Source organism: Variovorax sp. WDL1 (assembly GCF_001541225.1).
In the GTDB taxonomy this organism is placed as follows: Bacteria; Pseudomonadota; Gammaproteobacteria; order Burkholderiales; family Burkholderiaceae_C; genus Variovorax.
This window is the reverse complement of the sequence record NZ_LMTS01000163.1, coordinates 181,308-237,459: the sequence shown is the minus strand read 5'-3', so window position 1 is coordinate 237,459 and position 56,152 is coordinate 181,308. Positions and strand designations below refer to the sequence as shown.

The following is a 56,152-nucleotide window of genomic DNA, read 5'->3' as shown; positions in this document are numbered from 1 at the left end:
TCGAGGCCAGCGTGCGCGGTGCGGCCCCCAACTATTTCTGGCGCCGCGCGATGTCGATCTACGGCGGCAGCAACGAGATCCAGCGCAACATCATCGCCAAGCACGAACTTGGCCTGTAGGGCGCGAACCGCGCTTTCAGACCAGCCGCGTCTCGATCTCCGTCTTGACCTCGGTCATCAGCCGGTGCACCGGGCACTTGCCCGCCACCCGCAGCAGCGCCGCCTTCTGCTCATCGCTCAGCGCGCCGGTGACGTGCAGCGTGGAGTCGAGCTTGTAGAGCCCCTGCCGCTCCTGGCTGTCGTCGCGGTTCACCACCACCTCGATCTCCTCGACCGGGATGCCCTTGTGCTGCGCATAGACCAACACGGTCAGCGCCTTGCACGCGGCCAGCGCGGAGTCGTAGAGGTCGTGCGGCGTGGGGCCGGCGTCGTGCTCGCCCCCGGTGTCCACCGCGATCTCGTGGGCGCGGACCTTGATGATGTGACGGGTGCCGGTAATGCCGTCGCGTCGAACGGTGATGCTCATGGGGTTTCCTTGTTGCGGATGGACTTCGCTTCGCGCGATGGTAGCCGGAAGGAAAACGGGTCCGCCTTCCACATCCTCAACGATGCACCTCCGACTCCCCATGCCTTGCCAGCAGCTGCATCATGTGCTTGCGGATCAGCATTCCCGGCCGGTCCGATTCCATCGAGTATTCGACGCCGCGCCGGCGCGTGTCGACGAGCGCGTCGGGGTCGGTCGATTCGAGGATGTCCTTGTCCTCGCGCGTGATCTCCGCGTCGAAGTCGATCAGCATCTGCGCCGGGCAGTCGGCCTCGGTGTCGTTGCGGAACAGCCATTGGCACAGCTGCATGCGGCCATCGTCGATGGGCGTGAAGCAATTGATGATGACGTGGCGGATGCCTGATGGGTATTCGATGTCCAGCCGCCGAGAGAAGGGCAGGAAGTAGGCGTTGCGCATGTGGCGCGTGGTGACCGGCTCGGTCACGCCGCTGATCTGCTTGAAGCGGGGCGGGTTGGCGGCGTCGATGACCGTCTCCGCATGGAAGCCGCGCTCGTTCTCCACCAGCTCGTACTTGCTGGGCTTCGGGCTCGCGGCCACGCCGAAGGTGGCGCGGTGCACGAAGCTGAAGTGCGAGTTGTCGAAGGAGTTCTCCAGCGCACGCATCGGGCTGGTCTGCCATTCCTCGTAGAACTGGAAGATGGTGCGGTAGCCCGGATCGTCGAACTCGGGGATCGGCGGGATATCGGCGATCGGCGCTTCCAGCGCGACCCAGGCATAGCCATGGCGCGCGGTGCAGGCGTAGGCGGTGGTGCGGTAATCGGGGGAGATCGGGCGATCGGCCTCGTACTGCGGGATGCGGATCACCCGCCCGCCGCGGTCGTAGGTCCAGCCGTGGTAGCCGCACTGGATCGCGCCCTGGCCGCAGGCCTGCCCCTGCGCGTCCACGCACCAGCCCTTGGAGAGCTTCGCGGTGCGGTGGCAGCAGCGGTCGCGCAGCGCGGCGGGCTGCCCTTCGGCATCGAGGAAGAGGACGATGTTCTCGCCCAGGAGCGTGAAGGGCTTCGGCCCCTGCTGCAGATCGGCCAGCGGCATGACGGCATGCCAGAACTTGCGGAAGACGGGTTGCTGCGTGACGAGCATGAGAAAAGAACTCCTTCGGTTGCGTGGGGTGACGACCATGAAAGAGCAATTTCCCGCCGCGGGCACCAAGACCGGGATGCCGGGCTGAACGCTTCTACTCTGCGCAGGTTTGCAAGCAATTTGCGCGCCTGCATGTGCGCCCGCGGGTCGTGCCGGGGCGTGCGAGTTGGCGATGGACTCCGGCATGGCTCCTGCTTTCGTCAGGTATGCGAGCCCGCCTACGAACCGTATCGGCAAGCTTGGGTAGCATGAAAGTCATGGATTCGCTCCTTCTTCCCACCCTTCCCCCGGAGACCCCGCTCGACGAGCGCGACGGGCGTTACCTGCGCAAGGCCATCGTGTGGTCGCACGCGGCCCGGCGGCGCGGCAACCGGCCTTTCGGCGCGGTGATCGTTGCGGCCGACGGCGAGGTGCTGGCCGAGGCCTGGTGCAACACGGGCGAGACGGACGACGTCACCGGCCATGCCGAAACCAATGCGGTGCGCATGCTGGCAGGACGCGGCCTCTCGCGCGACGCGCTGGCAGCCGCCACGATCTATTCCTCTGGCGAGCCCTGCGTGATGTGTGCGGGCGCCATCTTCTGGTCCAGCATCGGGCGCGTGGTCTTCGGCATAGACGCCGAGCGGCTGCGCGTGTTCCGCGGCGAGCGCCCCGAGCAGCGCGACGCCGAGTTGTCCTGCCGCGACGTGTTCGCGGCTTCGGCGCATCCCATCGAATGCATCGGGCCGGCGCTGCTCGACGAGGCGATGGCGGCGCATGTGGGGGCGTGGAAGAGCTAGCAAGGGCTGCTTACCCCACCGCTGCCTTTTCCTTGGGCAACCCAGCGCAAGTCCTTGCGGGACAACGCTCTGGCAACTTGTGCCCGGAGTTCTCCACAAGCTTGTCCACGTCTTCCGGGGACGGATTCCGGCAAGCCGGGCCGCCCCCGTCCTGCTTCTACACTCGCCCGATGCCCTGGAACGCGCGACTCGAGCTCGACTACCGACTGGAAGGCCCGCGCAGCGTCGCGCGCTTCCGCCATGAAGGCCCGCTGCGGATCCTTCAAAGCCTGTACCCCGAGGGCGACGCGGTCTGCCACAACGTGCTGGTGCATCCGCCGGGCGGGCTGGTGGGCGGCGACACCCTCGACATCCGGGTGAGCGCGGCAGCCGGCAGCCATGGGCTGATCACCACGCCGGGCGCCAGCCGTTTCTATCGCTCGGAGGGCGAGCCGGCGCTGCAGCACACCGCGCTGCGGCTGGAACCGGGAGCGCGGCTCGAATGGCTGCCGCTCGAAGCGATCTGCTTCAGCGGCTGCCGCGCGGAAAACCGGCTCTCGCTGCAGCTTGCCGAAGGCGCAGAGCTGATCGGCTGGGACGTGACTGCGCTCGGCCTGCCCGCTGCCGGCAAGCCCTTCGAGCGCGGCACGCTGCAGCAGCACATCGAGATGCCGGGCGCCTGGCTGGAGCGCGGGCGCATCGATGCCGCAGACCTGCTGCTGCTCGACGGCCCGCTGGGCATGGCCGGGCACCGCTGCGTGGCATCTCTCTTCTTCGCTTCGGGCACACCGGTCGCGCGGGCACGGCGCGACGCCGCACTCGACGCGGCGCGCGCGCTGCTCGAAGCCCACGCGCTGCGCGACAGCGCCGGCGCCACCAGCCCGCAGCCGGGCGTCATCGTGCTGCGCGTGCTGGCCCCCCTGGTCGAGCCGGCGATGCAACTGCTGCGGCAGGTCTGGCAGGCGTGGCGCGCGGAGCTGTGGCAGATGCGTGGAGCGCCGCCGCGCATCTGGGCGATGTAGCCCGGCGCCCCACGCGCTGTGGGTGCTCGCCCTACCCGGCGGTCCGCCCTTCTCCGTCGCACCGTCGAAGAATCGCTGGCTATCTTGGGCGCTCCCAAGCAAAGGAGACCTCTGAATGAAAAGCATCATCCTCTGGCTGGCGGGCGTTCCGCTCGGCGTCATCATCCTGCTGAAGGTGTTCGGCGTCTTCTGATCCATTGAGAGCGCGCATGCCCCGCACATGGGGCATGCGACTACAGGCGTACCCGATCGACGGCATTAGGCTTGCGGCATGGCCTGCCCCGCGAAGCCGACCCGATGACGGATGTCCACAGCGACATCCCGGCCCGCCTCGACCGCCTGCCCTGGTCGCGCTGGCACTGGCGCGTGGTACTGGCCCTGGGCATCGCCTGGGTGCTCGACGGGCTCGAGGTCACGCTGGTCGGCTCCCTCGGCGGCGTGCTGGAGCGGCCCGACACGCTGGCGCTGACGGCATCGCAGATCGGATGGTCGGGCTCGCTCTACATCGGCGGCGCGGTGATGGGCGCCCTGCTCTTCGGCCGCCTCACCGACCGCCTGGGGCGCAAGAAACTGTTCCTGATCACGCTCGCCGTCTATGCGATGGCCACGCTGGCCACCGCCTTCTCCCCCGACTTCGCGTTCTTCGCGGTGTGCCGCTTCTTGACCGGGCTGGGCATCGGCGGTGAATACGCGGCCATCAACTCGGCCATCGACGAGCTGATCCCGGCCCGCGTACGCGGGCGCGTCAACCTTGCGATCAACGGCAGCTTCTGGATCGGCGCCGGGCTGGGCGCGGGGCTGAGCCTCGTGCTGCTGGACCCGCAGGTGCTCGGGCCGGTGTGGGGCTGGCGGGCAGGCTTCGCGCTGGGCGCGCTGCTGGCCGTGGCGATCCTGCTGGTGCGGCGCGACGTGCCGGAGAGCCCACGCTGGCTGATGGCGCACGGCCGTGCCGAAGAGGCGGAGCGCATCGTGGCAAGCATCGAGACAGAGGTCGCCGCGCAGCACGGGCCGCTGCCCACGGCGGTGGGCCGCGTGCACTACAGCCGGCGCACCAGCCCCGGCTGGCGCGAGGTCGCGCAGGTGCTGCTGCGCCGCTACCCGCAGCGCAGCGCCGTCGCGCTGGCGCTGATGATCTCCCAGGCCTTCTTCTACAACGCGATCTTCTTCACCTATGCGCTGGTGCTGACGCGCTTCCACGGCGTGCCGGAGGGCCGGGTGGCGCTCTACATCTTTCCCTTTGCGCTCGGCAACGTGCTGGGGCCGCTGATCCTCGGGCCGCTGTTCGACCATGTCGGCCGCCGGCGCATGATCGCGCTGACCTATGTGTGCTCGGGCATCGGCCTCGCGCTGACCGGCTGGGCCTTCATGCAGGGCTGGCTCGATGCGCGCAGCCAGGCGCTGGCCTGGTCGGCCGTGTTCTTCCTGGCCTCGGCGGCGGCGAGCTCGGCCTACCTGACGGTGAGCGAGGTGTTCCCGCTCGAGATGCGGGCGATCGCGATCGCGATCTTCTACGCGGTGGGCACGGGCGCGGGCGGCTTCGTCGCGCCGGTGCTCTTCGGCGCGCTGATCGAGACCGGCAGCCGCGGCGCGGTGGCCGTCGGCTATGCGATCGGGGCGGCGCTGGTGATCGGCGCCGGGCTGCTGGCGCTGCGCTTCGCGGTGGACGCGGAGCGCAAGCCGCTGGAGGAAGTGGCGCCGCCGCTGGGCTCAGCGCCCGGCGGCCGCGACACCTGATGGCGGCGGCTCGGGCGCTGGTGGGCCGTGACAGTCGATTCGAGAGGATTGGCTGTTACGGCCCACTAGTGCACGTGAGTCGGATGGCCTGCGCCGACCCAGGCCTCCAGCCCGCCGGCCAGCGGCCGTGCGCGCAGGAAGCCGCGCGCCATCAGGGCCTGCGCGGCCAGCGCGGCCGAGATCTCGTTGGGACAGTTGCAGTAGAGGATGATCTCGCGCCCCATGTCGTCGAAAGGCAGCGCAGCCCGCCGCTGCTGCAGCGCCTTGAGCGGAATCGACAGGGCACCCGGGATGCGGCGCGGATCGACCTGCACGCCGGCCTCTCCGCGCACGTCGACCACGATCGGCGGCGCCTCGCCCGCCAGCAGCGCGAGCAGCTCATCGATACTGGCGCGCGGCATGCTCGCGATGCGCAGGACGCTGCGGCGCCGCCACCAGCGCAGCGCCAGCATTGCCGCCAGCACCACCACCAGCGCCGCAGTAGCGACGCCGCCGGCGTTGGCCAGTGCGTCGAGCACGGCCCCGATCTGCTCCCGGAAGATCCAGCCCAGGCCGAGGAAGACAGCGACCCACAGCGAGGCAGCCACGATCTCGAAGGCCAGGAAGCGCCACGAGGACATGCCCAGCGCGCCGGCCATCGGCGGCGCCACGACCGAGACGCCGGGCACGAACTTGGCCGCCACCAGCGACAGTCCGCCCCAGCGGGTGATCAGGGATTCGCTGCTGCGCACGCAGGAGTCGGGCGAGATCGAGATCTTGCACAGCAGCCGCATGAAGCGGTAGCCGTAGGCGCGCCCGGCATAGAACCACACGGCATCGCCGAGCACGTTGGCCAGCAGCGCGACGGCGACCAGGGCGAAGAGCAGCACCGGCTCGGCGATGGCTGCAATACCGCCGGCCACGACCAGCACCGGCGCAGCCGGCACCGGCAGGCCGACGCGGGCGGCAAAGGTGGTGACGAAGACCACGCCGACCGCGTGGTCGACCATCAGGGCGATCAGCGTTTCCATGCACGGGGCCCGGCTGGACGAGGATGGTACTGGGCAAGCTGCATGGCGAACGCTGACGGGGCGCAAGGGGCGACAGGCGCTAGCGTAGCGCCATCGCCCAGCCCTGGCGATCCGCAATGTCCATCGCGCACCGGCGAGCCGCGCCCGCAGCGCTCAGATCGCGACCAGCTGGCGCACCCCGTGCGCCTCCATGTCCTTGCCCAGGCCGCGCGCGATGACCTCGCCGCGTTCCATCACCAGGTAGTCGTCGGCCAGTTCCTGCGCGAAGTCGTAGTACTGCTCGCACAGCACGATCGCCATGTCGCCGCGGTCGGCAAGCATGCGGATCACGCGGCCGATGTCCTTGATGATGCTGGGCTGGATGCCTTCGGTCGGCTCGTCGAGGATCAGGAGCTTGGGCCTGGGCGCCAGTGCGCGCGCGATCGCGAGCTGCTGCTGCTGGCCGCCCGACAGATCGCCCCCGCGGCGGTTCAGCATCTGCCTGAGCACCGGGAAGAGCTCGAACAGCTCGACCGGGATGGGCGTGCCCGCCGGGCGGTAGGCCAGGCCCATGCGCAGGTTCTCCTCCACCGTGAGGCGCGCGAAGATCTCGCGGCCCTGGGGCACGAAGCCCATGCCGGCACGGGCGCGCTCGTAGGGCGTGTTCCTGTGGATCGGCGCACCGTCGAACTCGATGCTGCCGCTCTTGATGGGGACCAGCCCCATCAAGGACTTGAGCAGCGTGGTCTTGCCCACGCCGTTGCGGCCCAGCAGGACGGTGACCCTGCCGGCGTGCGCCTCGAGGCTCACGTCGCGCAGGATGTGGGAGCCGCCGTAGTACTGGTGGATGTTCTTGACCTCGAGCATGGTGGTGTTCCTGCTTTCTCAGCGCCCCAGATAGACCTCGATCACGCGCTCATCCCCCTGCACCTCGTCGAGCGTGCCCTGCGCCAGCACGGACCCGTCGCACAGGACCGTGACGATCTCCGAGATGGTCCGCACGAAGCTCATGTCGTGCTCGACCACCATCAGCGAATGCTTGCCCTTGAGCTTCAGGAAGAGCTCGGCGGTGCGCGCCGTCTCCTCGTCGGTCATGCCGGCCACCGGCTCGTCGAGCAGCAGCAGCTTCGGGTCCTGCATCAGGAGCATGCCGATCTCCAGCCACTGCTTCTGGCCATGGCTCAGGTTGCCGGCCAGGCGCGAGACGCTGTCCTCCAGGTGGATGGTGTGCAGCACCTCGGCCAGCCGGTCGGACTGCGCCGAGTCGAGCCGGAACAGCATCGAGGCCTTCACGCCCTTGTCGGTCTTGAGCGCAAGCTCGAGGTTCTCGAACACCGTCAACTGCTCGAACACCGTCGGCTTCTGGAACTTGCGGCCGATGCCCAGCTGGGCAATGTCGGCCTCCTTGTGGCGCAGCAGGTCGATGGTGCTGCCGAAGAAGACCGTGCCCTCGTCCGGCCGGGTCTTGCCGGTGATGATGTCCATCATCGTGGTCTTGCCCGCGCCGTTCGGGCCGATCACGCAACGCAGCTCGCCGGGCGCAATGTCGAGCGAGAGCTTGTTGATGGCCTTGAAGCCGTCGAAGCTCACGCTCACGTCCTCGAGGTAGAGGATTCGGCCGTGCGTGACGTCGACCTCACCCGGCATCGCATGACGGCCGTAGCCCGCCTCGCGCCCGCCCGAGGCGGTGCGCTTGCCGAGGTCGCTGTGCTGGCTGTACCGGGCAATGCGCTCTGCGCCGGCGTCCATCAGGTCGGGCGTCATGCGCGGACTCCTTCGGAGCGCACCGGCAGCGGCGCGAGGCTGCCAGGCTCGGTGCCCTGCTCCAGCGCCACAGCGCGCTGCATGGGCGGCCGCGGTGCTTCGTCGAGCGTTGCGGTGCGCTCCCTGGATGTCCACTTCTTCACCAGGCCCACGATGCCGTTCGGCAGGAACAGCGTGACGGCAATGAACAGCGCACCGAGGAAGTACAGCCAGTATTCCGGGTATGCCACCGTCAGCCAGCTCTTGGCGCCGTTCACGATGAAGGCGCCGAGGATCGGCCCCACCAGCGTGGCACGCCCGCCGACCGCGGCCCAGATCGCGATCTCGATCGAGTTGGCCGCGCTCATCTCGCCGGGGTTGATGATGCCGACCTGCGGCACGTAGAGCGCCCCGGCCACGCCGCACATCACGGCCGAGATGACCCAGATCGTGAGCTTGTAGGGCAGCGGGTTGTAGCCCGAGAACATCACGCGCGACTCGGCATCGCGGATCGCCTGGAGCACGCGGCCGAACTTGCTGCCGACCAGCCACCGGGCGAACAGGAAGAAGCCCAGCAGCGTGAGCCCGGTGAGCGCGAAGAGCGTCATGCGCATCTCCTGCGTCGCGATCGGCGTGCCCAGGATGCGCTTGAAGTCGGTGAAGCCGTTGTTGCCGCCGAAGCCGGTCTCGTTGCGGAAGAAGAGCAGCATCGCGGCGAAGGTCATGGCCTGCGTGATGATCGAGAAGTACACGCCCTTGATGCGCGAGCGGAAGGCGAAGAAGCCGAACACGAAGGCGATCACGCCCGGCACGGCGACGACCAGCACCAGCGTGGCGATGAAGCTGTCGCTGAAGGTCCAGTGCCAGGGCAGCGTCTTCCAGTCGAGGAAGACCATGAAGTCCGGCAGGTCGCTCTTGTAGTTGCCGTCGCGGCCGATCTGTCGCATGAGGTACATGCCCATCATGTAGCCGCCCAGGGCAAAGAACAGGCCGTGGCCCAGCGAGAGGATGCCGGTGTAGCCCCAGATCAGGTCCATGGCCAGGGCACAGATGGCGTAGCACATGATCTTGCCGACCAGTGCCACGGCGTAGTCGCTCATGTGCAGCGCGCTGCCCGCGGGCACCAGCAGGTTGAGCACCGGCGCCAGTGCGCAGACGGCGATCAGCGCGATGAAGAAGGCGGTCCAGCCCCTGCTGCCGAGGAGCGGGCCTTTGGAAGGAAGTGCGGCCCGGGTCATTCGGTAACCTCCGCGCTTCGCGCTGCGGTATTCGCCTTCGGAACGGCCGTGCGGGTCATAAGAATACCTTCGCCTGCGGCTGCGGTGCTATTCGCCTTGGGAGCGGCCCGGCGGCTCATGCTTCGGCACTCCGACCTTTGACAGCGAAGATGCCTTGTGGCCGCTTCTGGATGAAGATGATGATGAAGACCAGCACCGCGATCTTCGCGAGCACCGCGCCGGCCCAGCCTTCGATGAACTTGTTGAGCACGCCCAGGCCGAGCGCCGCATAGACGGTGCCGGCGAGCTGGCCGACGCCGCCCATCACCACCACCATGAAGGAATCGACGATGTAGCTCTGGCCGAGGTCGGGGCCGACGTTGCCGATCTGCGAGAGCGCGCAGCCCGCCAGCCCGGCAATGCCCGAGCCCAGCGCGAAGGCGTAGGTGTCGATGCGTGCCGTGTTCACGCCCATGCAGGAGGCGATGGGACGGTTCTGCGTCACCCCGCGCACGAACAGCCCGAGGCGCGTGCGGCCGATGAGCCAGCCCATCGCCAGCAGCACCAGGACCGCGAAGACGATGATGCAGATGCGGTTCCAGGGCAGCGTGACGTTGCTCAGCATGGTGAAGCCGCCGCTCATCCAGCCGGGATTCTCGACGCCGACGTTCTGCGCGCCGAAGAGCGAGCGCACCAGCTGCTGCAGCATCAGGCTGATGCCCCAGGTGGCGAGCAGGGTCTCGAGCGGCCGGCCGTAGAGGAAGCGGATCACGCCCCGCTCCAGCACCGCACCCACCAGCGCCGAGGCGAGGAAGGCGACGGGAATGGCTGCGACCAGGTACCAGCCGAAGAGCGACTCGGGCACGTAGCGCTGGAAGACGCCCTGCATGACGTAGGTGGCATAGGCGCCGATCATCATCAGCTCGCCGTGCGCCATGTTGATCACGCCCATCAGCCCGTAGGTGATGGCCAGCCCCAGCGCAGCCAGCAACAGGACGGAGCCCAGGCTGATGCCGCTGAAGATCGCATTGATGCGGTCGCCCCAGACCAGCGAACCGTCGATGCTGTCGATGGATGCCGCGATCGTCTTCCTGACGTCGGTGTCGGTCTCGTCGGCCAGCCGCTGGTTGAGCAGCAGCTTGGTGTCCGGGCTGCGGCTCTCGCCCAGCGCCTTCGCGGCCGCGATGCGCTTCGCCTTGTCGGCGCTGCTCAGCATGCTGGCTGCGCGCACCAGTTCGAGCTGGGCCTTGATCCGGTCGTTGGTCTCGGCGGCCAGCGCCTTCTCGACCAGGGGCAGGCGGGATTCGTCGGGCTCCTTGAAGAGGGCCTGCGCCGCCTCGGCGCGCACCGCCTCGTCCTTGCTGGTGAGTTTGAGCGCGGCCTGCGCGGCATCGAGCGCGCCGCGCATCAGGTTGTTGTTGACCACGTCCTCGGCGTTGTCGGGCAGCTCGAGCTCGGCTCCGGTGACCGGGTCGTAGGCCTTGTCGTCCTTGACGAGGAAGACCTTGTCCTCGGTGTACTTGACCGCGTCGTCGGCCATGGCCTGGATGAAGGCGGCGGTCTTCTCGTCGGCGGTGGCGACGGCCTTGTTGAGCGCAGTGATGCGGGCCTCGGATTCGCCCGAGGCGATGGCGCGGGCCTCGTCGAGAGTGAGCGCGTGGGTCGCCAGCGCCATCAGCAGCGTCGAGGCGCAGAGTACGCGGTGGAGTGTTCGTCGGAGCATCGTGGATCGCGGTTCGGTCTTGGCGTCCGTCCCCCTCCCGGGGGTGGGCGGGGGTGGGAGCCGCAGCGCAAGAAAAGTACGGCGGGCACCACCGCCGCGGCCCATCCCTGCCCTCCCCGGAAGGGGGAGGGAGAAGACAGGGGCCGCTCGTTCGTTGCCTTACAGCGACTTGCCAGCCGGGTAATCCGGCTTCTTGTCGTTGCCTTCGATGTACGGGCTCCACGGCTTGGCCTTGACCGGGCCCGGCGTCTTCCACACCACGCTGAACTGCCCGTCGGCCTTGATCTCGCCGATGAACACGCTCTTGTGCAAGTGGTGGTTCTTCTCGTCCATCTTGGAGACGATGCCCGAGGGCGCGGTAAAGGTCTGGCCGGCCATCGCCGCGATCACCTTGTCGGTGTCGGTGCTCTTGGCTTTCTCGACGGCCTGCTTCCACATGTGGATGCCGATGTAGGTGGCTTCCATCGGGTCGTTGGTAAGCGGCTTGTCCTTGTGGCCGGCGATGTTCTTGGCCTTGGCGTAGTCGCTCCACTGCTTGATGAAGGCGGTGTTGGTCGGGTTCTTGATCGACATGAAGTAGTTCCACGCGGCCAGGTGACCCACCAGCGGCTTGGTGTCGACGCCGCGCAGCTCTTCCTCGCCCACCGAGAAGGCGACCACCGGCACGTCCTTGGCCTTCAGGCCGGCATTGCCCAGTTCCTTGTAGAAGGGCACGTTGGAGTCGCCGTTGATGGTCGAGACGACGGCCGTCTTGCCGCCGGAGGAGAACTTCTTGATGTCGGCAACGATGGTCTGGTAGTCGCTGTGGCCGAAGGGGGTGTACTTCTCGTCGATGTCCGTGTCCTTCACGCCCTTGCTCTTCAAGTAGGCGCGCAGGATCTTGTTGGTGGTGCGCGGATACACGTAGTCGGTGCCCAGCAGCACCCAGCGCTTGGCACCGCCGCCTTCCTTGCTCATCAGGTAGTCGACCGCGGGAATGGCCTGCTGGTTGGGCGCGGCGCCGGTGTAGAAGACGTTCTTGCTGAGCTCCTCGCCTTCGTACTGCACGGGGTAGAAGAGCAGGCCGTTCATTTCCTCGACCACCGGCAGCACCGACTTGCGCGACACCGAGGTCCAGCACCCGAAGATCACCGAGACCTTGTCCTGGCCGAGCAGCTGCTTGGTCTTCTCGGCGAACAGCGGCCAGTTCGAGGCCGGGTCGACCACCACGGGCTCGAGCTTCTTGCCGAGCACGCCGCCCTTGGCGTTGATCTCGTCGATCGCCATCAGCACCGTGTCCTTGAGCACGGTCTCGGAGATGGCCATGGTGCCCGACAGCGAATGCAGAACGCCGACCTTGATGGTGTCGGCGGCCAATGCCGGCACGGCGGAAAGGCCGGCCAGCGCGACCGCGGCCGTGAGCGCCTTGAGGGTGAATCGACGTTGTTGCATGGGACTCTTCTCCTGGGTGTGAATGACACGGAGGAGTCTGCGGAATCGGCCGCGCAGCGGGAATACGCCGGGTGGCGTACAAAACTCAACGCCGACCCCATTCCAGGAACACCGCGGAACCGGCTTCGCCGGGCTGCTGGTGTTGCCCCCGGCGAGGGGGTGGGCGGCTACACGAAGTGAGCCAACCTGGGGGTCAGCCAAAGAACGCCCGCGCGTAGTTGATCGGCGCATGATCCGCCAGGTCGCGCAGCACCACGGCGCCGCGCTTCCAGGCATGGTCGACCACGTAGCGCGCCCGTCCCTGGGCACGGTCGCTCTCGATGAAGCCCACGTCGGGGTTGTGCATGCATTGGCCGTCGCAGCTGATGTAGCTGGTCGGCCCCGCATGCGCGTAGAGCGAGAAGGCAGGCGGCAGCTGCGTGACGACGTCGCAGCCGTTGACCAGGCGAAGCACCGGGACCTCGGCCAGCGGGGCCACGAAGGCCGTGTTGCCGACGCGCGGCGAACCGAGCGTGGCCAGCAGGCTCGGCGCAAGCACGGTGGCGCTCAGGGTGGCGAGGGCGGCGCCGAGGCTGTGGCCGGTGAGGATCAGCGCGCTGCGACCGGCGCCCTCGCCTTCCTCGAGCCATTCGCGCAGCATCGGCATCATCGCCCGCGCGGCCCGCGCGAACCCCGCATGCACCCGGCCGCCGCTCTCGGGCCATTCGACCTGGTGCGCCTGCAGGTTGGTCGCCAGGTCGCGGATCTCGTCGGGCTGGGTGCCCCGGAAGGACACCAGCGCCGTGCCGTCCGCATGCAGCGCGGCGAAGGCAAAGCCGTTCGTGTCGGCGTGCGTGATGAGCGTGGGCCGCCCGAAGTCCGCGCGCGCCAGCGCGTCCGCCAGGCGCTGGCGCTCGCCGTCGGAAGCCTCGGCACGGTAGTACGCAAGCCGCGAGGCTTCGATGGCGCACTGCGCTGGCGTGTAGCGGCGGCCCGCTTCGAACAGCGTCTCGCTGCGCTCCGGCGAGTAGAGCGCGGTGCGGCCGGGTTCGTAGGCGATGCCGGTCATGGCCTCAGGCCACCGCCGCCGCCTTGAACTGCTTCGAGACGAAGGCCCAGATCAGCCGCGAGGCATTGGGTCCTGCGGCGTCGCTGAAGGGCAGGCGCGGCGCGCCGCCGCTCCACGCATGGCCCAGGCCGGCGACCTCGCACAGCATGACGAAGGTGCGGCCCTTGCGCTTGAACTCCGTCACCCGCATCGCGTGGCGCTTGCCGCGCTGCACCGTGCGCACGATGCCGGGCTGCGCGCCAGTGGCCGCGGCCCAGACCTCCGCGGTGCTCAGCGCATTGCTTGCCGAGACCACGAAATCGACATCGCCATGCAGGACCAGCAGCGGCGGCAGCGTCGTGAAGACCGCGGCTGCCCCCATCGCCTTGCCGACCGCGGTGGCGGGCATGGGCGGCACATGGCGCCCGCGCATGGCGCCCAGCGCGGTCGCGGGCGAGCGGGCGGCGCCGGGCGCCACGCCGGAATGCATGGCCAGGGCCTTGAAGCGCACCGGGTAGCGCGTGGCCATCAGCGCCGCCATGCCGGCGCCCGCCGAGAGCCCGGCCACGGCGACGCGCTCGCGGTCCACCGGGTACAGCACACACGCCTGGTCGACCGCGGCCATCAGGGTCGCAGCCTCGGCATCGGCCTTGCCGAAGCGGCGGTCGTACCAGTTCCAGCAGCCCTGCGGATGGGCCATGCGGTCCTGCTCCGGGTAGAGAACGAAGAAGCGTTCGCGCGCAGCCAGCAGGTTCATGCGCGTGCTGGCGGCGAAGTCGCGTCCGGTCTGGCCACAGCCATGCAGCATGACCAGGAGCGGCAGGCGCTCGCCCAACTGCATGTCCGGCGGCCGGTACAGGTGGTAGCGCCGCGCGCCGCCGGCGCCCAGCGCCACCCCCGCCAGCCAGTCGCCGGGGCCGCGCGGCGGCTTGAGCTGCTCGGCCGCCGCGCGCTGCACCTGCCCCGCGATGCGCCTTCCGTTGCGCAGGGTGGCAGTGGTGAGTGCCTTCATGCCGCGCTGGTAGGCGCGGGTGAACGCCTTGGCGGCAGAGGTCGAGGAAGTGCGGCGGGCCATGTTGCGTGCGTGGGCCGGGTTCGGCCTGCGCACCTTAGCAGAGCTTGCGCGCCGCCGGCGGCGCGGTGGAACTCCTAGTAGACCTCGGGCACGTACATCGAAGCCGGCACCGGCAGGCGCAGGTAGTCCGCATTGCGCTCGCGCGCGGGCAGGTCGATCGGCGCGTGCGGCACCTCCTGGTACGGCATCTGGCCGAGCAGATGGGTGATGCAGTTCAGCCGCGCCTTCTTCTTGTCGACCGCCTGCACCACCCACCAGGGCGCTTCCTCGATGTGCGTGCGCTCGAGCATGGTTTCCTTGGCCTTGGTGTATTCCTCCCAGCGGCGGCGGGATTCCAGGTCCATCGGGCTGAGCTTCCACTGCTTGAGCGGGTCGTGGATGCGGCCCAGGAAGCGCATGTGCTGCTCCTCGTCGGTGATCGAGAACCAGTACTTGATGAGCTTGATGCCCGAGCGCACCAGCATGCGCTCGAAATCGGGCACGGTGCGGAAGAACTCCTCGTACTCTTCGTCGGTGCAGAAGCCCATCACGCGCTCGACGCCGGCGCGGTTGTACCAGCTGCGGTCGAACAGCACGATCTCGCCGGCTGCCGGCAGGTGGGCCACGTAGCGCTGGAAGTACCACTGGGTGCGCTCGCGGTCGTTGGGCGCCGGCAGCGCCGCCACGCGCGCCACGCGCGGATTGAGCCGCTGGGTGATGCGCTTGATGACCCCGCCCTTGCCCGCCGCGTCGCGGCCCTCGAACAGGATCACCACTTTCTGCCGGCTGTGCTGCACCCAGTCCTGCAGCTTGACCAGCTCGCCCTGCAGGCGGAACAGCTCCGTGAAGTAGGCGCGGCGCGCCGCCTTGTCGGCCGGCTGCCCCGACACGAGTTCGTCCGGGCTGCGGTCCTCGATCTCGAGTTCGAGCTCTTCGTCGTAGCTGTCGACCAGGTCGCGCGCGATGCGCTGCATCAGTTCTTCCTGGTCGCTGAGGGTGCTGGGCAGCGTCATGGGGCCTCGAAACAGAGGAAAAACATCCATGCTGCCCCTGCGAAGTGACGTTCGCGTGACAGACACGATCGACCGCCGGCGTCGTCACAACGCTGACATGAAGCACGCACAGCATGGGCCGCAATTCGAACCACCTCGCTCCTGAACCGCCCCGTCTTGTCCTCACCCCGCGATATTGCGGCCGCCTCGTACGGCGGCGACGAAGCCGGGCTCATCTGCGGCTACCTGTTCGACGTGGCGGCCGAGGAGTCGTCACGCGCGATCGACTCGAACGCTGCAGCGGCCTGGCTCGCGCAGCCAGCGCCATCCGGGGACGTCTACCTGTGGCTGCACTTCAACCTGAGCCATGCGCAAGCGGAGCGCTGGCTGCACCGGCATGCGCATCTCTCGGACACCTTCTTCGAGACCCTCGGGGACGGCATGCATTCGACCCGCATCGAGCGCGCCGACGACTCGCTGATCGCCGTCATCAACGACGTGCACTTCGAGTTCAGCTTCGAGCCTTCGGACATCTCCACCCTGTGGATCAGCGTCGGACCGCGCCTGGTGGTGACGGCCCGCGCCAAGCCGCTGCGCTCGGTCGATGCCCTGCGCACCGCGGTGAAGGCGGGCGACGCGCCGCGTTCCAGCGCCGAGCTGCTGGAGCATCTGCTGCGCGTGCAGGCCGACGTGCTGGTGAATGTCGTGCGCGGCGTGACCACCCGCGTCGATGCAATCGAGGACGAGCTGCTCACCGGCCGGCTCGACCACAAGCGCGCCCGCCTCGGCGAGATGCGCCGGCTGCTGGTGCGGCTGCAGCGCCTGCTGGCGCCGGAGCCGGGCGCCCTGTTCCGCCTGCTGCAGAAGCCGCCGGCCTGGATGGCCGAGGACGACACCCAGAAGCTGCGCGGCGCGACCGAGGAGTTCTCGGCAGTGCTGCGCGACATGGGCGCACTGCAGGAGCGCATCAAGCTGCTGCAGGAGGAGATTGCCGCCAACGTCAGCGAGGACACCAGCCGCAGCCTCTTCGTGCTCACGGTGGTGACGGTGCTGGCGCTGCCGATCAACATCCTGGCCGGCCTGTTCGGCATGAATGTGGGCGGCATTCCGCTGGCCGAGGACCACAACGGTTTCTGGGTGCTGGTGGCCATCGTGATCACCTTCACGGTGGTCGCGGCCTGGGCAGCCTTTCGCAAGAAGCGCTGAAAGCACCTGCGGGCGGTCGTTGATCGCTATTCATTCGATAGCGCACTCCGTAGTCCCCATGGGCCCTGCAAGCCCATGCAAGAAAGAATAAGATTCACCGGGTGTCATCCATCCTGAACGCCGACCTGCACTGCCACTCCGTGGTGTCCGACGGCACCCTGACCCCCGAGGAACTCGCGGCCCGCGCGGCCGCCAACGGCGTCGAGCTCTGGTCCCTGACCGATCACGACGAGGTCGGTGGCCAGCACCGCGCGGCCGCGGCGGCGCGCGCGCAGGGCATGCGGTATCTCACCGGGACCGAGATCTCGGTCACCTTCGCGAACGAGACGGTGCACATCGTCGGACTTGGCTTCGACCCCGACGACGCGGCCATCAGCGAAGGCCTCTACGACACCCGCGGCGGCCGCGGCCGGCGCGCCGAGGAAATGGCCGAGGGCCTGGCCCAGGTGGGCATCAAGGGCGCCTACGAGGGCGCACTCAGGTTCGTCGGCAATCCCGAGCTGATCTCGCGCACCCATTTCGCCCGCTTCCTGGTCGAGCAAGGCCATTGCCGCGACACCGCCGAGGTCTTCCGCAAGTTCCTCACCGAGGGCAAGCCGGGCTACGTGCCGCACCGCTGGGCCACGCTGAAGGACGCAGTGGGCTGGATCACCGGGGCCAAGGGCCTGGCCGTGATTGCGCACCCGGGGCGCTACAAGTTCACTGCCAACGAGGAATACGCGCTGTTCCTCGAATTCAAGGAACACGGCGGCCGGGCGATCGAGGTGGTGACCGGCAGCCATTCGCCTCCCGAGTACGTCGAATACGCCGACAAGGCGCTGGAATTCGGCTTCGCCGCCTCGCGCGGCAGCGACTTTCACAGCCCCGGCGAAAGCCATTGCGACCTTGGCAAACTGCCGCTGCTTCCGGGCCAGCTGACCCCGGTATGGGAACTGCTCGAAGACCGCATCCTGTGAGCAGCCCGAGCACGACCACCGGTGGCCTGGCGCAGCGCAAGCTCACGCGCGACCTGGAATCCGAGCGCATCCTGGCCGGCATCGGCCTGCTGCTCGTGGCCGTGGCCTGCTTCGCCACCCTGGACAGCGCCACCAAGCTCTCCACAGCCGGCGTGCCGATCCTGATGGGCGTGTGGTTCCGCTATGCCTTCCAGGCGGTGGCGACCACCGCCGTGCTGCTGCCGTTGCAGGGCACGGCGCTGCTGCGCACCAGGCACCCGAGATACCAGTTGCTGCGTGGCGGGCTGCTGCTGGCGTCGAGCACGCTGGCCTTCTTCAGCCTGCGCTACATGCCGCTTGCCGAGTTCACCTCGATCGTGCTGATCGCGCCGCTGGTGATCACCCTTCTGGCCGCGACGACGCTCAAGGAGCAGGTCTCGCCGCTTCGCTGGGTGCTGGTGGCGGGCGGCTTCATCGGCACGCTGGTCATCCTGCGGCCGGGCGGCGAGGCCTTCAGCTGGGCCGTGCTGCTGCCCATCGGCCTGGTGCTGACCAATGCCTGGTTCCAGGTGCTCACCAGCAAGCTGGCCCGCACCGAGAACCCGCTGACGATGCACTTTTACACCGGCTGGGTCGGCACCCTGCTCGCCTCGCTGGCCCTGCCCTTCGTCTGGACGGCGCTGCCGGGCTGGCACTGGTGGGCACTGCTGTGCCTGATGGGCTTCATGGGCACGGTCGGGCACTTCATCCTGATCCTGGCCTACCAGCGCGCGCCGGCCTCCACGCTCACGCCCTACCTCTATGCCCAGATCGCCTTCGCCATGCTCGGCGGCTGGCTGGTCTTCTCGCAGGTGCCGGACCGGGTGTCGCTGATCGGCATCTCGATGATCGCGGTCTGCGGCGCAGCCGGCGCCTGGCTCACCGTGCGCGAGCGGAGGGTGCCGATCGAGCCCGCGGAGTCCTGACACCGCCCCTGCCGTTTATCGGCAGAATGCATCGCAGCCATGGCCCAGTTTTTCGAACTCCATCCCGACAACCCGCAGCAGCGCCTGCTCAAGCAGGCGGCCGCCCTGCTGGCGCGCGGCGAGATCGTGGCGGTACCCACCGATTCGAGCTACGCGCTGGCCTGCCACCTGGACGACAGGGACGCAGTGGACCAGCTGCGCCGCATCCGCCAGGTCGACGAGAAGCACCACCTCACGCTGCTGTGCCGCGACCTGAGCGAGCTCTCGAGCTACGCGAAGGTGGACAACAAGCAGTACCGCCTCCTGAAGGCCGCGACGCCGGGCCCCTACACCTTCCTGCTGGAAGCCACCAAGGAGGTGCCGCGGCGGGTGAGCCATCCGCAGCGCAAGACCATCGGCCTGCGCGTGCCCGACCACAAGGTGCTGGGCGAGCTGCTCATGCTGCATGGCGAGCCGCTGCTGGCCACCACCCTGATCCCGCCCGGCGAGACCGAGGCGCTCAACGACGCGCAGGCGATCCGCGAGCGCTTCGAGAAGCAGATCGGCGCGGTGATCGCCTGCGGCGCCTGCCCCTCCGAACCCACCACGGTGGTCGACCTGACGCCCATGGGCGCCGGCGGCGAGCCGGTCCTGGTGCGCCAGGGGCGCGGATCGCCGGCGGCGCTGGGCCTGTGAAGCTCCGCGCGCCCGGCCGCGCCGGGGCCGTCTGAGACAATCGTTCGGTGGATATCTCCAACCTGATCGAAAAAGTGCTGATCTATGCACTGCCCGTGATCTTCGCGATCACGGTGCACGAAGCGGCCCATGGCTACGTGGCCCGCTACCTGGGCGACCAGACGGCCTGGATGATGGGCCGCGTGACGCTCAACCCCGTCAAGCACATCGACCCCATCGGCACCATCCTGATGCCGCTGCTGCTCTACTTCGCCACCTCGGGCGCCTTCCTGTTCGGCTATGCCAAGCCGGTGCCTGTCAACTTCGGCCGGCTGCGCCATCCGAAGCGCGACATGATCTGGGTGGCGCTGGCCGGCCCGGCCTCGAACTTCATCCAGGCGATCCTGTGGGCAATGGCCTTCGTGCTGATGCGGGCCGCCGGCGTCGAGGAGACCTTCTTCCTCGAAATGGCGCGCGGCGGCGTGCTGGTCAACCTGGTGATGTGGGCCTTCAACCTGTTCCCCCTGCCCCCGCTGGACGGCGGCCGGGTGCTCGCCGGCCTGCTGCCGCGCGGCGCCGCACAGGACTTCCTGGCGCGCATCGAGCCCTACGGCTTCTTCATCGTCATGGGCCTGGTCATCGCCGGCATCGTCAGCACCTGGTGGCTGCGCCCGCTGATGAGCTTCGGCTACCAGGCCATCGGCGTGCTCATCTCGCCCCTCACGGCGCTGCTGCGCTGAATACGTTCCTCCAATGGCAAGTCCCTCCTCCAAGCCCGTGCGCTTTCTCACCGGCATTACCACCAGCGGCACGCCGCACCTCGGCAACTACGTCGGCTCGGTGCGCCCGTCGGTGCGCTTCAGCCGCGAGGCGCACGTGCAGAGCTTCTATTTCCTGGCCGACTACCACGCGCTCATCAAGGTCGACGAGCCGGCGCGCATCCAGCGCTCCACGCTGGAGATCGCGGCGACCTGGCTGGCCTGCGGCCTGGACCCGCAGCGCGTGACCTTCTACCGCCAGTCCGACATCCCCGAGATCCCGGAGCTGACCTGGCTGCTGACCTGCGTCACCGGCAAGGGCCTGCTGAACCGCGCCCATGCCTACAAGGCGCAGGTGGACAAGAACGCCGCGCGCGGCGAGGACCCGGACACCGACGTCAGCGCCGGCCTGTTCATGTACCCCGTGCTGATGGGCGCCGACATCCTGATGTTCAACGCCCACAAGGTGCCGGTGGGCCGCGACCAGATCCAGCACATCGAGATGGCGCGCGACATGGGGCAGCGCTTCAACCACCTGTACGGCGAGCACTTCACACTGCCCGAGGCCGAGATCGACGACGCGGTGGCCACGCTGCCGGGCCTCGACGGCCGCAAGATGAGCAAGAGCTACGACAACACGATCCCGCTCTTCGCCCCGCGCGCCCAGCTGCAGAAGCTGATCGCAGGCATCGTGACCGACTCCCGCGCCCCGGGCGAGCCCAAGGACACCGAGGGCTCGGCGCTGTTCCAGATCTACCAGGCCTTCGCCGACGCAGAAGAAACCGAAGCCCTGCGGCTTGCCTTTGCCGAGGGCATTGCCTGGAGCGACGCCAAGCAGCGCCTGTTCGAGCGCATCGACCGCGAGATCGCGCCGATGCGGGCGCAGTACGAGGCCCTGGTCAACGACCCGGCGCAGATCGAGAAGATCCTGCTGGCCGGCGCCGAGAAGGCCCGCGCCATTTCACGCCCCTTCATGGCCGAGCTGCGCCATGCGGTCGGGTTGCGGAACCTGGCGGCTGCCGGTCGCCAGGGTGCGGCGCGGCCCAAGGCGGCGAAGGCGGCGAGGCCCGCGTTCAAGCAATACCGCGAGAAGGATGGCCTTTTTTATTTCAAGCTGCTCGACGAAAGCGGCTCACAACTGTTACAAAGCTTGGGTTTCGCATCGCCGCAGGAGGCGGGCCGCGCAATCGGCACGCTGCGGGAACAGCGCGGCGCAGCCTTGACGCTGCTCGCCGCGCAGCTCGAACCCATCGACAATGCGAACATGCGCGCGGCAACGGATGCACTCGAAGCGCTTGCGGCCGAAGCCACGGGCGACACGGGCGACACGAGCGACCAGGGACGAACTCCGCGCGACCAACAAGGGCCGGCCGAGCCGGTCCGCACACAGTGAGAAAAAAGTTATGAGTATCTATGTAATCGACGACCACCCCTTGATGCGCGACGCCATCGTGATGGTGCTGCGCCGCCTGCGGCCGGCCGAGACCATCGTGGAGCTCGAACGGCTCGACAAGCTGGCCAGCGCAGTCAAGCAGCATGGGGAGCCCGGCCTGTTCTGCCTCGACCTGAAGCTGCCTGACGTCACGGGCGTTTCTGGCGTGATCGCGGTGAAGAAGATCTATCCCGACGTGCCCGTGGCGGTCTATTCGGCCTCGCCGGCCGGCGACATGGAAGAGGCCTGCATCGAGGCGGGCGCCGACACCTACATCGAGAAGTCGGCCAGTTCGGCCGAGCTCACCGCCGCGCTGCGCGGGCTGCTGATGGCCGACACCGAGGCCGAGGAGCCGGTCGCCGCGGCCAGCAGCAAGCTCTCGAAGCGCCAGACCCAGCTGATCGCGATGCTGGACCAGGGCATGAGCAACCGCGACATAGCGACCGAGCTCGACATCAGCGAGCACACGGTGAAGGTGCACCTGTGGCGCCTGTTCAGGCGGCTCGGCGTGAAGAGCCGCACGCAGGCGCTGCACCACGCGCGCACCAACGGCTTGCTGTCCAGTAATCCGTAAACCGGTAACCGGGGCGCAAGGCCCACACAGGGCCCGGGCCGCAAGGCCCGGTTTCGTCTTGTCTATCCCACGGCGCCTGAAATGCGGGTCTGCGCCTGCGACTCGTCCGCGTCGTGCAGCGCCACCCGGAACACGCTGCCCCGGCCGAGCCTGGAGCGCACGCTGACGGGATGCCCCAGCGCATGCGACAGCCGGGCCACGATGGCCAGGCCGAGGCCGAAGCCGTCCGAGGTGCCGGCATGGTCGGCCACCTTGTAGAACTCCAGGAACACGTCGCGCAGATGCTCGCGCGCGATGCCGATGCCTGTGTCCCACACCTCCACCCGCAGGCCGTCGCGGGTGTGGCGCGAGGCCAGCAGCACGCCGCCCTCGGCCGTGTACTTGATCGCATTGGCCAGCAGGTTGCCGATCATGCGGCGAACGCGGATCGGGTCGGTCAGCACGGTGCCCGAGCTCACGTGCATGCGAAAGCTCAGGCCCTTGGCCTCGGCGACCGGGCGGTACTGCAGCTCGAGGTCGTGCAGCAGCTGGGCCACGTCCACCCGCTCGATGTGCAGCCGCACCTGCCCCGAGTCGATGCGCGCGAGGTCGAACAGCGAGTCGAACAGGGCATTGACCGCGTGCGTGGCGCGCACGATCTTCGGCGCGATCTCGGCCACGAGTTCCGGCTCGTTGCGCAGCCAGTCGGCGTAGAGCGAGAGCGCCAGCACCGGCTGGCGCATGTCGTGCGCCGCGCTGGCGAGGAAGCGGTTCTTCATCGCCACTGCCGACACCGCCGCCTGGCGCTGCTGGGTCAGCGAGTTGATCAGGATGTGGTTGTGGAACAGCAGCTCGAAGCTGTTGCGCGCGGTCTCGTGGATGCGCCGGCCGGCGCGCAGGAGCAGCCACCAGTGCAGGCCCGGCAGCAGCAGGAAGCCGTAGTGGAAATGCGGGCGCTCGAACTGGAGCTCGATGACCCGGAAGACGATCGCCGCCAGCATGGTGACGAACAGCGTGTTGACGTAGCGCTTGAGCAACGGCGGGTGCAGCGCCAGCCCGTTGAGCGGGAAGGTGGCCACGCCGGCGACGATGAGCCAGCTCATGAACTGGTTCACCAGCGGCGTGCGCTCGAAGAAGATCAGGATCGACAGGCCCCAGGCGAAGGCGCTGGCGCTCCAGAGATAGCGGTAGCGCTCGACGAAGTACTGCTGGGCCGCGGAATCGCGGTCGGCGTAGTGCCGGCCGTAGACCTGCTCGCCCCAGATGCGGCAGGCGGTCGCGCCGATGCCGATGGCCAGCCAGACGAAGAGCTGCCAGGCAGGCACATGGCCCCAGCTCAAGCCCACCATGGCCGGCATCAGCGCGGCGGCCAGGAGGTAGGAGCCGCGCGAGGCCCGCATCAAGCTGCGGATCAGCTCGCCGCGCACCCACGGTTCGGCCTCGTCGGCGGAGGCCGGCGCCGGCGTGAGGCTGGCGAAGGACGAGTTGCCCAGCCCCGCGAAGGACGAATTACCCATCATGGCTCACGGTCCCTCCCCATGTCAGTCGGGCCATAAAAAAAGCCCCTGTCGAGGGGCCCCTGTGTGCGGCTCTCGGGCGCGCCGCGGAAAGCTCCGGCAGCCGGTTGGGACATGGAAGCCCGCTCGCGGCGGCCGGCCGTGCCGCGATCTTAACTGGGCGCACGATCCGGACGCCGCTGCCAGCGTCGCGCATGCACAACGGCTGCCGCCTATCCACCGCCGAAGTAGCGCATGGCCGTGTGGCCCAGTGGGGTCAATGCGGTCACGACCGCGGAGGCCGGCGCGCCTTGCGACGGCAGGTCGGCTTTCACATAGCCCGCATCGCGAAGGATGCGCAAGTCCTCGATGTCCGCCTGTGAACTCAGCGTCATCGGCAACGCAGCGCCGGCGATTTTTCTCAGCAGCTCGTAGGCCATCCAATCCTCCATTCGCTTTTTCTGTGTGTTCTTGCAGCGATTGTGGAGCATGGCGCGGGCAACCGGGGCGGCAGCCGTCGAGGCTCGGCGTTTGCCGGCACGGTCCGCGCCGGCCGGATTGCTGGGTGACCAGCGAAATCAGGTCGATGCCGGTATGTGCGGCATCGTCAGCTGACTCGCGTAGGCGCCCCCCGTGTAGACCGTCGTGGTCCCGCCGAACTCGGCGGGAGGCCGGTCGTCCGGATGATCGTGGCGCATCCGCCCCGGCGCCGTCACGATGAAGTCGTGGCCCTGGAGGGTGAGGACGAGACGCCAGCCCTTCGGAAGCACCATGGAGGTCGGCCAGATCTCCACGTCGAGCTGGACGATCTCGCCGGGCGTGAGCTTGTGCACCTCGTCATGGGTGTGCCAGGGTCGCCAGGGCAGGCTGCGTTCAGCGTCGGTCTTGCGGTGGGATGCACGCAGCCAGCCCAGGGCCATCGGCACACGCTCGTGGGCCCCGACGAAAGTCGCCTCCTTGCCGTCCGGGTCGAACACGCGCAAGACGGCAAAGATGTCGGCATCGGAAGTGCTCGAGCTGATCCAGACGCGAAGCGTTACCGGGCCGGTGAACTCGATGTCTTGAGCAAAGGGCGCTGTCGAAAAGCTCAGACCGTCCTTCATGGCCGTGAACCGGGCCTGCCCGGCCTCGGCAGGCGGGTCGCCGGAGAGCTTGCCGCCCGCGGCATCCAGGTACATCGGCGTCCATCGGGTGCGTGCCAGCGGCCATTCCTGCTCCTTGCGCAACTCGGCGGTGTCGTCCGCCCGGCGGATCGCCAGTTGCACCGGCGGCTCGCGGTCCCAGCCGTTGTCCTCGCCGCGCAGGAAGTGATTGAAGAATCGCTTCTGGATGGCGACGTAGCGCGGCAGGTAGAAGCTTTCGTAGTGGGTGCCGATGTGGGCGAACAGCCACTTGTGCTTCGAGCCGGCGCGCAGGTAGCCCTCGAAATTGCCGCGCAGGTGCATGCCCGGGCCGCCCCAGTTCGCGGCCGAGAGCAGCGGCACTTCGATCGCCGGCAGGTTGGCCGCGCGGGCGCGGTTCCAGGCGTCGTCCAGCGGATGGTCGAGGCGGTCGCGGGGGTGATCGGCCCGGCTGCCCTCCAGCATCGCGTCAGAGAAGGCCGGACCGGTCGTGCGCTCGCCGGTGAGCCGATCGCGGTGCGTGCTCTTGCCGCTGCCGTACTGGTTGGACAGCACCTGGCGTGGCCACCACTCGAAGGTGAAGCTGTTGCTCAGGATGCCGCCGTGGTGCCCGCCGTCGCGGTAGAACTCGCTCGATCCCTCCCAAGGCACGATCGCTCCCAGGTGCGGAGGCCGCAGGGCGGCGACCTGCCACTGCTTGATCGCCAGGTAGGACACGCCGATCAGGCCGACCTTGCCGTTGCTCCAGGGCTGGATCCCAGCCCATTCGATGCACTCGTAGAAGTCGCGCGTCTCAACCGGTCCGAACGGATCGAGGTAGCCTTCGGAGCGGCCCGTGCCGCGCGAGTCGACCTGGATCACGATGAAGCCGTCGGGCACCCACCGCTCGGGGTCGACCACCTCCCAGCGCAGGTAGCGTCCCGTGGAGCCGTTGCTGTCCAGTTCCGGGTAGATGCGCTTGAGTACCTGCCACTGGGGATTGAATGCATCTTCGAAATGCACGTCCTTGCCATAGGCGCCCATGGACATCACCACGGGATAGCGGCCCGGCGTTGCCGGACGGAAGACATTGGCGCGAAGCACCGCGCCGTCGGACATGGTCAACGCCACATCTCGTTCGAAGACGAAGTCGCCTTCGGTGGTGATCCGGGTCTCGATGTTCATCATTGCATCGGCACGTTGGCCAGCTTCACGATGCGGGAGAACTTGTCCATCTCCTGGCGGAAGAAGCGGCCGAATTCGTCCGGGGTGTAGCTCGCGGGCGGGCTGTCCCAGGACAGCATCTTTTCCTTGACCTGGGGCTCCTGCATGGCCCGGTTGATCTCGGCCGAGAGCTTCTGGACGACGGGCGCCGGCGTCTTGCCCGGGGCAAAGAGGCCGACCCAGCCGCCGTTGTAGTCCATGTCCGGTACGCCGCTTTCAGCCATCGTGGGGACATCGGGGAAGCCCGCCATCCGCTTGGCGCTGGTCACGGCGAGCGGGCGAACCTGGCCCGCCTTGACCGCCATCGTGGCCGCCGTCGTGCTCAGGAAGCAGGCCGTGACCTCCTTGCCCATGACCGCATTGAGCGCAGGCGCTGCGCCCTTGTAGGGGACGTGCAGCATCCGCGTACCGGCCATGACATTGAGCAGTTCACCCGCCAGATGCAGGGTGTTGCCGGTACCCGGGGAGCCGAAGGAGACATTGCCGTCGGGCCGTCTCGCGATCTCCAGGAATTCCTTGAAGGTCTTGATCGGCGAATCGGGCGCCACCACCAGGGTCAGGGCCGGCGCCACGCTGAACAGGCTCACCGGCGCGAAGTCCGCCAGGGTGTCGTAGGGCAGGCTCTTGTAGATGCTGGGATTGATCGCCTGCGAGCCGGTGGTGACCAGCAGCGTGTAGCCGTCCGGCGCGGCCCGTGCCACCGCCTCGGCAGCGACGATGCCGTTGGCGCCCAGGCGATTCTCGACGACCATGCCCTGGCCCATCTGCTTGCCGGCTTGCGCCGCGATCAGCCTAGCCAGCAAATCGGGGCTGCCGCCTGCCGAGAAGGGCACCAGCAACCTGATCGGCTTGCTCGGAAAATCCTGCTGCCCGAAGGCAGGCAGCAGATGCGAGGCGCCCAAGGCTCCCAGAGCCGCCAGGCAATGTCTGCGTTGAATCATGTGCATGTCTCCTTCTGCTGGTGTGCGCCGTTCGCGCACGTGTTCGTGTCTCGGTTCTCGTGTTCGGCGCAGACCGCATCAGGTGCGGCCTCGCCTTCCCGCTGATTCAGATCGAGGCGAGCACATGGCGCGCCATCTCCTCGCGCGTGCAGATCCACACGTCCCCGGCCTGCTTCACGCGGGCCATGATCTCGTCGTACACCCAGGCACCCGAAGGACGGCCCATCACATGCGTGTGCACCGTCACGTCCAGCATGAGAGGAGCGGCCTCGGCGCGCATCGCAGCGAAGGTGTCTTCGAAGGTGTCCAGCATGTGGCGCGGGCCCTGGCCATAGCGGATGCAGGTGGGCAGGTCGTTCACGTCCATCGTCAGCGGTATGCCCACGATGCGCCGGCCGCCGAAATCCATCACGTAGGGGCGGTCGTCGTCGTTCACGTCGCCATGATGCAGATAGCCGGCTTCGGCCAGCAGGCGCGAGCTGATGGGGCTGCCGGTTCCCCTCGGGCTGATCCAGCCGATCGGCGCCACACCTGAGGTTTCGGTCAGCAGATCATGGTTGCGCGCGATGTTGGCGCGCTCGCCTTCTTCGTCGAAGTAGACCGGAATGACGTCCATGCCCCAGGAGTGGTTGACGATCTCGTGGCCCTGGTCGGCCAGCCGCCGCACCGTGGCCGGGTCGCGCTCGCAGATCACGCCGTTGACCATGACGCTGGTCCTGATGCCATGCCTGTCGGCAATGCCCAGCAGCCGATGGATGCCGCGCACCAGGCCGAAGGACGCCCAGGAATGGGCATTGGTGTCGAAGAAGCCGGGCTTGAGCACATTGCCCATCGGGCCGATGCCCGGCGCCTGGCCATCGGACCAGGCTTCATAGGCGATGTTGAAAATGACGGCCAGCCGCTGTCCGCCAGGCCAGCGAAAGTCGTCCGGCAGCCGCGTGATGACGGGTTCCATGTCAGCTTTCCTCCTGGGCCACCGGGTTCGACAACAGGCCGACGCCCTCGATCTCGATCTCGATGCGATCGCCCGGTTGCATCCACACGGGCGGCTTGCGTGCATAGCCCACGCCGGATGGCGTTCCCATGGCCACCACGTCACCGGGTTCCAGCGTCAGCACCTCGGTGAGCAGTACCAGCGCCTGGGCCACGGTCACGATCATGTGGCTGGTGTTGTCGCTCTGCATCACCCGGCCGTTCAGGCGCGACTCGATCTTCAGACCGCTCGCGCCCGGCGGCAGTTGGGCGGCAGGCACCAGCCAGGGTCCGAAGGCGCCGGTCCCATCGAAGTTCTTGCCGATGGTCCACTGCGGGGTGCGGCGCTGGTAGTCGCGCAGTGTTCCGTCGTTGAAGCAGGCGTAGCCGGCCACGGCAGCCAGCGCGTCCGATTCGGTGAGGTGCCGGGCACGCCGCCCGATGACGACGGCCAGCTCGGCCTCGAAGTCCAGCTTGTCCGAGACGCGCGGCCGCACCAGGGGCGCACCGTGGGCGATCAACGACGTGGCGCCGCGCATGAAGAAGCTCGGGTACTCCGGCGCGGCGTTGCCGCCCTCTGCCGCGTGGGCAGCGTAGTTGAGGCCGAGGCAGATGATCTTGCCCGGATGCGCAACCGGAATCTCCCACCGCACCGCGGCAGGGTCGAGCGGGGTGGCGCCGGCGAGCAGCGCCGGGTCGGGCGCGGCATCGAGCATGTCCACCCAGGCCGTGTCATTCGGGCCGGCCGGCACCCGGCTGCCCAGCCCGAGGAGTCTTCCCTCGTGCTCCACCGCCCATTGCGGGGCAGATCCCGCTGGCGTCACTCGCGCATATCTCGTCATAATTTCGACAAACCTTTCAGTTAGGCCTTTTGACGATATTAAAGAAAACTACATGACTTTGTCGACAAAAATGGAGCAAGGGATTTCCCGAGGGGTGATCGCGCCAACCCTGGCGCGGATGACCTACGAACGCCTGCGCGCAGACGTGCTGGCGGGGCATTGGCCGCCGGGCCGCAAGCTGCTGATGCATGAACTGCGGGAGCGATACCAGGTCGGGGCCAGTCCGCTGCGCGAAGCGCTGAACCGACTGGCCAGCGAGGACTGGGTCGTGCACAACGACCAGCGCGGCTTCATGGTGGCGCAGGCCACCCAGGCACAGCTGGACGACCTGGTGAACACGCGCATCGCCATCGAATCGCTTGCGATCGGCCAGGCCTTCGAGCGGCGAAGCGCTGCATGGGAAGAGCAACTGGTGCTGGCTTTCCATCGCCTTTCACGCACCCCCCGCTCGGTCATGCCCGACTCCTACGAGGAAAACCCGGAATGGGAGCGGCAGCATCGCGAGTTCCATCATGCGCTGCTGGCCGGCTGCGGCTCCGAACTGATGCTGAACTTCTGCTCGCAGCTCTACGACCAGGCCTATCGCTTCAGGCAACTGGCCGCGCGCGCTGCCTACAAGCGTCGCAACGAGCTGGACGAGCATCGCGCGATCTTCGACGCTGTGATGGCGGGCCGACTCGACGATGCGCTCGGCCTGTTGGCGGCCCACTACCGGCGCACGGCCAGCATCTTCGAGCGGGGCGACGCTTCCTGAGGGATCTCAGGCCAGCGCCCGCAGCTCGCGCAGCGCCACCGCCAGCATCGCGGCATCGGGCACCGCGACCGCGCGCAGTTCGCCCATCAGCTGTGCCGCGCGCTCCAGCGTGCGGCCGTTGCCGGCCTGCCAGGCCGCGACCCGGGCGTCCGGCGATTCGCCCTCGCCGCCGCCGGTGAGCACCGCATGGGTGATGGCGCGTTGCAGGCCGGAGAGGTCGTCCTGCATCGCGCCCTTGGCCAGTGCCTGCCAGTGCTGATCGCCCGGCAGTGCCGCGATGCGGTCGCGCAGCCAGGGCATGCCGAGCCGGTTCGCGATGTCGAAGTAGATCGCCGCCACCAGCTCGACCGGCCAGCGCGCGCTGCCGGCGATCTCGGCGATGTCGAGGGTGGCGTAGAGCGTGCCGAAGTTCACCACGCGCTCGGCCAGCTCGCGCGGCACGCCCCGCGCCGTGTAGTGGGCCGCCGCGGCATCGACGCGGGCGCGCTCGTCGGCGTCGAGCAGCTGCGACAGGCGCGCCGACAGCGTCTCGACGTTGGACTTGAAGTGCTCGATGGTCGCGCCCATGTCTTCGGCCAGCCGGCGCGAGCGCAGGAACCACATGGTGCCGCGCTCCAGCTGCCGGCTGGTGTCTATCAGCATGCCGGACTGCACCTCGTCGTCGACCCGGTTGTCCAGCGCCTCGATGGCGAGCCACAGCGGCACCATGCCGAAGATCTCGCGCGACAGCAGGTAGGCGCGCACCACCTCGAAGGCACGCGCGCCGGTGGTCTCGACGAGCCGGTGCACGAAGGTGCTGCCGACCCGGTTGATCATGCTGTTGGTGACGTGGGTGGCGATGATCTCGCGCTTGAGCGGATGGCGCGGCATCCACGCCGCGAAGCGCTCGTGCAGCAGCGAGGGGAAGTAGCGTTCCAGCGCGGTCGCGACCCAGGGGTCGTCAGGCAGCGTCGACTCGAGCAGCTCGTCGTAGAGCCAGATCTTGCTGTAGGCGAGCAGCACCGCGCGCTCGGGGCTGGTGAGGCCCTGGCCCTGGGCGCGGCGCTCGGCCAGTTCCTCGTCGGACGGCAGGTACTCGATGGCACGGTTCAGCCGCCCGGCCTTCTCCAGGTACTGCATGAAGCGGGTCTGCGCATCGAGCAGCTGCGGCGCGATGCGGCCGCTGACCGAGAGCACCTGGGTCTGGAAGACGTTGTCGCGCAGCACCAGGGCGGCCACGTCGTCGGTCATCTCCGGCAGGATCGCGTTGCGCTGCTTCTCGGTGAGCTCGCCCTCGGTGATCGGCAGGCCCAGCAGGATCTTGATGTTGACCTCGTGGTCGGAGGTGTCGACGCCGGCCGAGTTGTCGATGGCGTCGGTATTGATGCGCCCGCCCGAGCGCGCGTACTCGATGCGCCCGAGCTGGGTGCAGCCCAGGTTGCCGCCCTCGGCGAAGACCTTGCAGCGCAGCTCGCGCCCGTTGACGCGCAGCGCGTCGTTCGCGCGGTCGCCCACCTGGGCGTGGGTCTCGCCGGCCGCCTTCACATACGTGCCGATGCCGCCGTTGTAGATCAGCGCGACGGGCGCCTTGAGGATGGCGTTGACCAGCTCGGTGGGTGTCAACGCATCGGCGTGGATGTCCAGCACCTGCTTCACCTGCGGCGTGAGCGGGATCGACTTGGCGCCGCGCGCGTGCACGCCCCCGCCCTCGGAGATCAGGCTCGCGTCGTAGTCGGCCCACGAGGAGCGCGGTAGCTTGAACAGGCGCTCGCGCTCGGCGAAGCTCTTCGCCGCATCGGGCGCCGGGTCCAGGAAGATGTGCCGGTGGTCGAAGGCGGCCACCAGCAGGATGTGCCGCGACAGCAGCATGCCGTTGCCGAACACGTCGCCCGACATGTCGCCGACGCCGGCCACGGTGAATTCGCTGCTCTGGGTGTCGATGCCCATCTCGCGGAAATGCCGCTTGACCGATTCCCAGGCGCCGCGGGCGGTGATGCCCATGGCCTTGTGGTCGTAGCCCACCGAGCCGCCCGAGGCGAAGGCGTCGCCCAGCCAGAAGCCGTACTCCTTGCTGATGCCGTTGGCGTAGTCGCTGAAGGTAGCGGTGCCCTTGTCGGCCGCGACCACGAGGTATGCGTCGTCCGGGTCGTGGCGGCGCACCTGCGGCGGCGGCACGATGACGGTGCCCGCCAGGTTGTCGGTGATGTCGAGCAGGCCCCGCAGGTAGTCCTGGTAGCAGGACACGCCCTCGCGCATGTAGGCGTCGCGTTCGGCCGGCGACGGTGCGCGCTTGAGCACGAAGCCACCCTTCGAGCCGACCGGCACGATCACCGTGTTCTTCACCATCTGCGCCTTCACCAAGCCCAGCACCTCGGTGCGGAAATCCTCCGGCCGGTCCGACCAGCGCAGCCCGCCGCGCGCCACGCGTCCGCCGCGCAGGTGCACGCCCTCGAAGCGCGTCGAATACACGAAGATCTCGAAGAGCGGCTTGGGCGCCGGCAGGTCGGGCACCTTGGCCGCGTCGAACTTGAAGGACAGGAAGCCGCGCCGGCGGCCGGCCGCATCGCGGCGCCAGTAGTTGGTGCGCAGGGTGGCCTGGATCAGCGCCAGATACTGGCGCAGCACACGGTCCTCGGACAGGTTGGACACATCGTCCAGCGCGGTCTCGATCTCGCGCACCTTCTCCTCCTCGCGCGCCTGCGCGTCGGGCGCGGGCTGCGGGTCGAAGCGCAGCTCGAAGAGCTCGACCAGCGCCCGCGCGATGCCGGCATGCGTGGCCAGCGTGCCCTCGATGAAGGATTGCGAGAGCGCGAAGCCGATCTGCCGCATGTACTTGGCATAGGCGCGCAGGATCACGATCTCGTGCACCCGCAACTGCACCGCCGGCACCAACCGGTTGAAGTCGTCGTTCTCGACCTCGCCCTTCAGCACCGCGTCGAAGGCCTCCTCGAACACCGGGCGCAGCGCATCGACATCGATCTCGGTGTCGCCCGAGGCAGCCAGCAGCCCCAGGTCGTGGACCCAGACCGGCGATTCGCCCTGCGGCGCGACGCGGTGCGGATGTTCGTCGAGCACCTTCATGCCCAGGTGCTCGAGCATCGGCAGGCTCGCCGACAGGGTGATCGGCTCGCCGCGGCGCAGCACCTTGAAGCGCAGCATGCCGGGGGGCGCCTCCAGCGGCCGGTACAGGTTCATGCCCAGGCGCCGCTCATCGCTCAGCTGCGCCATCAGCTGGATGTCGTGCACCGCGGCGCGGGCCGCGAACTCGTCGCGGTAGCCCGCCGGGAAGGCGGCACCGAAGCGCCGCAGCAAGGCGTTGCCCTGCGCCTCGCCGTTGGCTTCGATCAGCGCGGTCTTCAGGTCGTCGCCCCAACGGCGGGCCGCGGCCACCAGCTTCTCCTCCAGCTCGCGCACATCGAAGGCGGGGATGCTCCCGGGCTTGGTGCGCACCGTGATCTGGATGCGCGCCAACACCGATTCCGACAGGTGCACGTTGAACTCGGATGCGATGCCGTTGAACTCGCGCAACAGGATGTCCTGCCACTTCTGGCGCAGCTCGGTGGTGTAGTTCTCGCGCGGCGCGTAGATCAGGCAGGACAGGAAGCGCTCGAACGGATCGCGCCGCACGAACAGCCGGAAGCGCTGGCGCTCGCCCAGGTGCAGGATGCCCATCGCGGTCCGCAGCAGGTCGTCGTCGCCGGCCTGGAACAGCTCGTCGCGCGGGTAGGTCTCGAGGATGTTGCTCAGCGCCTTGCCCGAGTGGCTGCCGGCCACGAGGCCGGCACGCTCCACCACCCTTGCGATCTTGCGCCGCAGCAACGGGATCTCGGCCGGATTGGTGCTGTAGGCGGTGGAGGTGAAGAGCCCGAGGAATCGGTCTTCGCCGCACACCTCGCCCCGCTCGTCGAAGCGCTTGACGGCCACGTAGTCCAGGTGGCCGGGCCGGTGGACGGTGGAACGCGATGTGGACTTGGTCACGACCAGCAGCTCGGGCCGGCGTGCATTGGCGCGTATCTCGGGCGGCAGCGCGGCGAAGGCGGCGTTGGCGCTCGGCGCCTCCGCATCGCGCAGGATGCCCAGGCTCGAATCGGGCACGATCCTCAGGGCATCCTCGCCGTCGGCCTTGACCAGCTCGTGGCTGCGATAACCGAGGAAGGTGAAGTGGTCGTCGGCCAGCCAGCGCAGGAAGGCCTGGCCCTCGGCCAGTTCCTGCGGCGGGAGGGGCGGCGGGCGATCGTCCAGGCCCTGCACGATCGCGAGCACCCGCTCCTGCATGAGCTTCCAGTCGGCCACGGCCTGGCGCACGTCGTCGAGCACGCGCTCGAGGTCGGCCGCCAGCGCTTCCATGCGCGCCGGCTCCGGCACGCGGTCGACCTCGACATGAATGAAGGACTCGCCGCGCGCATCGGGCGATGCGTCGGTCTCGCTCGCCAGGCCCCGCAACACGCCGTCGGCGCCGCGCTCGACGGCCATGAGCGGATGAATGATCAGGTGCAGCGTGAGCCCGTGGCGATTGACCTCCATGGTGACCGAATCGACCAGGAACGGCATGTCGTCGTTCACCATCTCGATGATGGTGTGGGTCGACTGCCAGCCGTGCTCCGCGATCGTCGGGTTGAAGACCCGCAGCTTGGGCCGGCCCGCGTCGCGCTTGCGCGCGAAGCTCCAGTGCGAGAGCGCGGCGCCGTAGAGATCGGCCGCCAGCCGCTCGTCGAGGTCCTCCGGGTCGACCTGGCCGAAGTAGCGGCGCACGAAGCCACGGACCTCCTCCACCGAGCCGGCAGGCAGCTTGGCCCGCACCAGTTGCTCCACTTCCTCCAGGCGCTCGTCCTTGCGCGCTGCTTCGGTCGTCTGCGTGGTCATCAGCATGCTCGTCTCCGGTTGGCGCCCCGAATCTACATCGCAATCACGTCCGACAAATGACTTGCGTTGACGGGGCGCCCGGCGGAGACTGGCAGACTTCAACGGGGGAACCGCCATGACCACCGAACTTCGAGCAACCGTGCACGAGCTCGCGCAAAAGGGCAAGGGGATCCTGGCCGCTGACGAAAGCGGCCCGACCATCGCCAAGCGCTTCAAGGCGATCGGCGTGGAGTCGACCGAGGAAAACCGGCGCGCCTGGCGCAGCCTGCTGCTGGCGACGCCAGGACTTGGCCAGTATGTCAGCGGCATCATCCTTTACGAGGAGACGCTCGGCCAGCGCGCCGACGGAGGCGATCCGTTGCCGCAGCTGGCCGCACGTCAGGGCATCGTGCCGGGTATCAAGGTCGATGCGGGCAAAGGCCCGCTGGCGCTGGCGCCCGGTGACGAAATCACGTACGGGCTCGACGGGCTCGCGCAGCGGCTCGAGGGCTACAAGCAGCAAGGCGCGCGCTTTGCGAAGTGGCGTGCGGTCTACAACGTCTCCAGCACCCTGCCGGGCCGCGCCGCGATCGGGGCCAACGCGGAGGCACTTGCGCGCTATGCGGCGGTCTGCCAATCGCTGAACGTGGTGCCGATCGTCGAGCCGGAGGTGCTGATCGACGGCGACCACACCCAGGCCCGGTGCGCGGAAGTCACCGAGGCCGTCCTTCACGAGGTTTTTGCCGCCCTTTTCCGTCACGGCGTGGCGCTCGAGCACATGCTGCTGAAGCCGAGCATGGTCGTGCCCGGCAAGGCGCAGGCCCGGCAAGCCACGCCGGTCGAGGTGGCCGAGCAGACGCTGCGCGTGCTGCGGCGGACGGTGCCCGCGGCCGTTCCGAGCATCAACTTTCTTTCCGGCGGCCAGTCGCCCACAGAGGCGACGGCCAACCTGGACGCGCTGAACCGGCTCGGGCCGCAACCCTGGCAACTGAGCTTCTCCTACGGACGTGCACTGCAGGAGCCCGCGATGCAGGCGTGGCGGGGCCAACCGGCCAATGCCGAGCTTGCCCAGAAGGCGCTGCTGCAGCGCGCCAGGCTGAACAGCGCGGCAACACTGGGGGAATACGGCGGGTCGATGGAAGCCGCCGGTTAGCGGCTGTTCTGGGGCTTTTTGGGCCTGCTTTACGCCTGTTCGCGCGATGGGGCGAACGCTCAGGCGTGCTCACCCGCGATGTAGTGCTGCAACTGCTCGATGATGAACTTCTGCTCCGAGATGATGCCCTTGACCAGGTCGCCGATCGAGATCAGCCCGATGAGGCGGTCCTCGTTGTCCAGCACCGGCAGGTGGCGCACGCGGTTCTCGGTCATCACCGCCATGCACTCCTCGCTGCTCTGCGAAGGATGAACATAGATGACGGAGGGCGTCATGATCTCGCGCAGCCGGGTGTCCTTGGACGACCGCGCCATGAGCACGACCTTGCGCGCGTAGTCGCGCTCGCTCAGCATGCCGACGATGCGCTCGCCCTCCATCACCAGCAGGGCGCCGATGTTCTTCTGCGCCATCAGCGCGACGGCCTCGAACACCGAGGCGTCGGGCCCGATGCTGTGCACGGCCTGGTCGCCTTTTTCCTTGAGGATTTCTGCAACGGTCTTCATCGCTTGTGTCTCCGAACAGGACGTTGTCCCTGCATGAAAACACAGGGCGGGCGCGCTCGGCAAGTCCCCCATAAGACCTCCCCTAAGATCTTTCCGTTCGGCAACTCGACTCCGGAGGCTCCATGGATCTTCAACTGGGCGGCAAGCACGTCCTCATTACAGGCGGCAGCCGCGGCATCGGCCTGGCCTGCGCCCGCGAGTTCCTGCGCGAGGGCGCGCAGGTCAGCCTGGCCGGGCGCAGCCAGTCGCACCTCGACGCGGCCCTCGCGCAGCTGCGCGCGGAGGGCCATGCGGCGGTGCGCGGCTACAGCGCGGACCTGGGCGACGCACAGGCGGCGCTCGAGATGCTGGACGCGGCCGAAGCCGGCCTTGGGCCGGTGGAGGTGCTGGTCAACTCCGCCGGCGCGGCGCGGCGCACGCCCTTCGGCGAGCTGCAGCCGCAGGCCTGGCACGACGCGATGCAGGCCAAGTTCTTCACCTACATCCACGTGATGGACCCCGCGATCAAGCGCATGGCCGAGCGGGGCGCGGGTGCCATCGTCAACATCATCGGCATGGGCGGCAAGGTCGCCACGCCCACCCACCTGGCCGGCGGCGCGGCCAATGCGGCGCTGATGCTGGCCACCGCCGGCCTGGCCGCCGCCTACGGGCGGCTCGGGGTGCGGGTGAATGCGGTCAATCCCGCGATGACGCTGACCGAGCGCATGGCCGAGGGCCTGGCGGCCGACGCCCGCCTGCGCCAGCGCAGCGAAGAGGAGGTGCGGCGCGATGCCGAGGCCCGCATGCCGCTCGGGCGCATCGCGAACCCGGAAGACATCGCCAACGCGGTCGTGTTCCTGAGCTCGCCGCGCGCGGGCTATATCTCGGGCGCCATCGTTTCGATGGACGGAGCGGCGACGCCGCTGGTGGTCTGAGCCCGGCGCCCGGCATCAGCCCGGGCGCCACGCGCCCACGGCCCCGCGGTCGCGCTCCTGCACCGTCGCATGGGGGTGCAGCGGGTGGGTGAGCGTGTCGGCGATCAGGCGCAGCGCCTGGTCGCAGTCGTCCCGCGACATCGGCCCGCCCAGGCAGATGCGCACCGCATCGGGCGGATCGCCATCGGTGGAGAAAGCCGCGCTCGCCACCACCCCCACGTTCTGCGTGCGCAGGTAGGAGGCGAACTCGACCGGGCTCCAGCCCGGGGTGAGCGGCAGCCAGGCATGGAAGCCTTCGGGATGCGCCTGCAGGCCGTGCTCGCCGAGGTGTCGCGACGCCAGCAGCTGCCGCGCTACGGATTCCGCGCGCACCGCCTGCAGCATGGCCTCGGCGGTGCCGTCCTTCACCCACAGGGTGGCCAGCGCGTTGGTGATGGGCGAGGCCATGACAGTGGTGGCGCGCATCGCGCCGGCCAACCGCTGTGACTGGAGCACCGTCGGCGAGCACACGTAGGCGGTGCGCAGGCCTGCGCCGAAGCACTTCGAGAAGCCGCTCACGTAGTAGGTGAGCGCGGGTGCCAGTGTGGCGAGCGCCACCGGGGACTGGCGCGGGAGCATGCCGTAGGCGTCGTCCTCGATGATGGGCACGGCGTAGCGCAGCGCCACGTCGGCCAGCGCCTCGCGCCGGGTGCGCGAAACCGTCGCGGTGGTCGGGTTGAGCAGCGCCGGATTGCAGTACAGCGCCTTGGGCTTGAGCGTCCTGCAGGCGTGCTCGAAGGCGTCGGCGATCGGGCCATCCTCGTCCAGCTGCAGCGCGTGCAACTGCACACCCAGCTGCGCCGCGATGGCCTTGACGCCGGGGTAGGTGAGCGACTCCACGCAGATCAGCTCGCCCGGGCGCGCCAGCTGGGAGAACAGCGCGGTCAGCACGCCGTGGATGCCGGGGCACACCAGCATGCGGTCGACCGCTGCATCCGGCACGCGCGGCCGCAGCCAGTGCATCGCCGCCTCGCGGTCGTGTGCGGTGCCGCCGAAGTCCTGGTAGCGCAGCAGGTCGTAGAGGTGCGCGTCGGCGAAGGCGCGGCTCGCGCTGTCGTGCAGCCGCGCGAGCAGGTGCGGGTCGTCCGGCTCGGGCGGCATGTTCATCGTCATCTCGGCGCCACTGCCGCCGCGCAGGCGCAGGCTGGGGCTGCCGGAGCGGATGAAGGTGCCGGTGCCGGCGCGCGAGTCGATGAGCCCGCGCTTGCGCGCTTCGGCATAGCCCCGCGCCACGGTCGTGTAGTTGAGCTGCAGATCGGTGGCGAGCTCGCGCAGCGTGGGCAGCCGGTCGCGCACGGCGAGGCGCCCGGAGCGGATGTCCTCGGCGATCAGGTCGGCAAGCAGCAGGTAGGCCGGCTTGGCGCTGCCGCGCAGTTGCTTGCGCCAGTGGGGGGTGATCGGGTTCATGGCAAGTTGATCGCATCCATTGATTGCATGGGGCTCGCTTCGAGCCGCAGGAAACGTGCCCACGCCAGAGCGGATGAATGCTTCGAAGGGGTGCGATCAAGGCCCTTGATCGGGTGCATTGATCGCATGCCGGGCGCTTCGCATCGGTGCGCAAAGGACGTGACCGCCCGCCTGAATGCCCGACCCGCGGCGGTCCCCGATTTTTGTTTGATGCACCAGGGCCGCGCCGCAGCGCCTTGATCGCAGCTTGATCGCATGTGGCCCGCACTGCGCTGGCACATCGCCTGCAAAGAGAAGGTGCGCAGGACCTGCGTTCCAACCACTCAACTGGAGTCCCACATGCCCCAAGTCACCCGCCCCCGCAACGAAAAAGGCGAGTTCCTCGTCGACTACGAAGAGAAGGTGTTCGAAGACGTCAAGGCCGAGCCCGGCGAGAAGGCGCTCGTGACCTTCCACACCGTCGCCTTCGAAGGATCGATCGGTTTCGTCAACCTGCTGCAGGCCACCCGCCTGAAGCGCAAGGGCTTCGACACCACCATCCTGCTGTACGGCCCCGGCGTCACGCTGGGGGTGCAGCGCGGCTTCCCGACGCTGGGCGACGAGGCCTTCCCCGGCCACCAGAACTTCAACAAGCAGATCGCCAAGTTCATCGAGGAAGGCGGCAAGGTCTACGCCTGCCGCTTCGCGCTGCAGGCGCTGTACGGCCACGGCGAAGGCGCGTTGATCGAGGGCATCCGGCCGATCAATCCGCTGGACGTGCTGGACCTGATCCTGCTGCACCGCAAGCAGAACGCTTTCATCCTCGACACCTGGACGCTCTGAGCAGGGGCGCAACGATGGCTTCCAGTCCACGCATCGTGCGGGCGGCCGCGGTGCAGATCGCACCCGACTTCGAGCGGCCCGAGGGCACGCTCGAGCGGGTGTGCAGCGCCATCGACGAGGCCGCGGCCAAGGGCGCGCAGCTCGCGGTCTTTCCCGAGACCTTCGTGCCCTATTACCCGTACTTCTCGTTCGTGCTGCCGCCGGTGCTGCAGGGGCCCGCGCACCTGCAGCTGGTGGAGCGCGCGGTGGTCGTGCCCGGGCCTGTCACGGCCGCCGTGGCCGAGCGCGCCCGCGCGCACGGCATGGTGGTGGTGCTGGGCGTCAACGAGCGCGACCACGGCAGCCTCTACAACACGCAGCTGGTGTTCGATGCCGACGGCGCGTTGCTGCTCAAGCGCCGCAAGATCACGCCCACCTACCACGAGCGCATGGTCTGGGGCATGGGCGACGGCGCGGGGCTCAAGGTGGTCGACACCGCCATCGGCCGCGTCGGCGCGCTGGCCTGCTGGGAGCACTACAACCCGCTGGCGCGCTACAGCCTGATGGCGCAGCACGAGGAGATCCACTGCGCGCAGTTCCCCGGCTCGCTGGTCGGGCCGATCTTTGCCGAGCAGATGGAGGTGACCATCCGCCACCACGCGCTGGAGTCCGGCTGCTTCGTCGTCAACGCCACGGGCTGGCTGACGGACGAGCAGATCCGCAGCGTCACGCCCGACGCCGGCCTCCAGAAGGCCCTGCGCGGCGGCTGCCATACGGCCATCGTCTCGCCCGAGGGCAAGCACCTGGCGCCGCCGCTCACCGAGGGCGAGGGCATGGTGGTGGCCGACCTGGACTTCGCGCTCATCGCCAAGCGCAAGCGAATGATGGATTCGGTCGGCCACTACGCCCGGCCCGAGCTGCTCTCGCTCGCCATCAACGACCGGCCGGCCGCGACCACCGTGCCGATGCATGCCCTGCCCGCTTATTCCCCCATCCGGAGCCATGACCATGAACCTGACACCCACCCTGCCGGACAGCCGCCAACTGATGACGGAGCTCCAGTCCTTCGGGTTGCGGCTGGCTGACCCGACGGCCGGTGCAGCCAGCCGGCGCGGCGGCGCCGGCCCCTCGGACCACAAGGCCGTGACGGTGGACGGCCACACGATCATGGTGCCGGTCCATACCTCTGCCGCCTGGAGCTCGCCCTTTACCGCAGAGCCGCCCGACGCCAACGGTGTGAGCCGGGTGATGCGAGGCAGCATCCCGATCGCCAGCATCACCTTTCCGAAGCAGCCGCGCTTCTACGCGATGCAGACCTTCGATGGCGTGCCCTACTCGCACATCGCCACGCTGCACGGCAGCGACGTGCTCGCCACCACCGTGCTGCAGACCTGCATCCGCTACGAAAGCCGGCGCAAGAGCTGCAAGTTCTGCGCGATCGGGCAGTCGCTCGCGGCGGGCCGCACCATCGCGCGCAAGACACCGGAGCAACTGGCGGAGGTGGCCCGCGCCGCGGTGCTGCTCGACGGCGTGAAGCACATGGTGATGACCACCGGCACGCCCAACGCCACCGACCGCGGCGCCGCCATCCTGTGCGAGAGCGCCTTCGCGATCAAGGCGGCGGTCGAGCTCCCGATCCAGGGCCAGTGCGAGCCGCCCGACGATGACCGCTGGTTCCAGCGCATGAAGGCCGCCGGCATCGACACGCTCGGCATGCACCTGGAGGTGGTCACGCCCGAGGTGCGGGAGCGGATCATGCCGGGCAAGGCGAGCGTGCCGGTCTCGCGCTACATGAGCGCCTTCGAGGCCGCGGTGGCGGTCTTCGGGCGCGGACAGGTCAGCACCTACATCCTTGCGGGCCTCGGCGATACGCGCGAGGCGATTCTCGACACTTGCGACCAACTGCTGGCGCGCGGCGTCTATCCCTTCGTCGTGCCCTTCGTGCCGATCAGCGGCACGCCGCTGGAAGACCATCCCGCACCCTCGCCCGCATTCATGCAGTCGCTGCTGGCGCCGCTCGGCGCGCGGGTGGCAGCGGCCGGGCTGCGCTCGGCCGACATCAAGGCCGGCTGCGGCAAGTGCGGCGCCTGCTCGTCGCTGTCGGTCTACGAGGCCTGAGCCATGCTGTGCATCGACGACCTCTGCGAGCTGCCGGCGGACTACGCGCCGGTGGAGTACCTCGTTCGCGAAGCCGCCCAGCAATGGGAGATCGACGAGGCCATGGCCCTCCGGCGCGCGGTGTTCTGCATCGAGCAGGGCATCTTCGCGCACGACGACCGCGATGCGATCGACACGCACGCGCAACCGCTGGTGGCGATGTCCTGCAATGCGGGAATGCCGGAGCAGGTGGTGGGCACGGTGCGCATCCACCGCGGCGATGCAGCGGGCGAATGGTGGGGCTCGCGCCTGGCGGTGCATCCGGCCTTCCGCAGCCAGGGGCACCTGGGCGCGACGCTGATCCGGCTGGCCGTCTCGCGCGCGCATGCGCTGGGTTGCGAGCGCTTCCTGGCCCATGTGCAGATGCAGAACGTGCCGCTGTTTCGCAAGCTGGGCTGGCGCGTGCTCGACGAAACGGCCATCCATGGCCGCCCGCATGCGCGCATGCAGGCCGGGCTGGACTTCTATCCGCCCTGCCACGATCCGGTGAGCGGCTTCGTGACGCGGGCTCGGGTGCTGTCGTGACGCGGGCCGCCGAGATCGCCGAGGCCTTGCGCGCCACGCGCGGCTTCGCCCACAAGCGCGACATCGCCGACGTGGTGTCCGCCCTCGGGCGCACACTGCCCGGCGGCCACGCGGCAATGGCGCAGGCCGTGCCGGTGGGCGACGACTGCGCCGCCATCCCGGATGGCCACGGCGGCTACCTGCTGTTCGCGATCGAGGGCCTGGTCGAGGACTTCATCGTCCGCATGCCCTGGTTCGCCGGCTACTGCGGCGTGATGGTGAACGTAAGCGATATCTACGCGATGGGTGGACGGCCGACGGCGGTGGTCGATGCGCTGTGGAGCAGCGGCATGGATCCGGCCGACGAGGTGCTGCGGGGGCTGGCCGAGGCCGCCGCGCGCTACGGCGTGCCGATCGTCGGCGGCCACAGCAACAACCGCAGCGAGCGGCCCCAGCTCGCGGTCGCCATCCTGGGTCATGCGCGGCGGCTCCTGACCAGTTTCGATGCGCGCCCTGGCGATGTGCTGGTGATGGCGGCGGACCTGCGCGGCGCCTACGAGGAGCCCTTTCCCTACTGGAACGCCTCGACCCGCGCGCCGGCCGCACGGCTGCGCGCCGATCTGGAACTGCTGCCGGCGCTGGCGGAAGACGGCCTGTGCGGCGCCACCAAGGACATCAGCATGGCGGGGGCAGTGGGCACCGCGATGATGCTGCTCGAATGCTCGGGCGTGGGCGCGCGCATCGACCTCGACGCGCTGCCGCGTCCGGCGGGCGTGCCGATGATGCGCTGGCTCTCGTCCTTTCCGAGCTACGGCTTCGTGCTCAGCGTGGCGCCCTCGCGGGTGGCCGAGGTGCTTGCGCGCTTTGCGGCGCGCGACATCGCCTGCGCCGCGATCGGCGAGGTGGACGGCTCGCGCGAGGTGCGTCTGCGCGCGGGCGGCGAGGAAGCACGGCTGTGGGACTTCGGTCGCGAGGCCTTCATCCAGCCGCCCGCTCTCGGCGCCCTGGAGATGACCCATGCCTGAGTTCGACCGCCCCCTGCGCATCGGCCTGCTCACGCATTCCGTCAACCCGCGCGGCGGCGTGGTGCACACGCTCGAGCTCGCGCGCGCCTTGCACGACGCAGGCCACGTGGTGACGGTGATGGCGCCCGCCGCGCCAGGCCAGGCGTTCTTCCGGCAGCCGCCCTGCCGCGTCGAACACGTCCCCGTACACGGCGAGCCGAGCGACACGGTCGAGATGGTGCGCCTGCGCATCGAGGCCTTCGTGCGTCACCTGGGCCGCCTTCTGCGCCACGAAGGCTTCGATGTGCTGCACACCCACGACTCCATCGGCGGCAACGCGCTCGCGCAACTGCGTGACGCCGGCCGCATCGAGGCCTTCGTGCGCACCGTGCACCACCTCGACAGCTTCGACGATGCCCGGCTCATGCGCTGGCAACGGATCGCGTTCGAAGAGGCCAGCCAGGTGCTGTGCGTCAGCCGGCTGTGGCGCGAGCATCTGGCGCGCGAGCATGGCATCGCGGCCGAGGAGGTGCCGAACGGCGTGGACACGGCGCGCTTTTCTCCCGCAGCCCGCCGCGGCGACGCGCTGCTCGCAGGGCGCCTCGGCATCGTGCCGGGCGCGCCCGTGGTGCTGGCCGTCGGTGGCGTCGAGGAGCGCAAGAACAGCGTTCGCCTGCTGAGCGCCTTCGCGCTGCTGCGCGCGACGCACCCGCAGGCGCAGCTCGTGATCGCCGGCGGCGCCAGCCTGCTCGACCACGCGGGCTGCACGCAGGCTTTCCGCGCGCAGATGCAGCGCCTGGGTATCGCGGAAGGTCCGCTGCAGCCGGTGCACCTCACCGGCCCGCTGCCCGACGAGGACATGCCCGCGCTGTACCGGCTCGCCGATGTGGTCGCGATGCCTTCGCTGCGCGAGGGCTTCGGGCTGGTCGTGCTCGAAGGGCTGGCCAGCGGTGTGCCGGTGGTGGCATCCCGCATCGCGCCTTTCGTCGACTACCTCGCCGAGGAAGACGTGAGCTGGGCCGAGCCCCACGACGCGGCCAGCATCGCCGGCGCACTGGCCGATGCGCTGGCCAGGCGCGACCCGGCGCGCATCGCCCGCTCCGCCGAGCGCCTGGCGCAGCGCTTCAGCTGGAAGGCCAGCGCCGAGCGCCACCTGGCCCCGTACCGCGCCGGGCTGCGCGCGGGGGCCGCCGGCCGAGTGCCCGCGCAATTCGCCTGAAGAGAAGAGGACACGATGCCTGTCATGCATTTCCGTGTGCGCTGGCCCGATGGGCGCGAGACACGCTGCTACTCACCCTCGCTCGTGGTGCAGGACTTCCTCATCCCGGGCCAGCGCTACGGACTCGACGACTTCCTGCGGCGCACCAGCGAGGCCCTTGGCATCGCGTCGGAGCGCGTGCGTGCCAAGTACGGATTCGCCTGCTCGCAGGCCATGGACCAACTCGCCGAGATCGAGCACGTCGCGTCGCACTTTGCGGGCAGCGCCGATGCCGAGGTGCTCGTCGTCGCCTTCGACTGAAGCCGGCGAGCGGCGGCCTCAGCCCTCTTCCCATTTCATTCAAAGAGAGAGTGATCCCATGTCCCATCCCCACGGCGGGCGCAGCCACTACAGCGTCATCATCGTCGGCGGCGGCCAGGCCGGCCTGTCGGCCAGCCACTGCCTGCAGCAGCGCGGCATCGACCATCTGGTGGTCGAGAAGCGCAGCCTCGTCCACACCTGGCGCACGCAGCGCTGGGACTCCTTCTGCCTGGTCACGCCGAACTGGCAATGCCAGCTGCCGGGCTGGCCCTATGCCGGCAACGATCCGCACGGCTTCATGGTCAAGGACCAGATCAACGAATGGCTGGCCGGCTTCGTGGCGCATGTGAACGCGCCCGCGGTCGAAGGCGTCTCCGTGGAGCGCGTCTGGCGCGAAGGCGCCGGCGAGCGCTTCCGCGTGCAGACCGATGCCGGCAGCTACACGGCCGACCAGGTGGTGGTGGCCTCGGGCGGCTATCACAAGCCCGTCGTGCCGCGGCTGGCCGAGAAGCTGCCGGGCGGCGTGGTGCAGTACCACTCGGCCCAGTACCGCAACCCGGCGCAGTTGCCCGAGGGCGCAGTGCTGGTGGTGGGCTGCGGTCAGTCGGGCGCGCAGATTGCGGAGGACCTCCACCTGGCGGGGCGCAAGGTTCATCTCGCGACCGGCAACGCGCCGCGCTGCGCGCGCTTCTACCGGGGCCGCGAGGTGGTGGACTGGCTCGCGGACATGGGCTACTACGAGATGCCTGTGACGGAGCATCCGCTGCGCGAGGGCGTGCGCGACAACACCAACCACTATGTGACGGGCCGCGACGGCGGCCGGGACATCGACCTGCGACGCTTCGCCCTCGAAGGCATGGCCCTGTATGGCCTGCTGACGGATTTCGACGGGCACTCGCTGCAGTTCCAGCCGAACCTGCGCGAACACCTGGACCACGCCGACCGCATCTACAACGGCATCAACGCCTCGATCGACAAGCACATCGCGGCCCAGGGCATCGAGGCGCCGCCGGCCTCGGTCTATGCGCCGGTGTGGGAGCCGCCGGAGGAACGCACGCGACTGGACCTGGCCGCTGCCGGCATCACGAGCGTCATCTGGTGCATCGGCTTCTCGCCGGACTTCGCGTGGCTGGACGCGCCGGTCTTCAACGGCCGGGGGGACCCGGTGCACCTGCGCGGCATCACCCGGGAGCCGGGGCTCTATTTCCTGGGCCTGCCCTGGCTGCACACCTGGGGATCGGGCCGCTTCTCGGGGGTGGCGCGCGACGCGGACTTCCTCGCGCAGGCGATCGAAGCGCAGCAGGGGGAATTGCGCCGCATGCGGCACGGCGGCGCTGCGTTGCAGGACCTCCGCGCAGCCTAGTGGCGTAACAGCCGGGAGGGCCTGCTTTACGCCATGACGCGGGCAAGGTTCAGCAGTGACCAGCCGAACCCGGCCATGAGTGCAACGATCAGCGCCACCTTGATCCACACCTTTTCCGTTCGCCGCCGAGGAAAGGGGCCGGAGATCGGGTTGAACGAAGAAGCCCGCGGCACTCGCTCAGGCTTGTCGGTCCACCACCCAAGGTTCGTGTCGCGTGAATCTTTCATGGCAGGGATTGTGATCACTCAATGTAATACTTTGGACCTCCGCAACTGATGGAAAACGAAAACTATGTGAAAAGTTCCCATTTTTTGTACTCTTGTTTTATAGTGGGGCGCCTTTCGAATACTGACACTGGGATGAGGAGCCCCACCAATGAACGTGATCCGCGATGAGCATGCCTCTCAAAGCAGCTTCGAAGCGTTCAGACCTCCGGTCGCGAGCGCGCCATGGTTCGATCTCCTTCTCGAGGCCGCTTCCGTCGGCGCGGTGTTCCTGGTGCTTGCACTCATCATCGCTGCGTCCGTCGGGCGTTAGGCAGCCACAGTGAACGCCGGACGGAGCATCGGTTTGTCTTCAGGGTGCAACCTGGACACCTCCTCGACCCTGCGCAGGCAGATGCCGACTCGCGCCGAGTGGATCGATCATCTCCAGCGGCTGGCTGAGGCCGAACGGCAAGTCAACCCGTCTCCGAGCTTGCAGGAAAGTCCAGCGCCGGACGAGAACGCGCCCAGCGATCGAGCGGCTGCGCCCGAATAGCGCCACGACCCCGCTGACGGCGTGCTCGCTCGAAGAAGGAGTCGAAAGCCGCAACCTCTTCCCCTTTGCCCCGTGCCAATGGGGCCAATCTCCGACGCCTCATGTCGCGGGGGCCGGCAGGTTTTCGTTCGATCGCAAGGCAGTAGCGCTCTGGTTTATTTCTGCCGTTACCATGCAATTCCACCCAGAGGAGAGATCGATGCCCCATCCCAATTCCGGAGCCGAGGGCACAGCGCCGCCCATCGACGAGGCGCTGGAGAAGAACAAGCAGGCCACCGAAGCCGTCAAGCAGGTCGCCGAAGAGCTGGCGATCATTCATGAGGTTCTCGACGCCGGCGTCTCCAAGCAGATTCGCAGTGACGACGTCGAACGAGCGGTCGAGAAGACGAGCGAAGCCGAGAAGCGTCTGAACGGCTCCGTCGAGCAACTGGAGGAGGTCAATGACGCCCTGGAAAAACACGCGTCCCGCGAGAACGAGGACAACGCCGCGGGCTGACGCATCGACGCGCCACCTTTCTCGGGTAGTCCGCCTACATGCCCGCCAGCGTCCCGACGCGTAGAACACTCGCACCGGCGCGTGCCGGCAAAACAAAACCAGAGGAAAGGTCGCGGGCGTGTTGTTGGCCACCATTCTTGTCGAGGACAGCAGGACCATTCGCGACAACCTGATTGCGGCGCTGCTGGAATTCGCCGACGTCGAAGTCCTGGCGACGGCAGAGACCGCCTCCGAGGCCATCCTGGCGGCCGCCCGCTTCGCCGAGCGATGGAACCTGATGATCCTGGACCTGTTTCTCAAGGAAGGCTCCGGCTTGACCGTGCTGAGGGCTTTCAAGGAAAGACGTTCCGACCAGAGGATCGTGGTATTGACAAACTATGCAACACCGGACATTCGAAGCCGATGCGTGATGGCGGGTGCGAGCGCCGTGTTCGACAAGTCCACGGAGCTCGAAGCCTTCTTCGACTACTTGTCGGCCTAGGCGGGCGTACGGATCGGATAGTCGAGCAGGACAAGTTCCCGCTGGGCGCGCGCGGCGATGGCACGGTGCCAAGGTCACTATCATTGCGCCGCAGGGTTCGAACATCCACATAGCCGCAGCGCACCCGAAGCGGGTGACCGCACCGATCCACTTCATTGATTCACCGGGCTGGGACCCAGTTGGTGAACCCCGTGAACGGCGGAGAGCGGCGAGTACAAGGCCGACCATTGATTCCTGAAGACGTAAGACGGTTCGTGCTGACGAGCATTCCCTCGGTTCCGTTCCTGGAGGCACTGCTGATCTTCCATGCCCGACCCGATGCGAGTCTCAGCGTCGCGGAAGTCGCCCGCGCGCTGTACGTGCAGCCCCAGACCGCTGACGCGTTGCTGGAGGCGCTGTGCCTGGCCGGGTTGCTGTCGGTCTGCGAGCCTCGAAAGGACGTATACCGCTACGCGCCGACCAATGCCAACTTGGCAGACCTTGTTGATCGCCTGGCGTCGGCATATTCCGACGACCTGATCGGCATCACGAACCTGATTCACGGTGCCAGTCGCAAGGCAGCGCAGAGTTTTGCCGACGCATTCAAGATCCGAAAGGGCTAGCAGAATGGACAAGTTGATTTATGGGCTATGCGCACTCACCGCGCTTTCGTGTGCTGCGTTGCTGCTGCGGGGCTACGCAAAAGGGCGCGTTCGGCTGCTTTTGTGGAGCGGCCTGTGCTTCGTCGGGCTGACCGCGAACAACGTACTGTTGATCCTCGACAGACTCCTGTTCACCTCGTTGGACATGTCCCTGTGGCGCCTGAGCCTCGCGCTGGTTGCGGTGCTGCTGCTGCTCGTGGGCCTGGTCCTTGAAAGCCATTCCTGACGAAGGCGGCAATGCATCAATTTCTTCTAGGCGGGATTGCCGTCGCATCCTTCACCGTCGCGCTCTTCTTCTTGCGCTACTGGACCAACACGCGGGACCGGTTCTTCCTGCTCTTCGCGGCGTCCTTCTTCATCGAGGCCGCAAGCCGGACGCACATGGCGATCACGTCCTCCTGGAACGAGGAGGAACTGCCGCTGCACTACATGGTTCGCCTTTTGGCTTATGGCCTGATCTTGCTGGCGATCTGGGACAAGAACCGGCCGGGGAAATCGTAGGGTCTGATGCGACGGGCATTCGTCCCCGGGCCGACGCCGCGTGGACAAGCCAAGTCAGCATGTCAAGCGCGGTACAACCGGGCACAAAAAAGCCCCGGCTGGCGGGGCTTCTGAGCGTTTCACTGATCATTTATGACCGCTCGTGAAACTAGTGCTGGCGGGAGGGTGTCGGCACAATGTCGGTCTGTGGACCGCATGGATGTTGACTTTCATCCGACTCAATACGCGTCGCTTCCCCCTTCTCTTCCCCCACATTGAAAAGTCATAGCAGGAAATCCCAGCCGAGCAGCGCTGTAGCGAGGCGGATGCACCAGTACACGGACGTCGCCGCCCCGATGAAGGCAAATACCCACAGGGCCGCGCGGACGCCCTTCGGCGGTGGGGTGCTCGGAATGGCGTTGACTAGCCTCGCCATGCCCTCGTCACATTTGACCCAAGCGTTGATGCGATCGAACGTCAGTGGCGGAAAGTAGAAGTACGAAAGAGTGACCTGCTCGCCCGCAACCAACACGGGAATCAGTATCTCCGCCCCATCCCCCTGCTGAGGGAACGAAACCGTGTGGCGCACGGGCGGGTAGACCGTGTAGCTGCGAGGAAGAATGTTGTGATCGATGCGCACGTTGTGAGCTGTCTGCCGTCCGGCGTTGCGTACGACGACCGCGTGCGTGTGAGCAGCGTGCATGGGCGGAGGTGTAGGAGGAGCCGCCGGCTGTACTGCCGGTGCTGCCTCGGCTTGTTGAGGCTGCTGCTGCTCGCCCTGATTGGGCTGGCCAGGCGGAGGATCTGCCGGGGACGGCGGTGCTGGTTGCGCTGCAGGAAGTGGGGGAGGAATCGGGTGGCTCGCTGCATGCACCAGATAGAAAACCAGTTTGGCTCGGCCCTCGATCTGGCGCTTGGCTAGCGCGCCGATGATCGTGACGATGACCGCAGCGAGTTTGAGGACCGAATCGAGGTCGACATTGAACGGCATGGTTGTTGCCCTCAGAGCTCTGCCGCGCTGTTGCGCACTTTGAATTTCCTCATCACCGATCCGATCCTTGTTGCTCGAGTGGCAGATGCTAACCGTCACCGGATCTCAGCCTCAAACATCACGGCGCGCATACTCCAGCGGATGGCGTCAGTCACAACGAGCATGGACTCCACCACACTGGTGCCCGGAAAGATCGCATCGAAGCTAAACCCCAGCGTGAGCTGCGCACAGGCCTCTTCTGGTGATTGACCTTCGTGAAGCTCAAGAATCAGCTTCCAAGCAGTGCCCCGTTGACCAAGAATCTTCGCCTTGGATTCGTAAAAGAACGACCAAAGCGTGAATGAAAAAATGGTAGGCACGCTCACGACTACGTCACGCCAGCACGCACAGAAACCGTTGCCAAGTAGTTAGCTCCACGCCGGGGTAACCGTGCTCCCGGCGGACGCGATCCTCAGCAGGCCGCAGGAAGGAACTCATGCCGCGTGGAGCATCGCGCCGCAGCGACTCAAGTCGTCGATCCAGCGCCGGGAGATCCAAGCTGGCCGATTCGATATCCAGGTCGTGGAAGTTGCGACGCGTGTCACGAAAGGCAATCGATCGCTCGCGCGGCTTGAGCCCTATCTGCAGCCCGCTGATTCCCGCAAGGGCGATGCCTGCCAAGGCGGTCAGCCAGCCACCGCGCGCAAACACGCCAGCGAGCGCGAGCGCACCGGCAGTGATCTGGAGCAACGTCAGGGCGGTGTCGAAGTGGCTCCAAAATCTTTCGTTGAGCTCGCCGTAGCAGACGCCGAACCGCACGTCCATCACGGCATTGCCATGCACCCGCGGCGGCAACGCTGAGGCCGAGGTCATCGCAACTATTTCTGCGCGGGGCCAGGCGCCGGTGCTGGAGCGGCGGGCGGCAGCGGCGAGAGGGGCTTCCAGTCTTTGAATTCGCGTTGTGGGTTGCTCATCTCTGCTCCAATTCGAGGAGCCCGATGCTAAACCGTCCGGCTGCCCTCAAGGTAGCCGACAGTCCCTCAGAAACTTGCGCACCTCGCGCAGAAATGCGCGCTGCCCTCCTCGATCGGCGTTGCGCGAAACTTTCGCCTTACCCGCTTCCGTCCGCGGGCCGGTGGACTTCTCCCACGGTCGCCACGCTCTGATGGCGGCCGCCTGGCGCGCGCGGCGCTCGGGCGTCCAGCCGTTCATTTCGAGACCGCTCCAATAGTTTGATTTGTCACTTTCGCTTTTTGCTTGCGCGCGCGTGCAGGCACCGGCTGCAGGACCTCAGTCGGCGACGCGTCGATGGCCTTGGGTGCAGCTGGCGCAGGTACACCGTTGTTCACCTGCTGCTGCCCGTTGTTGATGTTGGCGTTCTTGGCGAAGATGGCCGGGCCCTGCTGAATGACCGCCAGCGATTCGACCGTGGTACGACACTGGCTTTGAGCCTTCAGTGCCAAGCGCAAATACGACTCCTTGACCTCGAAGTTCGGCTGCACCGCCCCCCTGCGCAGGAAGTAGTTGAACAGCAGATCCAACGTTCGCACCTGGATCGCCAGCACCTCCTGCGACTTGGACAGGTCGCCGCCAGCCGCCTCAGTGCCAGCCGCCTTGAAATATGCGGCCGCGGTGGTCAGATCAAGCTTCGAGTCGGCGTGCGTCAGATCGAGGGCAACCAGAGAGGCGCCGACTGCCGGGCTGAAATTGGCGTTGATCAATGCCCGTGCGTCGGTCTGTCCTGGCTCGACCTGCACATTGAGCACGGGTTGCGCCGTAGTGGCAACGTTGCCACTCGGCGGCGGCCCGAACGCCTTGCTCACGATGTCGGCCTTTTTCTGCGCAGCGCGCACTTTCGCGAGCGCCTTCTCTTTGGGTGTGGTGGTCTTCATGGTGGTCACTTCAACCCACTTCCAGCGACGTGAGCTCAGCCACCCAATAGGCCGTGTGCCCCGCGGTGCCGGTCGCCGTGATCTGCACCACGTCGTTCGTGTCGTCCGCGGCTATCGCAAGCGTGTAGCCGGTGGCGGTGCCATCGTTGCCCGCGCTGGTGATGGTCGGCGTGCCAACGATTGAGGTCGTCGTGCCCACGCGCTTTGCGATGAACGACACGTCCCATGCCGCCACCGAGCCGTCGCTGCGCATGGCGATCACCTGCCCCTGCACCTTGAACGCAAGCGCGCTCGGAAGGTTGAGTTGGTTCGAAGATCCACTTGGCGCGGCGCCGTCAGTCGTCAACTGGGTCGCAGAGCCATCAGTCGTAGTACGGAACAGCATCACCGATCGCCGCTGCGCGTCACCGGACGCTGTCCGCCGTCCTCCGGCGAAGGAATCGGCGCCGCGCAGGCCGCGCGTGACTGCAAACTGTCCGGCAGCCCTGGAGCCCACACCGTCCGCCGTGCAGGTGAAGCCGCCGGCTTGCGAATAGTCGGCGCTGGCAGTGCAAGTGCTGCCGCTCGCATGCGCGTAGTTCGCGCTCGCGACGCAGTTGAGGCCGCCCGGGATGGTCGAATAGCTGCCGCTTGCAGTGTTCCCGCCACCGCCCCCGATCGCGGATCGGCTGCCGGCGCCGTTGGCTGCGTTCCCATCACCACCGGCGACCGTCCCATAGGCTTGAAGCGACGTGTTGTTTCGCCCGCCCCCAATCACGGCATTCGTTCCCGAGGCTACTTGAGCCGCCGCAGACCGCTCCAGCTGCAGATCGACAGCGCGAGTGCCGCGCTTGTTGCCGCCTGTAGACGCGCTATCAGGTACGTTGGCCAGGATCGAGCCGGTCCCCTTGGGAACAAGCACCGCGTCGACGTTCGTAGCGGCATTTGTGGCCGTGAACGAAACTGCCGGGATGACGTTGTTCGGCGCGGCCGAGCTGACCGCTTCGGTCCAGTTCGTCAGGCTTCCGCCCCCACTACTCGCCACGGCCTGGCCGTTGGCCTTGTGATAGCCCACACACCGCCAATTGCCGGACCCGAGCGACTCCATCCAAGCGACGTCACCGGCTGCCGAGGTGATGTTCGCGCCGCCTGGCAGGATCAAGCTCGTTGCGTTGTGCGTGAAGGTCAGCGCGCCCTGGAAGACCAGCCTGCGCACCGCGCCCGACGCGATCGAGTCAAAAGCCGTGATCGTGGTGGTGCCGCTGATGCTGACGCTGTTCGCGGCTGCCGCACCAATGTTGACCGTGGCAGCCGATGCGATCGTCACCTGAGGCGCTTCGTTGAGCGCGCTGGTCAGCGTGCCACCGGTGAAGGAACTGCCACCGGAGAGCGCCGCGCCACTCGCCCGCATGTAGCTGACGCAACGCCAGTTCCCGGAGCCCAGCGAGACGAACTCAGCCACATCGCCGGCTGCCGTCGTGATGTTCGCGCCCGTGGGCAGGATGAGCGACGTGGCGTTGTGGGTCAGCGTCAGGACGCCCTGGAAGTGCAGGACGCGCTTCGCACCCGACGCGATCGAATCGAAGGCCGTCACGGTGGTCGTGCCGGAGACGGAAATCGTGTTCGCCGCCGCGGCACCGATGTTGAGGGTCGCCGCCGATGCCAGGGTGACGACCGGCGCCTCGTTCAGAGCCGAGCTCAGTGTGCCCCCGGTGAAGCCCGAAGAGGACGCACCGCCATAGCTCTCACGATAGTCGGTCGCGCTGGTGACCGTGGAAGCGTTCGTGTTGACCAGGTACAGGCGCAGGTAGTTGGTGGTGTCGTTCCAATTGGTGATCGCCGTCGAGACGCTGACGGCACCCGTGGACCTGCTGGCGACGACGTAGTTCGTCACGCTGGCCGTGAGCGTCACAGCGCCGTCTGCGATCGTGTTCCCGAAGCCGCGCCCGCCGTAGTAGGCCCAGGTCAGCCCCGAGGTCCCGGGCGCGCGCTTGCCGTACATGCCGGCCGGCGACGCAGCATCGAAGTTTTCGTTGATCTGCTGGAACGCGTTGGTGTTGGCGGTGAGATTCTGGAGGGTGGTCATACAGTGGCCTGAAGTTCGTGCCCGCGACCGATGGTGTCGCTGAGCTGATAGACGCGGACATAGAGCGTCGATTGGTTGGAACCGAAATCCGCGATCTGCTCGGCGCTGGTGTAGACGGCCGAGGCGGAGAAAACAGAGAGGACGCGCTTGATCGTGGTGAACGTGCCATCGCTGTAGATCACCACGTCATAGCGCTCGAGCGATTCGCCGAGGGGGATCACGCCCGTGGACAGCACGTTGTCGACAAGACGCGAACGCCGGCCCCACGTCAACGTGATGTTGTTGCTGGAGATGCTCTTGCGCAGATCGACAGGGCTGAAGGGTTTGAGGCCCTCGGCCGTGTTCGCATAGGAGCGCGTGAACGCCGATTCGGCGCTCCGGCCTTTGGACCGTGCCTTGTAGATCTTGGTTTGACCGATGGCCCCTGGATCGAGGTTCGGGCGCAGCGTGCCGGCCGTGCCGAGCAGGATGAAGCGGTCCGCGACCTGGTGCAGCCCTGCGGCCCAGCCAGTGCCCCGAAGGCCCCGCAGCAGGCCAGACAGGATGTAGCGGCCACTCCCAAGGCTGTCGGCGCGCTGAAACTTGATGATCTCCCAGCGGCCATTGCCACCCACAGCCGCGACGTTCGATGTGCCGGCGAGCAGGACATCCCGGGTGATGTTCGAGAGCGAGCCCTCGCCGATGTTGACGGTCAGCAGGTTGACCTCATCGACGACGTTGCGCGTGAAGTCGCCGAGCGCCGTTTCAGCGGAGCCGATGACGGACTCGTTGCTGACTGTGCCAACCGGTTCAAGAGAGGTCACCGAATCGCCCATGAGCAGCTCAGCGCCGGTCCAGCCCGTGCCGCGGCTTTCCATGACCGCGTACAGGCCGGCGTTGTTGTCGCTGTCCTGCAGGATCGGGCCGTCGAGGATCTCCAGTGCGGTCGGCGCAGGCAGCGGGTCAACGCCTTGCCGTATATACCCTGCGGCCCCGATCGCGGTCTGCGTGAACAACTCGGCGTCGCCTGGCTCGACCGTCATCTCGATCACTGCACCCGTGTCGGTCAGGCTCATGATCCGCCAGAGCCTGGACGTTCCCCGTGGGTATTCAACGGTCACACCGTCACCCGGGCTCAGAAAGGCGAACTTGCGGGACACCTTCATGGCCCGCGTGTTTTGCTGCCGCCAGCGAGCGAAGAGGATCGTCTGCGCCACGCGAGCGGCGTGATCGGAGTTGGTGGCAATCGGCAGTTCGATCGTCAGATCTTCGTTTGCCTCTGTGACCTGGCGGGTTGCCGCCTCGGTCGCAGTTTGGTAGTCGAAGTCCTGATTGATGTAACTGACGGAGACGCTACGCGGAAGGTCGATCTCTTGCGTGCGACTGAGCGGCATCGCGTCAGCGGGATCTGCCCCATCCTCGGCCTGGCCGAGCTCGTCATAGCTGATCGTCGCTTCGGAGGCGATGTCCTCGTACTTCTTGAACTTGATCAGGCCATCCTCGTCGACGACAAAGATAGCGAAGGCAGTCAGCAGCGGGTCGACGTTGCTGCGCGCGCTCGCCGGGTTCTGGAGCTTGTAGCCGTGGATCGTGTCCTCGTCGGGGATGGCGCTCACGTCGTATCGCGTCTCCCCCACGCGCTCGCACTGGTCCGAGATGATGTCCTTGACCAGAACGTCAGAGATGCTCACAGCTGGCCGCACGACCTCATATTTTCGATCAGCCGACGAGGGTCCAACGACCGACATGTTCCCGTCGCTGTAGAAGTTCGCGCTGGCGCCCGTGTAATGCTGCAGGATGTCAGCGGTGTAGATCAACTCCCACGCCGAATCGGTCACACGGAAGAAGCGCGAGGCAACACCATTGGTCGTCGGCACGCTCACGAATACACCCTGGCTCGAGCAGAAGATGGCAGCTTGCGCGAAGACGTCGCTGACGCCCAGCGCGGGCCCCACTACTGGGGCTGCGAGCACGGCCCCGGTTGTGGCGTTACGGGTCTCCATCTGGAGACTCCCACCGGCCACGGTGACGACGTAGACCGCATCTTCGTAGATCCCGACAGGTCCAACGGTCGTGCCCGTGACGACGTCACAGGTGGTCATCGTGCCGTCTTGATTGATCACTGCCGGCTTGGTCTGCAGATCGGTCGTGCCGCCACCCACCATGACGTACTTTCCGGTCTGCGGGTCGTGGGCAGCCGTTGCGTAGGAGCTGCTCAGGAACGGATAGTCCAGCGTCCCCTTGGTGTAGGTGAAGATGGCCGTTTGCGTCCCCTCATTCAGATCAATGATGTCGATATACGTGTCCATCTCGTTCGCGTCGGTGCGCGTGCGGATGACCGTAGGATTCGGCGTGCCGGGGCATGGGATCGGGGCGAATGTGGTCCTGAACCCTACTTTGCAAAACAGGAGCGGGATCGTCCGCTCCAGGGTCATCGGCGCGCCTGAGTGGCTGAAGTACACCTCCAGTTCGCCATTGCCGTCCGTGTCGGCGTCGGTGTTGTTGGTGTGCCAGATTCCGCCCTTGATGTACTGGCCGTGATAGCTGGTGACCCCGGCCGGCGCGTCGGCGAGCTCGTTGACCTCGATCACGGTCGCGGAGCTGGTCGACAGCACGAACGAGAACTGAGGCACCCGGCCGCCCGGGCACTCGATTGCGCGCATCGCGATAGACACAACACCTCGATACGCTGGGACCGAGCCCGCGCCGCCCGCATAGATTTCTTCGATGGCATCGGGCAACTGGTCAGAGTGGCCCTGATACAGAGTGAAGAAGGCAAACAGGTTTTCTTCGCTGGCCAAAGCGGTCGAGATCGGGAGCCCGGACCTTGCATCCCACTTCAGTTTGCCGTCCTGGAAGATCTGCACGAGCGACACCGTCGAGCCATCGCGCGGCGTCTCGCACAAGGCGATCCGCATCTGGACGAAGTAGCGATAGTCGGTGTGCTCTGCCCCCCCGCCCTTCCCGACGTCCGTCGTGCTCTCGAACTCCAGCTTGTCGGTGGACCAGACCACATTGCCGCCGATGCGCTCCGTCC

General features: G+C 67.6%; 55 protein-coding genes (2 of these 55 only partly in view). 28 read left to right on the top strand and 27 right to left on the bottom strand.

Annotated elements, in window-relative coordinates; translation table 11 throughout:
- On the top strand, positions 1–119 hold the 3' portion of the coding sequence (locus APY03_RS22850) for an acyl-CoA dehydrogenase family protein (protein ID WP_068680321.1). 1,078 nt of this gene lie to the left of the window's left edge; 119 of the gene's 1,197 nt are visible here — the last part of the coding sequence; its start codon lies beyond the left edge, outside the window; its stop codon occupies positions 117–119.
- A gap of 16 nt (positions 120–135) precedes the next feature.
- Here APY03_RS22850 and APY03_RS22845 read toward each other — a convergent pair whose 3' ends face one another.
- Together APY03_RS22845 and APY03_RS22840 are read right to left on the bottom strand one after the other, a co-directional pair.
- Positions 136–525, bottom strand: coding sequence for an OsmC family protein (locus APY03_RS22845; protein ID WP_068680319.1), 390 nt, complete (start codon positions 523–525; stop codon positions 136–138).
- 76 nt (positions 526–601) lie between these two features.
- Positions 602–1,645 carry an aromatic ring-hydroxylating dioxygenase subunit alpha gene (locus APY03_RS22840; RefSeq protein WP_068680317.1) on the bottom strand — a complete coding sequence of 348 codons (1,044 nt, stop codon included), beginning with the start codon at positions 1,643–1,645 and terminating at the stop codon, positions 602–604.
- Positions 1,646–1,902: 257 nt separating this feature from the next.
- Here APY03_RS22840 and APY03_RS22835 point away from each other — a divergent pair, with 257 nt between their 5' ends.
- From APY03_RS22835 to APY03_RS22825, 3 genes are all read left to right on the top strand, one after another.
- Positions 1,903–2,424, top strand: a complete 522-nt coding sequence (locus tag APY03_RS22835; protein WP_232081244.1) for a nucleoside deaminase — start codon at positions 1,903–1,905, stop codon at positions 2,422–2,424.
- A 170-nt stretch (positions 2,425–2,594) separates the two neighbouring features.
- Positions 2,595–3,425, top strand: coding sequence for an urease accessory protein UreD (locus tag APY03_RS22830; protein ID WP_068680313.1), 831 nt, complete (start codon positions 2,595–2,597; stop codon positions 3,423–3,425).
- 297 nt (positions 3,426–3,722) lie between these two features.
- Positions 3,723–5,159, top strand: coding sequence for an MFS transporter (locus APY03_RS22825; protein ID WP_068680369.1), 1,437 nt, complete (start codon positions 3,723–3,725; stop codon positions 5,157–5,159).
- 65 nt (positions 5,160–5,224) lie between these two features.
- On the opposite strand, the gene APY03_RS22820 is transcribed toward APY03_RS22825, so the two are convergent.
- The 9 genes from APY03_RS22820 to ppk2 form a co-directional block, all read right to left on the bottom strand.
- Positions 5,225–6,169 carry a VTT domain-containing protein gene (locus tag APY03_RS22820; RefSeq protein ID WP_068680311.1) on the bottom strand — a complete coding sequence of 315 codons (945 nt, stop codon included), beginning with the start codon at positions 6,167–6,169 and terminating at the stop codon, positions 5,225–5,227.
- Between the two features lie 153 nt (positions 6,170–6,322).
- Complete coding sequence (gene urtE, locus APY03_RS22815) at positions 6,323–7,015, bottom strand: urea ABC transporter ATP-binding subunit UrtE (protein ID WP_068680309.1); 693 nt, start codon at positions 7,013–7,015, stop codon at positions 6,323–6,325.
- 18 nt (positions 7,016–7,033) lie between these two features.
- Positions 7,034–7,912 (bottom strand): urea ABC transporter ATP-binding protein UrtD, encoded by an 879-nt coding sequence (gene urtD / locus APY03_RS22810; protein ID WP_068680307.1) that lies wholly within the window; start codon positions 7,910–7,912, stop codon positions 7,034–7,036.
- Positions 7,909–9,129, bottom strand: a complete 1,221-nt coding sequence (gene urtC / locus APY03_RS22805) for an urea ABC transporter permease subunit UrtC (protein WP_068680305.1) — start codon at positions 9,127–9,129, stop codon at positions 7,909–7,911. The genes urtD and urtC overlap by 4 nt, the downstream gene beginning before the upstream one ends.
- 115 nt (positions 9,130–9,244) lie before the next feature.
- Complete coding sequence (gene urtB / locus APY03_RS22800) at positions 9,245–10,831, bottom strand: urea ABC transporter permease subunit UrtB (RefSeq protein ID WP_068680304.1); 1,587 nt, start codon at positions 10,829–10,831, stop codon at positions 9,245–9,247.
- 159 nt (positions 10,832–10,990) lie between these two features.
- Positions 10,991–12,262, bottom strand: a complete 1,272-nt coding sequence (gene urtA / locus APY03_RS22795; protein ID WP_068680302.1) for an urea ABC transporter substrate-binding protein — start codon at positions 12,260–12,262, stop codon at positions 10,991–10,993.
- 193 nt (positions 12,263–12,455) lie between these two features.
- Positions 12,456–13,310, bottom strand: a complete 855-nt coding sequence (locus tag APY03_RS22790; RefSeq protein ID WP_068680300.1) for a lipase family protein — start codon at positions 13,308–13,310, stop codon at positions 12,456–12,458.
- A gap of 4 nt (positions 13,311–13,314) precedes the next feature.
- Positions 13,315–14,364 (bottom strand): extracellular catalytic domain type 1 short-chain-length polyhydroxyalkanoate depolymerase, encoded by a 1,050-nt coding sequence (locus APY03_RS22785; protein WP_068680297.1) that lies wholly within the window; start codon positions 14,362–14,364, stop codon positions 13,315–13,317.
- A 74-nt stretch (positions 14,365–14,438) separates the two neighbouring features.
- A complete protein-coding gene (gene ppk2 / locus APY03_RS22780; RefSeq protein ID WP_068680295.1) occupies positions 14,439–15,356 on the bottom strand; it encodes a polyphosphate kinase 2 in 918 nt (305 codons plus the stop codon).
- A 156-nt stretch (positions 15,357–15,512) separates the two neighbouring features.
- On the opposite strand from ppk2, the gene APY03_RS22775 reads away from it, so the two are divergent.
- From APY03_RS22775 to APY03_RS22745, 7 genes are all read left to right on the top strand, one after another.
- Entirely contained in the window at positions 15,513–16,541 is a 1,029-nt protein-coding gene (locus tag APY03_RS22775; RefSeq protein WP_068680292.1) for a transporter, read from the top strand.
- Positions 16,542–16,642: 101 nt separating this feature from the next.
- Entirely contained in the window at positions 16,643–17,497 is an 855-nt protein-coding gene (locus APY03_RS22770; RefSeq protein WP_068680290.1) for a 3',5'-nucleoside bisphosphate phosphatase, read from the top strand.
- Positions 17,494–18,441, top strand: coding sequence for a DMT family transporter (locus tag APY03_RS22765; RefSeq protein WP_443082841.1), 948 nt, complete (start codon positions 17,494–17,496; stop codon positions 18,439–18,441). Before APY03_RS22770 ends, APY03_RS22765 begins: the two co-directional genes overlap by 4 nt.
- A 39-nt stretch (positions 18,442–18,480) precedes the next feature.
- A complete protein-coding gene (locus tag APY03_RS22760; protein WP_068680286.1) occupies positions 18,481–19,116 on the top strand; it encodes an L-threonylcarbamoyladenylate synthase in 636 nt (211 codons plus the stop codon).
- A gap of 47 nt (positions 19,117–19,163) precedes the next feature.
- Positions 19,164–19,835: a site-2 protease family protein gene (locus APY03_RS22755; protein WP_068680284.1), complete on the top strand. Its 672-nt coding sequence runs from the start codon at positions 19,164–19,166 to the stop codon at positions 19,833–19,835.
- Between the two features lie 13 nt (positions 19,836–19,848).
- Positions 19,849–21,246 (top strand): tryptophan--tRNA ligase, encoded by a 1,398-nt coding sequence (locus APY03_RS22750; RefSeq protein ID WP_083944517.1) that lies wholly within the window; start codon positions 19,849–19,851, stop codon positions 21,244–21,246.
- A gap of 10 nt (positions 21,247–21,256) precedes the next feature.
- Entirely contained in the window at positions 21,257–21,859 is a 603-nt protein-coding gene (locus APY03_RS22745) for a LuxR C-terminal-related transcriptional regulator (protein ID WP_068680282.1), read from the top strand.
- A 62-nt stretch (positions 21,860–21,921) separates the two neighbouring features.
- Here APY03_RS22745 and shkS read toward each other — a convergent pair whose 3' ends face one another.
- The 6 genes from shkS to APY03_RS22715 form a co-directional block, all read right to left on the bottom strand.
- Complete coding sequence (shkS, locus tag APY03_RS22740) at positions 21,922–23,358, bottom strand: surface-behavior sensor histidine kinase ShkS (protein WP_232081243.1); 1,437 nt, start codon at positions 23,356–23,358, stop codon at positions 21,922–21,924.
- A gap of 209 nt (positions 23,359–23,567) precedes the next feature.
- Positions 23,568–23,774: a hypothetical protein gene (locus APY03_RS41720; RefSeq protein ID WP_068680280.1), complete on the bottom strand. Its 207-nt coding sequence runs from the start codon at positions 23,772–23,774 to the stop codon at positions 23,568–23,570.
- Positions 23,775–23,912: 138 nt separating this feature from the next.
- Positions 23,913–25,619, bottom strand: a complete 1,707-nt coding sequence (locus APY03_RS22730) for a CocE/NonD family hydrolase (protein WP_083944515.1) — start codon at positions 25,617–25,619, stop codon at positions 23,913–23,915.
- On the bottom strand, positions 25,619–26,599 hold the full coding sequence (locus APY03_RS22725) for a Bug family tripartite tricarboxylate transporter substrate binding protein (RefSeq protein ID WP_162487171.1): 981 nt from the start codon (positions 26,597–26,599) through the stop codon (positions 25,619–25,621). The genes APY03_RS22730 and APY03_RS22725 overlap by 1 nt, the downstream gene beginning before the upstream one ends.
- A 106-nt stretch (positions 26,600–26,705) precedes the next feature.
- The gene (locus APY03_RS22720; protein ID WP_068680274.1) at positions 26,706–27,554 is read right to left on the bottom strand and encodes a polysaccharide deacetylase family protein; all 849 of its coding nucleotides are present in this window, start codon (positions 27,552–27,554) and stop codon (positions 26,706–26,708) included.
- Between the two features lies 1 nt (position 27,555).
- Positions 27,556–28,287 (bottom strand): fumarylacetoacetate hydrolase family protein, encoded by a 732-nt coding sequence (locus APY03_RS22715; protein WP_443082842.1) that lies wholly within the window; start codon positions 28,285–28,287, stop codon positions 27,556–27,558.
- Here APY03_RS22715 and APY03_RS22710 point away from each other — a divergent pair.
- A complete protein-coding gene (locus APY03_RS22710; protein WP_232324372.1) occupies positions 28,286–29,167 on the top strand; it encodes a GntR family transcriptional regulator in 882 nt (293 codons plus the stop codon). The genes APY03_RS22715 and APY03_RS22710 overlap by 2 nt on opposite strands.
- 6 nt (positions 29,168–29,173) lie before the next feature.
- On the opposite strand, the gene APY03_RS22705 is transcribed toward APY03_RS22710, so the two are convergent.
- Positions 29,174–34,009: an NAD-glutamate dehydrogenase gene (locus tag APY03_RS22705; RefSeq protein WP_068680354.1), complete on the bottom strand. Its 4,836-nt coding sequence runs from the start codon at positions 34,007–34,009 to the stop codon at positions 29,174–29,176.
- Positions 34,010–34,124: 115 nt separating this feature from the next.
- Between APY03_RS22705 and APY03_RS22700 the strand changes: the two genes are divergently transcribed.
- A complete protein-coding gene (locus APY03_RS22700; RefSeq protein WP_068680270.1) occupies positions 34,125–35,141 on the top strand; it encodes a class I fructose-bisphosphate aldolase in 1,017 nt (338 codons plus the stop codon).
- A gap of 59 nt (positions 35,142–35,200) precedes the next feature.
- Here the strand turns inward: APY03_RS22700 and APY03_RS22695 are convergent, their stop codons facing one another.
- Positions 35,201–35,644, bottom strand: a complete 444-nt coding sequence (locus APY03_RS22695) for a CBS domain-containing protein (RefSeq protein WP_068680269.1) — start codon at positions 35,642–35,644, stop codon at positions 35,201–35,203.
- A 122-nt stretch (positions 35,645–35,766) separates the two neighbouring features.
- Here APY03_RS22695 and APY03_RS22690 point away from each other — a divergent pair, with 122 nt between their 5' ends.
- On the top strand, positions 35,767–36,558 hold the full coding sequence (locus tag APY03_RS22690; protein WP_068680266.1) for an SDR family oxidoreductase: 792 nt from the start codon (positions 35,767–35,769) through the stop codon (positions 36,556–36,558).
- Positions 36,559–36,573: 15 nt separating this feature from the next.
- Here APY03_RS22690 and APY03_RS22685 read toward each other — a convergent pair whose 3' ends face one another.
- Positions 36,574–38,004 (bottom strand): aminotransferase-like domain-containing protein, encoded by a 1,431-nt coding sequence (locus APY03_RS22685; protein WP_068680264.1) that lies wholly within the window; start codon positions 38,002–38,004, stop codon positions 36,574–36,576.
- Between the two features lie 339 nt (positions 38,005–38,343).
- On the opposite strand from APY03_RS22685, the gene APY03_RS22680 reads away from it, so the two are divergent.
- From APY03_RS22680 to APY03_RS22645, 8 genes are read left to right on the top strand one after another with little or no spacing between them, the layout of a single operon-like run.
- Positions 38,344–38,826 carry an MSMEG_0572/Sll0783 family nitrogen starvation response protein gene (locus tag APY03_RS22680; protein WP_068680262.1) on the top strand — a complete coding sequence of 161 codons (483 nt, stop codon included), beginning with the start codon at positions 38,344–38,346 and terminating at the stop codon, positions 38,824–38,826.
- Between the two features lie 14 nt (positions 38,827–38,840).
- On the top strand, positions 38,841–39,890 hold the full coding sequence (locus APY03_RS22675) for a Nit6803 family nitrilase (RefSeq protein WP_068680260.1): 1,050 nt from the start codon (positions 38,841–38,843) through the stop codon (positions 39,888–39,890).
- On the top strand, positions 39,853–40,923 hold the full coding sequence (locus APY03_RS22670; RefSeq protein ID WP_068680258.1) for an MSMEG_0568 family radical SAM protein: 1,071 nt from the start codon (positions 39,853–39,855) through the stop codon (positions 40,921–40,923). Before APY03_RS22675 ends, APY03_RS22670 begins: the two co-directional genes overlap by 38 nt.
- Before the next feature lie 3 nt (positions 40,924–40,926).
- Complete coding sequence (locus tag APY03_RS22665) at positions 40,927–41,487, top strand: MSMEG_0567/Sll0786 family nitrogen starvation N-acetyltransferase (RefSeq protein WP_068680256.1); 561 nt, start codon at positions 40,927–40,929, stop codon at positions 41,485–41,487.
- Complete coding sequence (locus APY03_RS22660) at positions 41,484–42,491, top strand: sll0787 family AIR synthase-like protein (protein ID WP_068680254.1); 1,008 nt, start codon at positions 41,484–41,486, stop codon at positions 42,489–42,491. Before APY03_RS22665 ends, APY03_RS22660 begins: the two co-directional genes overlap by 4 nt.
- Positions 42,484–43,689: an MSMEG_0565 family glycosyltransferase gene (locus tag APY03_RS22655; RefSeq protein ID WP_068680252.1), complete on the top strand. Its 1,206-nt coding sequence runs from the start codon at positions 42,484–42,486 to the stop codon at positions 43,687–43,689. The genes APY03_RS22660 and APY03_RS22655 overlap by 8 nt, the downstream gene beginning before the upstream one ends.
- A gap of 15 nt (positions 43,690–43,704) precedes the next feature.
- A complete protein-coding gene (locus APY03_RS22650) occupies positions 43,705–43,989 on the top strand; it encodes an MSMEG_0570 family nitrogen starvation response protein (RefSeq protein ID WP_068680250.1) in 285 nt (94 codons plus the stop codon).
- 58 nt (positions 43,990–44,047) lie between these two features.
- Complete coding sequence (locus APY03_RS22645; RefSeq protein WP_068680248.1) at positions 44,048–45,352, top strand: MSMEG_0569 family flavin-dependent oxidoreductase; 1,305 nt, start codon at positions 44,048–44,050, stop codon at positions 45,350–45,352.
- Positions 45,353–45,378: 26 nt separating this feature from the next.
- Here APY03_RS22645 and APY03_RS22640 read toward each other — a convergent pair whose 3' ends face one another.
- Entirely contained in the window at positions 45,379–45,579 is a 201-nt protein-coding gene (locus APY03_RS22640; protein ID WP_068680246.1) for a hypothetical protein, read from the bottom strand.
- Positions 45,580–45,727: 148 nt separating this feature from the next.
- Here APY03_RS22640 and APY03_RS41715 point away from each other — a divergent pair, with 148 nt between their 5' ends.
- The 6 genes from APY03_RS41715 to APY03_RS22615 all read left to right on the top strand — a co-directional run bounded on the left by APY03_RS41715 (position 45,728) and on the right by APY03_RS22615 (position 48,230).
- Positions 45,728–45,889, top strand: coding sequence for a hypothetical protein (locus APY03_RS41715; protein WP_157103444.1), 162 nt, complete (start codon positions 45,728–45,730; stop codon positions 45,887–45,889).
- Positions 45,890–46,310: 421 nt separating this feature from the next.
- On the top strand, positions 46,311–46,607 hold the full coding sequence (locus APY03_RS22635) for a hypothetical protein (RefSeq protein WP_068680245.1): 297 nt from the start codon (positions 46,311–46,313) through the stop codon (positions 46,605–46,607).
- Between the two features lie 118 nt (positions 46,608–46,725).
- Positions 46,726–47,088 (top strand): response regulator, encoded by a 363-nt coding sequence (locus tag APY03_RS22630; protein ID WP_068680243.1) that lies wholly within the window; start codon positions 46,726–46,728, stop codon positions 47,086–47,088.
- A gap of 182 nt (positions 47,089–47,270) precedes the next feature.
- Positions 47,271–47,690, top strand: coding sequence for a hypothetical protein (locus APY03_RS22625; protein ID WP_146039663.1), 420 nt, complete (start codon positions 47,271–47,273; stop codon positions 47,688–47,690).
- 4 nt (positions 47,691–47,694) lie between these two features.
- Positions 47,695–47,955, top strand: a complete 261-nt coding sequence (locus APY03_RS22620) for a DUF5985 family protein (RefSeq protein WP_068680241.1) — start codon at positions 47,695–47,697, stop codon at positions 47,953–47,955.
- An 11-nt stretch (positions 47,956–47,966) separates the two neighbouring features.
- Positions 47,967–48,230, top strand: coding sequence for a DUF5985 family protein (locus APY03_RS22615; RefSeq protein WP_068680239.1), 264 nt, complete (start codon positions 47,967–47,969; stop codon positions 48,228–48,230).
- Positions 48,231–48,492: 262 nt separating this feature from the next.
- Here the strand turns inward: APY03_RS22615 and APY03_RS41710 are convergent, their stop codons facing one another.
- The 6 genes from APY03_RS41710 to APY03_RS22585 form a co-directional block, all read right to left on the bottom strand.
- Entirely contained in the window at positions 48,493–49,200 is a 708-nt protein-coding gene (locus APY03_RS41710; RefSeq protein WP_232081240.1) for a hypothetical protein, read from the bottom strand.
- Between the two features lie 95 nt (positions 49,201–49,295).
- On the bottom strand, positions 49,296–49,565 hold the full coding sequence (locus APY03_RS22605; protein WP_068680235.1) for a hypothetical protein: 270 nt from the start codon (positions 49,563–49,565) through the stop codon (positions 49,296–49,298).
- Between the two features lie 7 nt (positions 49,566–49,572).
- The gene (locus APY03_RS22600; protein ID WP_102906089.1) at positions 49,573–50,052 is read right to left on the bottom strand and encodes a hypothetical protein; all 480 of its coding nucleotides are present in this window, start codon (positions 50,050–50,052) and stop codon (positions 49,573–49,575) included.
- A gap of 335 nt (positions 50,053–50,387) precedes the next feature.
- Positions 50,388–51,071 carry a hypothetical protein gene (locus APY03_RS22595; protein ID WP_146039661.1) on the bottom strand — a complete coding sequence of 228 codons (684 nt, stop codon included), beginning with the start codon at positions 51,069–51,071 and terminating at the stop codon, positions 50,388–50,390.
- Positions 51,072–51,081: 10 nt separating this feature from the next.
- A complete protein-coding gene (locus APY03_RS22590; RefSeq protein ID WP_068680229.1) occupies positions 51,082–53,136 on the bottom strand; it encodes a beta strand repeat-containing protein in 2,055 nt (684 codons plus the stop codon).
- Positions 53,133–56,152 carry the 3' portion of a phage tail protein gene (locus APY03_RS22585; protein ID WP_162487170.1) on the bottom strand. The gene runs 187 nt beyond the window's last position, so only the last 3,020 of its 3,207 coding nucleotides appear in the window; its start codon lies beyond the right edge, outside the window; it ends in the stop codon at positions 53,133–53,135. The genes APY03_RS22590 and APY03_RS22585 overlap by 4 nt, the downstream gene beginning before the upstream one ends.

Excerpts from the sequence above, each read along its gene's own strand:
- APY03_RS22845 (WP_068680319.1), bottom strand. The coding sequence starts at position 525 with ATGAGCATCACCGTTCGACGCGACGGCATTACCGGCACCCGTCACATC.
- APY03_RS22840 (WP_068680317.1), bottom strand. The coding sequence starts at position 1,645 with ATGCTCGTCACGCAGCAACCCGTCTTCCGCAAGTTCTGGCATGCCGTC.
- APY03_RS22835 (WP_232081244.1), top strand. The coding sequence starts at position 1,903 with ATGGATTCGCTCCTTCTTCCCACCCTTCCCCCGGAGACCCCGCTCGAC.
- APY03_RS22830 (WP_068680313.1), top strand. The coding sequence starts at position 2,595 with ATGCCCTGGAACGCGCGACTCGAGCTCGACTACCGACTGGAAGGCCCG.
- APY03_RS22825 (WP_068680369.1), top strand. The coding sequence starts at position 3,723 with ATGACGGATGTCCACAGCGACATCCCGGCCCGCCTCGACCGCCTGCCC.
- APY03_RS22820 (WP_068680311.1), bottom strand. The coding sequence starts at position 6,169 with ATGGAAACGCTGATCGCCCTGATGGTCGACCACGCGGTCGGCGTGGTC.
- urtE (WP_068680309.1), bottom strand. The coding sequence starts at position 7,015 with ATGCTCGAGGTCAAGAACATCCACCAGTACTACGGCGGCTCCCACATC.
- urtD (WP_068680307.1), bottom strand. The coding sequence starts at position 7,912 with ATGACGCCCGACCTGATGGACGCCGGCGCAGAGCGCATTGCCCGGTAC.
- urtC (WP_068680305.1), bottom strand. The coding sequence starts at position 9,129 with ATGACCCGGGCCGCACTTCCTTCCAAAGGCCCGCTCCTCGGCAGCAGG.
- urtB (WP_068680304.1), bottom strand. The coding sequence starts at position 10,831 with ATGCTCCGACGAACACTCCACCGCGTACTCTGCGCCTCGACGCTGCTG.
- urtA (WP_068680302.1), bottom strand. The coding sequence starts at position 12,262 with ATGCAACAACGTCGATTCACCCTCAAGGCGCTCACGGCCGCGGTCGCG.
- APY03_RS22790 (WP_068680300.1), bottom strand. The coding sequence starts at position 13,310 with ATGACCGGCATCGCCTACGAACCCGGCCGCACCGCGCTCTACTCGCCG.
- APY03_RS22785 (WP_068680297.1), bottom strand. The coding sequence starts at position 14,364 with ATGGCCCGCCGCACTTCCTCGACCTCTGCCGCCAAGGCGTTCACCCGC.
- ppk2 (WP_068680295.1), bottom strand. The coding sequence starts at position 15,356 with ATGACGCTGCCCAGCACCCTCAGCGACCAGGAAGAACTGATGCAGCGC.
- APY03_RS22760 (WP_068680286.1), top strand. The coding sequence starts at position 18,481 with ATGGCCCAGTTTTTCGAACTCCATCCCGACAACCCGCAGCAGCGCCTG.
- APY03_RS22750 (WP_083944517.1), top strand. The coding sequence starts at position 19,849 with ATGGCAAGTCCCTCCTCCAAGCCCGTGCGCTTTCTCACCGGCATTACC.
- APY03_RS22745 (WP_068680282.1), top strand. The coding sequence starts at position 21,257 with ATGAGTATCTATGTAATCGACGACCACCCCTTGATGCGCGACGCCATC.
- shkS (WP_232081243.1), bottom strand. The coding sequence starts at position 23,358 with ATGATGGGTAATTCGTCCTTCGCGGGGCTGGGCAACTCGTCCTTCGCC.
- APY03_RS41720 (WP_068680280.1), bottom strand. The coding sequence starts at position 23,774 with ATGGCCTACGAGCTGCTGAGAAAAATCGCCGGCGCTGCGTTGCCGATG.
- APY03_RS22730 (WP_083944515.1), bottom strand. The coding sequence starts at position 25,619 with ATGAACATCGAGACCCGGATCACCACCGAAGGCGACTTCGTCTTCGAA.
- APY03_RS22725 (WP_162487171.1), bottom strand. The coding sequence starts at position 26,599 with ATGATTCAACGCAGACATTGCCTGGCGGCTCTGGGAGCCTTGGGCGCC.
- APY03_RS22720 (WP_068680274.1), bottom strand. The coding sequence starts at position 27,554 with ATGGAACCCGTCATCACGCGGCTGCCGGACGACTTTCGCTGGCCTGGC.
- APY03_RS22710 (WP_232324372.1), top strand. The coding sequence starts at position 28,286 with ATGTCCACCCAGGCCGTGTCATTCGGGCCGGCCGGCACCCGGCTGCCC.
- APY03_RS22715 (WP_443082842.1), bottom strand. The coding sequence starts at position 28,287 with ATGCTCGATGCCGCGCCCGACCCGGCGCTGCTCGCCGGCGCCACCCCG.
- APY03_RS22705 (WP_068680354.1), bottom strand. The coding sequence starts at position 34,009 with ATGACCACGCAGACGACCGAAGCAGCGCGCAAGGACGAGCGCCTGGAG.
- APY03_RS22700 (WP_068680270.1), top strand. The coding sequence starts at position 34,125 with ATGACCACCGAACTTCGAGCAACCGTGCACGAGCTCGCGCAAAAGGGC.
- APY03_RS22695 (WP_068680269.1), bottom strand. The coding sequence starts at position 35,644 with ATGAAGACCGTTGCAGAAATCCTCAAGGAAAAAGGCGACCAGGCCGTG.
- APY03_RS22690 (WP_068680266.1), top strand. The coding sequence starts at position 35,767 with ATGGATCTTCAACTGGGCGGCAAGCACGTCCTCATTACAGGCGGCAGC.
- APY03_RS22685 (WP_068680264.1), bottom strand. The coding sequence starts at position 38,004 with ATGAACCCGATCACCCCCCACTGGCGCAAGCAACTGCGCGGCAGCGCC.
- APY03_RS22680 (WP_068680262.1), top strand. The coding sequence starts at position 38,344 with ATGCCCCAAGTCACCCGCCCCCGCAACGAAAAAGGCGAGTTCCTCGTC.
- APY03_RS22675 (WP_068680260.1), top strand. The coding sequence starts at position 38,841 with ATGGCTTCCAGTCCACGCATCGTGCGGGCGGCCGCGGTGCAGATCGCA.
- APY03_RS22670 (WP_068680258.1), top strand. The coding sequence starts at position 39,853 with ATGACGGAGCTCCAGTCCTTCGGGTTGCGGCTGGCTGACCCGACGGCC.
- APY03_RS22665 (WP_068680256.1), top strand. The coding sequence starts at position 40,927 with ATGCTGTGCATCGACGACCTCTGCGAGCTGCCGGCGGACTACGCGCCG.
- APY03_RS22655 (WP_068680252.1), top strand. The coding sequence starts at position 42,484 with ATGCCTGAGTTCGACCGCCCCCTGCGCATCGGCCTGCTCACGCATTCC.
- APY03_RS22650 (WP_068680250.1), top strand. The coding sequence starts at position 43,705 with ATGCCTGTCATGCATTTCCGTGTGCGCTGGCCCGATGGGCGCGAGACA.
- APY03_RS22645 (WP_068680248.1), top strand. The coding sequence starts at position 44,048 with ATGTCCCATCCCCACGGCGGGCGCAGCCACTACAGCGTCATCATCGTC.
- APY03_RS22640 (WP_068680246.1), bottom strand. The coding sequence starts at position 45,579 with ATGAAAGATTCACGCGACACGAACCTTGGGTGGTGGACCGACAAGCCT.
- APY03_RS41715 (WP_157103444.1), top strand. The coding sequence starts at position 45,728 with ATGAACGTGATCCGCGATGAGCATGCCTCTCAAAGCAGCTTCGAAGCG.
- APY03_RS22635 (WP_068680245.1), top strand. The coding sequence starts at position 46,311 with ATGCCCCATCCCAATTCCGGAGCCGAGGGCACAGCGCCGCCCATCGAC.
- APY03_RS22620 (WP_068680241.1), top strand. The coding sequence starts at position 47,695 with ATGGACAAGTTGATTTATGGGCTATGCGCACTCACCGCGCTTTCGTGT.
- APY03_RS22615 (WP_068680239.1), top strand. The coding sequence starts at position 47,967 with ATGCATCAATTTCTTCTAGGCGGGATTGCCGTCGCATCCTTCACCGTC.
- APY03_RS41710 (WP_232081240.1), bottom strand. The coding sequence starts at position 49,200 with ATGCCGTTCAATGTCGACCTCGATTCGGTCCTCAAACTCGCTGCGGTC.
- APY03_RS22600 (WP_102906089.1), bottom strand. The coding sequence starts at position 50,052 with ATGACCTCGGCCTCAGCGTTGCCGCCGCGGGTGCATGGCAATGCCGTG.
- APY03_RS22595 (WP_146039661.1), bottom strand. The coding sequence starts at position 51,071 with ATGAAGACCACCACACCCAAAGAGAAGGCGCTCGCGAAAGTGCGCGCT.
- APY03_RS22590 (WP_068680229.1), bottom strand. The coding sequence starts at position 53,136 with ATGACCACCCTCCAGAATCTCACCGCCAACACCAACGCGTTCCAGCAG.